Genomic DNA, 50,561 nt, shown 5'->3' with positions numbered 1-50,561 from the left:
GTGTTGGGGTGTTGGGGTTTTAGTTGAAATTCCCCATTTCCCCATTTCCCCATTTCCCCATCTTACTCGCTCTTTTGCTCTCTCTGGACTGACTGCTGGCGGCTCTTTGGTGATCACCGGCCTTGTCAGGGGGAACGAGAAGGGGGAAAATGAGAGCAGTGTTAAATTTTTATGAAGTTTGGTTCTGTGGACAAAATTCGTACTGTTTCCGATAGTAAGCGTGATTTTTATACTCGCCACACCCGCCCCATCAATTCGGTATATCGGCGCGTGGTTGAGGAATTATTAGTTGAGATGCACCTGCTCTCCGTTAATGTAGATTTCCATTATGATCCAATTTATGCCCTTGGTGTGGTTACTTCTTTCGAGAAGTTCATGGAAGGCTATCGTCCGGGGGAGGATAAACCGAATATTTTTAATGCTTTGTGCCAAGCGGTTAACGGTAATCCCGAAGTCTATCGTCGTGATGCCGAAAATATGATCGCTATTGCCAAAGAAACTAATATTGATTCCTTGCTTTCCCAACTGCAAAACCCTGCTCTAGGTGGTAACAATCAGTTGTCTGATAGTCTAGTTTCGGTGATAAATGCGCCTAAGTTTAAGTATAGTCGCCTGTTTGCCATCGGTCTTTATACTATTTTAGCCGAAGCACAACCGGACATAATCAAGGAAAAAGAAAAACGCGAACCAATTTTGCAAAAGTTCTCAGAAATTCTGCATCTCTCCAGCGAGAAACTGCAAAAAGACCTCGATGTTTATCGCGGTAATCTCGATAAAATGGATCAGCTGCTCAAGGTTATCGAAGATGCTCTAGAAGCAGAAAAGAAAAAACGTCAACAAAAAGAACAGGAAAAACAAACCACCCTGCAATAAATAAAGGCTCTCAACCGGAAATTACCGCGTGCAGACAAGGGAATAGGGAACAGAAAAAGGATTAAATCGGCTCTCTTTCTTTACTGTTCCTTCTGACCTCGTTCTACAATTAGGATCGGCAACCCTCAATATTTATTTCCCGTGACTAACTCCTCCATCACCGCACCCGTAACCGATATTTTGGCAAAAGCGCGGTCAGGGGCAAATTTATCGGCAAAAGAAGCGATTATCTTGCTAGAAACTACCGATAACCGTTTAATTGCCCAGATTCGGGAAACAGCCGACTTTTTGCGTCGTCAACAGGTGGGAGATACCGTAACCTACGTGATCAATCGCAACATTAATTTTAGTAACATTTGTGAGCAGCATTGCAGTTTTTGTGCATTCAGACGCGATGAAAATGAAGAGGGAGCATTCTGGCTTAATTTAGAGGAAATTATCGCTAAAGCGACGGATGCTGTCCGTCGCGGGGCCACGGAAATTTGTATGCAGGGAGGATTAAACCCAAAAGCCAAGATTAGGGGCAATTCCTTAGACTATTACCTCGAAATTGTTAAAAACCTGACACAAGCTTTTCCCGACCTGCATTTACACGCTTTTTCGCCCCAAGAAGTCCAATTTATCGCTAGAGAAGACGGTTTAAGTTACGAAAAAGTTATCGCTTCCCTGCAAGAAGCAGGAGTCAATTCTCTCCCGGGGACGGCTGCCGAGGTGTTAGTGGATGAGGTAAGACGGGTAATTTGTCCGGAAAAAATCGATGCCGCCACTTGGTTAGAAATAGTCGGTATTGCTCATCGCTTGGGCTTACATACCACCAGTACCATGCTCTGCGGTCATATTGAAACCCCTAGCCAACAGGTGCAGCACCTTGAAAAAATTAGAAAACAGCAAGAAATCGCCCTAGAAAATAATTATCCAGCTAAAATCACCGAATTTATTTTATTGCCTTTTGTGGGACAATCAGCCCCCAAACCCCTGAGAAATCGAGTCGGACGAGATCAACCAATTTTAGCCGATACATTAAAATTAACAGCAGTGGCGCGGATTTATCTGGGCAATAGCATTAAAAATCATCAACCCAGTTGGGTAAAATTGGGCTTACAGGGGGCGACAGAAGCCTTAAACTGGGGTTGCAACGATCTGGGTGGTACTCTCATGGAAGAACATATTACCACTATGGCTGGGGCCCTGGGCGGTACTTGTTTGACCGTCGAGGAGTTAGCAACGGCGATTAAATCCCTCGATCGCCCCGCCCGTCAACGGGATACAATCTATTAGAGTCTATTTAACCCGAATCCTGGATTAGCTGAAAGCTCGATCCGGGATTCAGGCTAAAACTTTCCTTCTCCCGTCCGAGTCCTGACAAAATCCCCCTAACCCGAACTGACGTTAATTGAGTATTAAGAAGGTGCGCTATTGAGATAGTTATATTCTCCGACCTGATAGATCAAATTAGCTACGAGTCCTGTCCAACCTGTTTGATGGCTTGCTCCCAGTCCTTGACCCGTATCTCCGTGAAAATATTCGTAGAACAGTATTAAATCCTGGCCATCAGGGGTTTTGAAAAGCTCACGAAGTTTTGGGTTATCTCCGTAAACTGGTCGTTTCCCTGACCAATCAGGCAGGAAAATACGGATTAAGCGTTTGGATATTTCTACCGCTACTTGTTTAAGAGTATTTCTTTCATGTTCTCCAGTGGGAAACTCCACTTTAAACTCATCTCCTAGACAGTCATGAGTGTAATTATGAAACTTATAAAGCGAATCAATGATTAGAAAATTCACAGGAAACCATATTGGACCGCGCCAATTAGAATTACCTGTATGTACAGGACACTTCCCTGCCTCTCCTGGTTCGTAGAGAATTCTGGAAGGTAAAACACTGTTATGCATATCTTTCATGAAGCAAGGAATCGAGTAAGGTGAACCAAACTCAGAGTTAGGATCGTGAATTTTTGAAAGACTGCGAATACCATAGTCGCTCAAAAACTCCTGTTTATCCAGTAGCTTTTTGACGATTAATTGCAACTTATAAAAGTCAACAATTGACAAATACATCTCTAGGTTATTATTATTATGCTTGTCTGCGATGTAGAAACTTTCATATTTCCCTCTCAAGTAATTAAAGTCGGCTCCTGGCAAGAACAATTGGGACAATGAATTAGAGTTAGAGAACTTAGATTTAAAAGCATCGATTATCTGGTTTTGATATTCCTGACTTTCGGATTCAAAAATATCAATCGCACATAGGGGAATCAAACCGACTAATGAACGATACTTTAAGGGAAACTCTAGGGTCAAATTTTCCTGAACAATACTGAGAATATCGTAATAGAATTCATCCTTCTGATCCCACAAATGTGTTCCATTTTTTTCAGTCATATCATTAATAGCATTGGCGATATTCAGGAATTCTTTGAGGAACATGGTGGCAGCTTCTATCTCTTCGCTAGATGGGTCTTGACTTCCTAACTCTATGGCAATTCTCAGCATATTTAAGCAGAACATAGCCATCCAGCTTGTTCCATCTGCTTGTTCAATTTTTACATCATCATTTTTAAAGTGACTGCGATTTATGAGACTGATATTATCTAGTCCTAAAAAGCCTCCACTAAAAAGATTCTTTTCGGGTATTTTTTGAACTTCTAACCACCAATTAAAGTTATTATTCAGCTTGTGAAATATCTTTCTTAGGAAATCTTTGTCCGAAAAACCATACATATCTTGCTCAATTTGATAAACTTGCCAAGCTCCCCAAGCGTGAATAGGTGGATTACCTTCACTAAAGTTCCATTCAAAAGATGGTAACTGTCCATTAGGATGGATATACCAGTCTTCTAAAAATAGACACAATTGTTCTTTAGCAAAATCTGGGTCTATTAAAGCAAAAGTAACAGCATGAAAAGCTGAATCCCAGACAGCATACCAAGGATATTCCCATTTATCTGGCATAGAAATTATGTCTTCATTATGTAGATGAGTCCATTTCTGATTACGGGTGTTGTCGTTATTTCTGATGTGTTCAGATGTTTTTTGTGGTGGGTATATTTTATGCCACTTTCTGTCTTGATATGACCAATCTCCTTTGAGCCAATCTTGAACTATATAATAATAAAATTGCTTGTTCCATAGCATTCCTGCAAATGCCTGTCGTTGAACTTGTCGTTCCTCATCTGAAATTGGAAAATCTGAAGGAGTAATAGCTTGATAAAATGCGTCAGTTTCTTTCTTGCGCTTGTCAAAAACCTCCTTAAAATCACTTCCAAAAGGATTAGCATCAGGTAGTTTATCTGGCGCAATATCTGTCAAGCGCAACCATATCACTTGAGATTTATTAGCTTTAATAGTGAGGTTATAGTGAGCGGCTGCTTTTGTCCCTTTCTGTTCAGGGTTGACTTTATCTAGCTCTTGATTAACTACATAATTGTTGATTCCGTCCTTAACATATTGACTCGCATTAGGAGTATGGAAAATGCGTTCGTTGTTAGTTTCATTTTCAGTAAATAACAGAGGAGTATCTCCTTGACAATAGAGATAATAATCACCTAACTCGCCATGATGAGCTTTAATCACCATATTATTGCCAGTTTTTTCCAAAACTCTCTGCAAACTTGGTTTTTGTTCTTCTCTTTCTGTATCTTCTAACCAAGACCAAGTGTTACGAAACCAGAGAGTAGGTAAAATATGTAGTGGATGAGCTTTGGAGCCTCGATTCCGAACAGTAATTGTAATTAAAATATCTTCAGGAGTCTTCTTGGCATATTCGACAACAACATCAAAGTATCCCTCGTCGAAACAATTAGTATCAATTAGCTCATATTCAGGGTGTTCTTCTCCTCGATTATACTTAGCATTTCTTCGTTTTTGATTCTCTTCAACGAGATCATCATAAGGAAATTTATAAGGATACTTATACAATGCCTTCATATAAGAATGAGTGGGGTTATTATCTAAATAGAAGTAATATTCCTTGACATCTTCCCCGTGATTTCCTTCCCTTTCTGTTAGTCCAAAAAATCGCTCTTTAAGAATAGTATCTTTACTATTCCAAAGAGAAATAGCAAAACAAAGATGCTGACGCTCATCAGAAATTCCCAATATTCCATCTTCTCCCCAACGGTAGGCACGAGAACGGGCATCATCATGAGTAAAATAGTCCCAAGCACGACCATCCTGACTATAATCTTCTCGGACAGTGGCCCATTGGCGATCGCTTAAATAGGGACCCCATTTTTTCCAAGGGATATTTTGTTCACGGACTTCTTGCAAGCGTTTGTATTCTTCAGTTTGTTTCCGAGCTTCTTGCAAGCGTTTGTATTCTTCAGTTTGTTTCCGAGCTGCCACGAAGGAATTATCTTTTTGGGTATCTTGAGTTGTCAACATGACTTTTCTCCTTTATCTTCATTTTTTGTCCTGTACTTAGCTTTTTGCAGTCCCTATATTTTTTGTCCTGTACTTAGGTACTTGGTATGATAGTAATCAAGAATCTGTGTTGCCATTTCATCCGCTAATTCTCTTGCAGTACGGAGCGAAATAAACTTATTTAAAATATTATTTTTTATCCATTCTGCCATGTAGTAAATCAATGTGTTGTCAAAGCCATCTGCTCTTTTCCAGTATCCATTTTTACAATTAAGTTCATAGATTTCTGCATAAGCTTTTCCGGCCTGTTCATAAATATCTGGTAGAGTAGATTCCCAAGTTGTTCCACTAAATAACCTCATATATATTTGGTTGATTTTACTTTGATATTCTCTAGACATGATCTTTAACTCCTTATGTATTTTTCGACGTTCTGATGTTCATACAATTTTGTAATGTACTGGCTAACAGTATCTTTCCATAAGAACCGAGATTTTTCTGCTTGCTGGCAAATTTCTTGCCATTGAGATGGATTATTAAGTTTGACTTCAATCGCTTTTAAACAAGATAAAACCAAGTTATCTACTTGTTCTTCAACAGAATCACCTCCAAAAACAAAACCATTAAATCCGTCAATAACTGTATCTTTCAATCCACCAACTTTATGGACAAGACAAGGCTGACCATCACGCATAGCTAACATCTGACTAATGCCGCAAGGTTCATAGGAACTTGGCATCAGAAAAAAGTCGCCATTAGCATATAAGGCTGCCGCACAATCTTCTGAACCAAAACCATTGAGAAACACAAAATTGTCAAACTGAGAAGTGATTTCAGTCAAAAATCTTTCATATTCTGTCTCACCAGTACCAAGTAATATGTAAATTCCCTGTTTTCCAAGTCCCTCTAAAACTCCACTAAGACCAGATATAAATTTATTTCCTGATGCCTTCATCAAATAGAGTTTTTGCTCTACAACCCGACACACGCTGGTTAATATTATTGGAGGTTTTTCTGAGAGATAGCTTAGTTCGGTTAACCGTTTATGGGCTAATGAGCAATTAGGGGAAAGATATTTTGCTGTTTGCTGCCATTGGATAATTTCTGCTTTTAATAGACTTATCAAGTCGGAAAAATTGAGCTTGGGAATAATCCGTTTGTCGGGATACTCACATCCCAGTAAAATTCCAAAGAGCCGACCTTGTTGGAAAGCCACTAAAAGCTCTTTTTCCAGTCCCTCACCACCGTAAAAACGAGGCGCTTCAGTAGGGCAGAGGATTTCTTGAGCATAGGAGGGGGAGTCCGTACTGATGGCATCAGCCAACTGAATTCCAGCTTTCATTAGGTTAACGTGGTCTGACCATCTTGGATCTGCCAGCTTATCTGGGTCGTATTCTAAGTCTGGATACCAAGTCTCTAAGGAGGACGCAACTCCGGCAAACGGACGCACCCCCTGATAGGACAAATTATTGATAGTGTATACCGTTCGGATTTTCTGGAGAGTTTGGTAATTTGGGTGATAGGCACGGAGGATGAGAAGACAGGCAGAATGCCAGTCATTGAGATGGATACAGTCAAGATGTCCGAAAATTCCCTGTTCAATCCCTTGAGCTACGGCGATGCAGAAAAGAGCATACCTTGAAGCATCCGTTTGACAAGGTTCTGAATCTAAGTCGTGATGGTAAATTTCGTATCGACCGTTTTTATCCAATGAAACCAAACCTGGATGATGAATGACCAGTTGCTTGACCTGATTGGAGTTTTCCCCTACAACTTGGAAAACTTGGGCTTCCTCGTTCTTTCCAGAGAATTGGAAAGTAATAGTGCCGAGAAATTGGGAACTTGGGGATTGATGGAGAAAGCCATAGGAAGGGATAACAACAGATACTTGACAGTCTTGTTCTAGCAGTTCTGATGAAAAGTCTTTAACAAAATCTCCAAGACCTCCTACTTTAGCACCCAAAAGATTTGCATTTTCTGAGCCAACTATAAGGATATTGAAAGATTTTTTTTGTCCCATATAACCCCCCAATTTAGTCGTAGCGTGACGGATAGACTGTTGTTTGTTGCAGGGAACCAATCGTTTCTAATATAGAAGATACTTAGTAATGACCTCACTTTCCTCCTTGATTAATTTTTTCAATTGAGAAATATCATTTTTGTTCAGAACAAAAAACCATTGTGCCATTTTTTTCAATCCATCTTCAAGGGATGTTTTGGGTTTCCAATTGAGACGGGCGCAGGTATCAGAACAGTTGATAGCCTGAAAGGGATTCTCATTGGGGGCATAATCAATAGCACTATCTTGATTAAGCCCAACATGGCAAACTCCCATCTCTTTACACCACTCTGAATTGGCATCCGCTACAATGGACTGAATCATTCGGGCAAGATTGCTAACTCTGATGAATGGTTCTCCGTTTTCGCTATAGCTGCCATAATCAGATAAAGCAAAATGAAAAGTTGGTGTCAAAGATTTTTCCTCTTTTCCCTCTAGAGAAGGCCCTGATGATGTTTCGAGTTTTTGTTCATCTTGGTTAAGATATGAGGCCGCCCTTATGTAACCAGCAATGATATCAGTAATATAAATAAACTGACGACCATTGCGGGTATATTTTATGAAAATCTCATGAGGTACTTTGACGGCGGAGTTAATAAATTGGGGAATAATTCTCCTAGGTGCAGTATCACCGTATCCAAAAACATTCGATGCTCTTGTAATCCCAATAGCTGGCAATTGAGAGTAGTAAGTTTTGTGGTAGCACCGGACAGCTAACTCCATCGCACTTTTGGAGGTATCGTAAGGTCCGGCGTAACCGACTGGGCTACTTTCCAAAAAACCCTCTTTGGGAATCTGGCGATCACCAAATACATGATCGGTGGAAATGACTAATATTCTTTCTCCAATTTCTAGCTGCCGACAAGCTTCCAATATGTTAATCGTACCCATCGTATTGACCATGAATGCTCGTCTAGGATCGTGCTGAGCAACCGGCACCTGCGCTTTAGCAGCGAGGTGAAAAATAATATCTGGCCCCACTGCGTTAATAACATCAAAAACAAGTTGGCTATCTGATATGTCTAATGAAACTTCAACCACATCCTGACTCAGATCGAAAAGTTGGTAAGCTGAGTGGGGGTGTCTGACGTTGTGAATGGGAATAGTAGCATAAACCTGAGTGCCAAGCTCCAAAAGTGCTTTACATAACCAACTGCCTTTAAATCCCGAAGCTCCAGTCACCAGAACCTTTTTCCCAGACCACTGGTCTCCTAATAGTTGGGAGATAGGCATTTCTTGCATGGCTATAACCTCCTTTTCTCTGAAAAAGTGTCTTATGAGGTTCTGACCTGATTCTATCGAGAAGCAAACTAAGTATAACTACTTGAGTAAAAAAACTTAATATAAATTGGGTTGGGGATAGGCCGAAACGCTGCTGCTATCCCAGCCAGTCAACCTGATTTTTTGGTGGAATTGATGGCAAAATCTTCTTAGCCTCAACTAACTTTAATCAAGCCCAACAATTTCTCCCTTACCGGCAATCACTTCGCCGATTTGGTAGGCATTAATCCCAGAGGATTGTAGTTGATTAATAGTCGATTGCGCCAGATCTGATGGGACAATGATCACAAAACCGATACCCATATTAAAAGTATTAAACATGGCTTCGGCATTAACCGATCCCATCTGAGCTAACCAGTGAAAAATCGGCAAAACTGGCCAACTTTCGCGGTAAATCTGCACGGAATGCCCTTTACCTAAGCAGCGGGGCAAATTTTCCGGGATGCCACCCCCAGTAATGTGGGCCATGGCGTGAATATCTAACCCAGAGCGCAGCAGTTCTAGCACAGGTTTAACATAAAGTCTAGTGGGAGTTAACAAAACTTCACCTAAGCTAGAGCCGGACAAAATTGTGGGGCAATCTTGCCAATTTAAGCCCTGGGTGTCGATAATCTTACGAACAAGACTAAAACCGTTACTGTGAACCCCACTACTGGCTAAACCGATAGCCACATCGCCGATTTGCACCTTACTGCCGTCAAGTAATTGACTTTTTTCGACAATACCGACGCAAAAACCCGCTAAATCGTACTCTCCTGCCGAATAAAACCCCGGCATCTCCGCCGTTTCCCCTCCCAAAAGAGTACAACCACTATCACGACAGGCCCTAGCGATTCCCGATACCACCGCCGCTAACTGTGACGCTTCCAGTTTACCAGTGGCCAGATAATCCAAGAAAAATAAAGGTTCGGCCCCGGAGGTTAAGACATCGTTGACGCACATGGCCACCAGGTCAATTCCCACCGTATCATGGCAATTGAGACTATGGGCAATTTTTAGCTTGGTTCCCACACCATCAGTTCCCGATACTAACACCGGTTGCTGATAACCGGAAGGTAACTGAAAATAGCCGCCAAAACCGCCTAAACCGCCGATAACTTCGGGACGGAAGGTACTTTCCACATTTTGGCGAATTTTCTCGACAAAAGCGCGTCCCGCTTCCACATCCACGCCCGCTTCTTTATAATCCATGCCCAATTGACCGATTGTATCTCTCAAATTTTACCCAGATTTCGGTCCCATGGGAATTATAAATTATGAATTATGAATTGGGAAGTGGGGAGGAAAGGGTGCGTGAGACGGAAAATTGCTGCTTTGACTCGAAGGTGAGAATCCGTCGTAACGCAGCACCTATCATCGACTGTGATTGGTGTGATTGTGTGATGGACTATGATTAAAGTAACCCAGCACCTATCATCGACTCATCGACTAAGTAGCCGGTTACAATTAAAGATAAGATACAAAGAATCAGAAGTCTGCGCCACTATCTAACAATTAATTGAGATTACTTAATTAGGAGTTTAGCAAAATGTCTAACGAAACGGTCACTTATTCCCTTGAGGCTGTCTTGACAAGGATTGAGGGGAAAATCGACTTTTTACAAAGAGATGTCAACGAGCGTTTAAACAAGCTAGAGATAGGACAATCAGAATTAAGAGGGGACATTAAAGCTTTAGATGAGCGACTAACCGCAGAAATTAAAGGGTTAACTGCAAGAGTCGCTGATTAGGAATTTACCAATCGGGGGATTCTGATAGCTTTGGTTGTTGCCATTTTAGGAGGAGCGGCCAAAATTTTTGGTTTTCTCCCCAATCCTTGACAGCGATCGCATAATGGTTGAGGAAATTAACGCCCAATTGAAACGGCTAAAAAATTAAACTACAAAGATCGAGTGTCTTTTCTGTCAATCTTCTTGGGGATATTTTTCCCAAAGATCCGTGATTTGGCGAAGACTTTGGAAGTTGCCATTGCCGAGGATCAAATGATCTAGGAGAGGAATGGCTAGATAGGTGGCTCCCTGTAATAATTGTTCTGTGAGTAAAATATCGTCTTGACTAGGCACAAGTGAGCCGGTGGGGTGATTATGGGCGATAATTAACTTAGTAGCTGATTGTTTCACTACTTCTCGAAAGATTTCTCGCGGATGTACCAGTGTTTCTGTAGCTGTGCCGATAGTAATCACTTTTAGTGCGATTAACTGATTTTTGACATCGAGTAAAATAACGGCGAAACGTTCCTGAGACTGATACATTAGTTCGTGGCCAAGGATAGCGGCAGCGGTATCGGGACTATCGATAACCATTTTTTCCGTCGGTCGTCGTTGAAAAGCCCGTTTTCCCAATTCGATCGCCGCTAGAATAGTAGTAGCCTTAGCAGGTCCAATGCCATGAATAGCGGTTAATTCCTGGGGCTGAATATCCCTCAAAACGTCCAAAGGATCCCGGCGATATTTACTCAATTCGTTGAGAATATGCTGTCCTAAACCCACCGCCGAGAGTTTCCCCTTACCTTGACCTGTAGCCAGTAAAATCGCTAATAATTCGGCGTTACTGAGGTTTTTCGCCCCGACACTGATTAAACGTTCCCTTGGTCTTTCACTGACGGGAATATCGGCAATTCTTAAGCTGTAGGTCATGGAAGTGGCAAGCTACCGCGATAAAATTCCATCATACAATTTTAGTCAGTGCCTAGAGGGATTTGGCCGGTAAATCAAGGGGAAAAACTCTCCTTACCAGACCTTCTGTAAAAGTAAGTTATCGAGGCACTGTCGGGTCAAAATATCTAAAACCTCAGATAAATTTGACCTAATCTTAGGCTTTATGGATAGGGTAGTTGTCTCTTGTCTTTTTTCTCCTCCTATCGACTGTCTCCTATCGACTGTCTCCTGTCTCCTGTCTCCTGTCTCCTCACCCAACGGAAGATTTTTGATTTTTTCAGGGACTCTAATGATAGCGAATTCCCGCATCTTCGAGGCGCTGTAAAGCTTCCCCTAATCGCGGGATATCGGCGATTAAACTGACGCGCACATAACCTTCCCCTCCCTCTCCAAAAGCATTGCCCGGAGTGACAACAACACCGGTTTTTTGCAAGACGCTGAGGGCAAAATCCGTGGAAGTCATACCGACGCTACAGGGAATCCAGAGATACATTGTCGCCTTAGAGGGGGGAATATCCCAACCTAATTGCCCCAAACCTTTGATTAAAAAATCTCGTCGCTGTCGGTATCTTTCCTGTACTTGTTTGACGTATTCATCGGGCAGTTGTAGGGCGGTTTCGGCCGCTTTTTGGATGACGGAAAAGATGCCATAATCGAGATTAGTTTTCAGGGTGCGTAACCCTTGAATAATATCGGAATTGCCCACGACAAAACCGACGCGCCACCCAGCCATATTATAGGTTTTTGAGAGGGTATGAAATTCTACACTAATCTCTTTTGCCCCCGGAATTTCTAATAAACTGGTGGGCTGATAACCATCAAAACTCAATTCAGCATAACAGAGATCGTGGACGAGCATAATCTCATATTGCCGGGCCCAAGCAACGATTTTTTCAAAAAATTCCAGGGGGGCAACGGCGGCGGTGGGATTACTGGGATAGTTAAAATAGAGGATTTTCGCCTTTTTAGCCACATCTTCGGGGATAGAATCGATATCTATCAGCCAATCCTGTTCCGCTTTTAAGATTATTGGGTATAGCGTCGCCCCAGCAATCAAAGGACCGCGAAAATGGGCGGGATAGGCGGGACTGGGAACTAAGACCACATCGCCAGGGTTAACATAAGCTAGGGCCAGGTGAGATAGGCCCTCTTTGGAACCTAGCAGCGGTAAAGCTTCGTTATCGGGATTGAGTTGCACACCATAAGAGCGATCATACCATTTAGCGATCGCTTCTCGGAAACTGGCGGTTCCTTCAAAGGGGGGATAACCGTGAAATTGGGGCGTTTCAAAAGCTTGAATGGCCGCTTCGATAACCGGACGCGGGGCAGGACCGTCTGGGTTGCCCATACCTAAATCGATTAAATCTAGTCCTTCTTTGCGGGCTAAGGCTTTTAATTCATCCAAGCGGGCGAAAACGTAGGGGGGTAAGGCACTTAATCGCTTGGCGCGGCTATTCGTCCAATTTACACTCATTACTTCTTGGCTTACTGATCGAGGTAATCTAACATTATGACACGAGTGTATGGCTAATTCAGCAGTTAGTTATTAGCTGACTTCTTTGTGCCTCAGTATGGCTGGAATTGCCCGACACCGGAGATGGAGAGCCAAACTAAGGTAATCTGATTAATAGAGGCTGAAAATTACTGATTAGCCCTAGCATTACCCCCATTCTTCGGCATTATTCGCCGGTAAGTCCTGACTCCTCACTCCTCAATTCTTTTCTCAAATATGACTGCGATTGCTGCCCAGATAACTTCTATTTTACCCGCCGACACGACGGTTATGGCCTGGCCACAAGTGCCAAAAGAGGAACAAGAAAGATTATCAAGGGCAATTAGGGGCAAAAGTCCTGAAATTATAGTCTATCCCGCTAATACGGCCGCTTTAGTCTCTCTGGTGCGTTTTGCCAACGAAAATCGTCTGTCTTTATTGGCCTACGGTCAAGGTAGTAAATTAGATTGGGGTGGATTAGTCGAGTCGCCGGATATTTTAGTCAGTACCCAAAATCTCAACCGGATTATTGACCATGCTAGGGGAGATTTAACTATAACCGTGGAATCTGGGCTTAAACTAGCAGATTTACAGGCTTTTTTGGCTCCTAGCGGTCAATTTATTCCTCTTGATCCCAGTTACGCCGATAATGCCACGATTGGCGGTATTATGGCCACGGCTGATGCGGGAACATGGCGGCAAAGATACGGTGGAGTCCGGGATCTGATCCTAGGATTCTCCTTTATCCGTCACGATGGCGAGATTGCTAAAGCGGGAGGGCGTGTGGTCAAGAATGTGGCGGGATACGACATGATGAAGCTATTTACGGGTTCCTATGGCACTTTGGGGATTATCGATCAGATTACCCTACGACTGTATCCCGAAACCGCTAACTCAGAAACCCTGATCATCACTGGAAATAGCGAAAATATTAGCAAATTGAGTCAAGTTATGCGGCAATCGGCCTTAACTCCCACCGTGGCTGAATGTTTAAACCCAGGGATGACGCAAGCACTAGGATTAGGGGAAAAAATCGCTTTACTGCTGCGTTTTCAAAGCATTCCCGAAAGTATTAGCGAACAATCGCAACAGGTGAGTTATTTGGGACAACAGTTAGATTGTCAGACTAATTATTATCGGGATGAGGAAGAAGTTTCTCTATGGCAAAGATACCGAAAAACAATGGATAATTATGACCAAGAGGGCAATTTTTTCGGCAAAATAGGATTATTACCCAGCAGTTTAGCTCTAGTTATCGACCAAATTAACGGACTAGCCTCGATTAATATTAGTAGCGGGGTGGGTAAAGTTATCTTAAAATCGGAGGAAAATCTTGACAAAATTCGCTCTTTATGCAGTGCCAATCAGGGTTATCTAACGGTGTTAACCGCACCTCCATCCCTAAAAGAAAAAATTGAACCTTGGGGTTATATAGGTAACGCGATTACCATGATGAAAACCCTAAAAAATAAATTCGATCCTCACGGTATTTTTAGTCCTGAACGCTTTCTTAACAAAATCTAATGAAAAATTATGCAAACCTCCGAACATTCCCTTAACTTTCAAGAATTAATCGACCAAAAAAATCAAGGATTTGACCCCAAAAATCCCCCCGCTCAAGAATTAATCGATAGTTGTGTTCACTGTGGTTTTTGTCTTTCTACCTGTCCCAGTTATCGAGTCATTGGCAAGGAAATGGACTCCCCCCGGGGTAGAATTTATCTGATGAATGCCATCAACAAAGGGGAAGCAGTTTTAGACGAAACCACTAGCCAACATTTTGATACTTGTTTAGGTTGTTTAGCCTGTGTTAGTACCTGTCCATCGGGAGTACAATACGATCAATTAATCGCCGCAGTTCGTCCGCAGGTGGAACGCAATCAACCCCGCAGTTTTAAAGATAAAATTATTCGTTTTCTCATTTTTAATCTCTTTCCCTATCCCGTCCGTCTCAAATTATTTTTACCTTTCCTCTGGTTATATCAAACCCTAGGATTACAAACCCTAGTCAGGAAATCGGGTATCTTAAAAATGCTCTTTCCCCGTCTAGCGGCCATGGAATCAATTTTACCCAAAATTACTCTAAATTCTCTGTTTAAAAACTATGCCGATGTTATTCCCTCCCAAACTGAAAAACGCTATCGGGTGGGAGTAGTTTTAGGTTGTGTGCAGAGACTCTTTTTCTCGCCAGTAAATGAAGCGACAGTGCGGGTTTTAACTGCCAATGGTTGTGAAGTGGTTATCCCAAAAACCCAGGGTTGTTGTGCCGCTTTACCCGCACATCAAGGACAGGAAAAACAAGCACAAAGTTTAGCCAGACAAATGATCGATAGTTTCGCAGAAACCGAGGTTGATTATATTATTATCAACGCGGCGGGTTGTGGTCATACTCTCAAGGAATATCATCATATTTTAGCTGACGATCCTGAGTATAAAGATAAGGCTAAGGAGTTTGTGGCTAAAGTACGCGATGCTCAAGAATTTTTAGCAACAGTGGGATTAACTGCTGATTTATCCCCGATTACCGAGACAGAATTAACCCTAGTTTATCAAGATGCCTGTCATCTTTTACACGGACAAAAAATCTCGGTGCAGCCACGGCAATTATTGCAAAAAATCCCCAATATTAACTTAAAAGAACCTATCGATGCGGCCTTGTGTTGTGGCAGTGCCGGAGTTTATAATATGCTACAGCCAGATACTGCCGATGAATTAGGTCAGCAGAAAGTACGCAATTTATTAAATACTGGGGCTGCGGTGATTGCTTCCCCTAATCCCGGTTGTTCCCTACAAATTAAAAAACATCTACAATTACAGGGAAAAGATACACCCGTTATTCATCCTATCGAATTATTAGATTATGCCATTCGCGGGCTGAAAATTGGCTAACTTCCACCATTTGAGTTGTGTTAGTGGTGTCAGGAAAGCAAAAGAAAACCCCACAGACAAAGACCTTGTAATGATAGAATCGACCATGGCGATGGCTTAACTATTAGTATTTTTTGCGTCGGACTAGCAGGAGATAAAAGCGTGACCTTTAAGATTGGTTTACTCGGTTTCGGGGTTGTGGGGACGGGAACAGCGAAAATCCTCCTCGATCCTTTTGGTCGTCATCCCGTACTCAAAGAGATTACCATTGGACGAGTGGGAGTTAGATCCCTAGATAAACCCAGAGAAATCGAGCTTTCTCCCCAACTATTGACCACTGACCTAGAATCGATCGTTACTGACCCCGAAATTGATATTATTGTCGAATTATTGGGGGGTTTGGAACCGGCACGCTCTTTAATTCTCCAAGCAATCGCATCGGGAAAGCACGTTGTTACGGCAAATAAGGCGGTTATTGCCCGTTTTGGCGATGAAATCTACGCCAAGGCTAATGAAAAGGGGGTTTATGTCCTCCTAGAAGCGGCCGTGGGTGGTGGAATTCCCGTCATTAAACCCTTAAAACAATCCCTCGGCGCTAATCGTATCAGCAGCATCATGGGAATTGTCAACGGCACAACTAACTATATTCTCACCGAAATGAGCCAAAAAGGGGCAGATTTTAGCGAAGTTCTGGCCAAAGCTCAGGAATTAGGCTATGCGGAAGCGGATCCCACTGCGGACGTGGATGGATTCGATGCAGCCGATAAAATCGCTATTTTAGCCTCTCTGGGTTTTGGAGGTCGGGTAAAACGGGAAGATGTTTACTGTGAAGGTATCCGGCAAGTTAGTGCCGTCGATATCGCCTACGCTGATAGACTGGGATTTGTGATTAAATTGTTAGCGATCGCAAAAGATACGGTTAAGGAGGATTCCGATACCCTAGAGTTGCGGGTTCATCCAACCCTAGTACCGAAAACCCATCCCCTCGCTAATGCTAACGGAGTCTATAACGCTATTCTGGTCGAGGGGGAACCCTTGGGACAAGTGATGTTTTACGGACCGGGTGCCGGTGGCGGACCGACGGCCAGTGCGGTAGTATCGGATGTGATGAATATCGTCGGAATCTTAAAAAGTAGTGGCAAAACCAAGGAACTTGACCCGCTTTTAAGCTGTATTCACCAGCATTATTGTCAAATCGCTCCGATGGAGTCGTTATCGACCCGTTTTTATGCTCGTTTTCTCTGTCGCGATGTGCCGGGGGTAATCGGTCATTTAGGTATGGCTTTCGGCAACCATGGGGTTAGTCTAGAATCCGTGGTACAAATTGGTATTAGAGGTGATTTAGCCGAAATTGTCGTTGTCACCCACGATGTGCGCGAGGGCAATTTCCGCAACGCTTTAGCAGCCATAGAGTCTTTAGAAGCTATTGACAGTATTCCTAGTATTCTCCGAGTTTTGTAATTAAGAGATCTCTTTTTTTATGGTCATGGGTCGGAGAATCAGAAGTGAGAAAAGTTGGCTAAGTTTGACTAGCACAATTTTGTTTTTTTGTCTAGGTTTTTTGAGCTTAAATCAAAAATTAATTTTTGCCCAAGGGTCTGATAATGTTTGTCCCCTGCCGATTTTATCAAGGTTACAACGCCATAAAATCCAAGCGGGAGAAACGATCGCCTCCATCGCCGAAAAATACGCTCTCATCCCGGCAACGATAATTAAACTCAATCCGACTATTCTTAAAAATGGTTTGGCCCCCGTGGGGAAAGAAATCTTCATTCCCCCGATGAATGGCATTCGCATCGAAGCACCCAAGGGTTCCACTTGGCGCGATTTAGAAGCGGCCTATGGTATTCGTGCAGATATCCTCTTTGAGCTTAACGGTTGTGGTCGCCGGCCGACAATAGTTTTTATCCCCGGCAGCAATTGGTCCGCCGCCAGCAAGCGATCGGATTATACTGGATTAAGTTCTTATCCCTTACCCTTGGCCAGCACTGTCGGATTAGCCTACGGTTGGCAAAAAAGCCCCACGGAACAGAAAAATCTCTTTCATAGTGGTATTGATCTTCTTGCACCAATTGGTACACCCGTCCTAGCTGCCGAGGATGGTCTAGTGATTTATGTGGGTCAGGAGGGAGCTTATGGTAATTTGGTAGTAATTAATCATTTAGGTCGCCGGCAGACCCGTTATGCCCATTTAAGCAGGGTTACAGTGAGAATTGACCAACGGGTACGAGCAGGAGACGTTATCGGTGCGGTTGGCACCACCGGACAACCGGATATTATTCCCCCCCATCTTCATTTTGAGGTGCGCTTAGATACTCCCGTCGGTTGGACAGCGCAGGATCCCGCTTTGCATTTGCCCTCACGGAGGGACAAAGAGCCTGAAAAGTAGATAGGGGGTGGGGTGTAGAGGTTGGGTAAAATTTTTTGACTTACCCTGAGAGGCTAAAAAGTAAACCCAAATAACCGATTTGCTATCAAAGAGGGATCGAGAAAGCGGCTTTTATGGCTCTTCACTATCCCTTCAACCCTGATTATTGGCGGAAATTCTGCCAACCGGCATAACGAGCGGCTGCACCTAATTCTGCCTCGATGCGGAGTAACTGATTATATTTGGCCAGACGTTCACCACGACAGGGAGCGCCAGTTTTTAATTGAGCTGCCGAGGTTGCAACGGAGAGATCTGCGATAAAATCATCGGGAGTTTCCCCAGAACGATGGCTAATATACACAGTATAACCGCCAGAACGAGCGATTTTAATCGCTTCTAGGGTTTCCGTGACGCTGCCGATCTGATTGACTTTAATTAAAGAGGCATTGGCAACACCTCGATCGATCGCTTCCTGAATAATTTTCGGATTGGTACAGAAAATATCGTCTCCTACCAGTTGAATGCGATCGCCTAAGCGTTTGGTCAATTCTTGCCAACCCTGCCAATCTTTTTCACCTAAACCATCTTCGAGGGAAACGATTGGGTATTGATTCAGCCAACTTTCCCACATATCGATCATTTCCTCGGAAGATTTCCGACTTTGATCGGATTTGAAAAATTCGTAGTAACCGCCATCACGCCAAAGTTCGCTAGTGGCAGGATCCAGAGCGATGGCAAAATCTTCTCCCGGTTTGTAACCGGCTTTTTCAATTCCAGCCAAAATTAACTCTACCGCCTCCACGTTAGCCTTTAAACTAGGGGCAAAACCGCCCTCATCACCGACGCCGGTATAGTAACCTTTTTGTTTTAAAATCGATTTGAGAACGTGATAGACTTCTGCTCCCATGCGTAAAGCTTCCGTAAAACTGGGCGCACCGACGGGAACTAATTTATACTCCTGAAAATCAACGGTGTTATCGGCATGAACACCGCCGTTAAGGATATTAAAACAGGGAGTTGGTAAGAGATTCGCTTCCTCACCGCCCAAATAACGATATAGAGGCATATTTTCAGAAGCAGCCGCTGCCCGAGCCACTGCCATAGACACTCCCAAAATGGCATTGGCTCCCAAATTTTTCTTATTGGCTGTACCATCGAGTTCTAACATGGTTTGATCGATCGCTGTTTGTTGGCTGGCTTCGGCTCCTTGCAGGGCATTGGCGATCGCTCCCTTGACGTGGGCTACTGCTTTTAACACTCCTTTGCCACCGTAGCGTTTATCATCACCATCTCGCAACTCCCAAGCTTCATTGATCCCCGTAGATGCCCCCGAAGGCACGGCGGCCCTGCCTTTGCTACCATCATCTAAGATTACATCCACTTCCACTGTGGGATTACCGCGGGAGTCAAGAATTTCTCTGGCAGTAATCGAGGCAATTTTAGCCATGTTTTTATTCCTTATCTAGGTGGTTTCATCTCAATTATTATACCTAGAGATTTAGATGTGGACTGATTATTGTTATTTACTACACCTCAAATTACTGACTCTTGGCTTGATATTGTTGATATTTATTTAACTTTGAGAAAAGGAAACTTATTTGGGAACCCTAACCTATCAACTACTAGGGTTAATAAAAGTAATGCTGCCATAATTGCGATCATGATCAGTATCCCCCCTTGGGGTTCTGGAGAAAAAAATAGTTTCCAGAATAAAACAACGTTATTGATAAAAATAGCGAAAAATACTAATATAGACTGCCAATCTATAACGCTAACAAAAAGTTAACCACCAAAATAAATATAAACACAAAATTTTGTTTTGCAGACATAACATAAAACCCACAAGAGTTGACTGTTACCTTGGCTGGATTATAGCAAACCCTAGATATACAGGATATATTTTCCAGCAAAAATCCCCCTCTTTGGGGAGAAGGGGAAAAGCAACCTAAGATTAACCCTGCACCATCACAGCGGCAGCCGCAGCCACACCGGCGCCGGGGGTGACACCTTCGACACCTAACTCGATTAAAGTCGCTTCAATGGCAGCGATAACCGTGAGGATATCCCTCTCACTAGCAAAACCTAAATGACCGATACGGAAGATTTTACCCTTGAGGTGATCCTGACCACCAGCCACAGCGATGTCAAACTTTTTATTAAGAGTCGAGCGAATTTTTTCCGCATCCACCAGAGTGGGGGCCACCGCAGTAATCGCCGTGGAAGCCCAAGAATCCGCCGCGTAGAGGGGCAAATTCAGGGCGCGCATACCGGCCCGCGTCATCTGCGTTAAGCGTTGGTGACGGGCGAAAATTGCCGCTAATCCCTCTCTTCTCATCATTTGCAGAGAAGCTTGTAAACCGTACATCAGGTTAACTGGAGGGGTAAAGGGGGAACTATCCTCATCGGTGGCTTTTTTGTATTTGCCCAAATCCAGATAAAAACGGGGTAGTTTGGCGGTTTCGTAGGCTTTCCAAGCTTTTTTGCTTACGGAAACAAAACCTAAACCGGGGGGAATCATATAACCTTTCTGGGAACCAGAACCGACCACATCTAAACCCCATTCGTCGATGGGAATAGGATAAGCTCCTAAACTGGTGACAGCATCGACGATAATTAAAGCTTCCCCGTGGTCTTTTACCGCTTTGTTAATGCTTTCCAAGTCATTGAGAACCCCGGTGGAAGTTTCTGAATGGGTAATAATTACCGCTTTGATGGCTTTTTCCTTGTCTTCGGTCAGTTTAGCGGTAAATGCTTCTGGATCTAGGGGTTTACCCCATTCTGCCTTAACTACATCCACATTTAAGCCGTAGGCTTTCGCGACTTTCCCCCAACGTTCCCCAAATTTACCATTATCCCCCACCAAAACTCGATCGCCGGGGCTGAGAAAATTAATAATTCCCGCTTCCATGACACCGGTTCCCGAAGCGGTTAACATTAAAACATCGCCACTGGTTTGATGCAACCATTTGAGATTTTCGGTTAATTCGGCGATCACCTTGCTAAAAGCACCGGTCCGATGACCTATAGGCGCTTTAGCCATAGCCAATAATACCGCTTCCGGCACTGGTGTGGGGCCGGGAATCATCAACATATTTTTATTTTCCATGGTTCGTCCTCTCTCGTTGGGCCATATTTAACAAAGATAAAAAACCAAATCTCGATCGCATCAATTCTGAGGGGTTGATTTAAGATTTGGCAGACTCTGATTATATCCCAGGAGACAGCCTTGTCAGGAGTCAGTATTCAGGAGTAGGGAATCAGGATTCAGGAGATAGGGTGGTCACTGCGTGCGCGACGTTCGGCGATGCTCAGTCGAGCCGTTGCGGGGGGTGTTAGGGTTTTATTTGAAATTACCCACTTCCCCACTTCCCCACTTCCCCACTTCCCCAATTCATAATTCATAATTTATAATTCATAATTCCCACTCCCCACTTCCTAACTCCTATTCCCGATTTTCAAAGAGTTTCTGGATACCGACGGCGGGATCGGGCAGTTTTACTAAAGATTCGCCGATTAGAACCGCATTTGCTCCCGCTTGCTTCACTTTCGCCAGATCTGTTGCTGTGTGTAATCCCGATTCGCTGACGATCAGAATACCTTTTTCTCGCACCTTTTCGCCCCTTGCTTCTAGTAATTGGCGAGTATTGTCTAAATCGACTGTAAATGTCTCTAAATTACGGTTATTGATGCCGATTAGTTCGATTCCCTCAATGGCTAACACTCGATCGAATTCGGCCAGACTATGCACCTCTACCAAAGCTGTCATCCCTAAACCCTTGACAATTTTGACAAAATATGCTAGGTCTTGATCGCTTAAAATAGCGGCAATTAAAAGGACGGCATCGGCTCCTTTAGAGCGAGCGTAGTAGATTTGATAGGGATAAAGGATAAATTCTTTGCATAATAGGGGTAAAGATACCGCTTGCCGGACGAGGCTAAGATTTTCGTAACTACCTTGAAAAAACTTACTATCGGTTAAAACCGATAAACAAGTGGCTCCTCCCTGTTCATAGGTACGGGCGATCGCTACCGGATCAAAATCTTCTCGGATAACTCCCTTGCTCGGGGAAGCTTTTTTCACTTCGGCAATCAAAGCGGGTTGGGTTTTACCCTGTTTTAAGGCGGCTAAAAAGTCGCAAGGTGGCGCAGTATTAGCTATTTTTTTGCGTAATTCTAATAAAGGCAACCTTTCACGCAATTTATCGACTTCGATCTCCTTATGCCAAACGATTTCTTCTAAAATATTTTGCGGTTGTGCCTCTGGCACTTTCACCACATAACTCAAACTCTCAACTTTAACGGCAGGATTGGGGTGTTTTCTTCGGATCTGCATTTTTTCACTGTCCAGAGTGTGAACAGTGATTAGTTTAACAGTGATTAGTTATCGGGAATTGAAATAGAGACGCAGTTAACCACGTCTCTACAGACATTTAACTCTACTTGTGTGGATATTCCCAGTCTTCACCGAAAGGCTATTGCATAGCTTCGATCGAACGTTCTAAAATTTGATCTTGACGTTTTCCTTCTTCTTGGCGATTTTCAGTTAATAAAACCCGCGCTTTCGCAGTTTCTGCCTCTCCTTCCCCCAAAAGCTCCTCTGTACGAGTTAAGACATTCTCTTCGAGCATTCCTTCTGCTTGTCGTTCTTGGGTTAGATTAAGACGTGCTTTTTCTTCAATATTCATAAATTTATCCCTGCCACAGGTGCGATCAACTTCTACCTTCAGTCTGACACAAATTTACTATTCTGTATCATTAACTACAGAAAAATTTAGAATCTTACTGGCGAAACTGAGATTTAGGTATTTGTTCTCATTACTTAAATGGAGAGGGATCGATCGACCTCAAGCTATACAATAAAACCTATGGAACAATTCCCCAGCTTAAACAAGCTCGTATATCAGGCGAATAATTATCGATTGCCTAAACCAAGAGATTTCTTGACAGTATCCGATTCTATCGTAATATCCTATTTGCACAGCTTATGACCAAAGGTAATTTAAACGATCTCATCCGTACAGAAGCTAATAAAGAGGTAGAATCCCAAACCTCTCCTTCTCCCAAACGTCCCAAGGAAACAAACGCCACCCTACAGGCAAAAATTAACGACTTGACAACAGAGTTAGAAAAAACCGAGAAAAATCAGCAAACTCTCCAAGAAAAGGTTATTTCTCTGGAAAAAGAACTTCAAGAACATCTGGAACTATCTGTCAGTTTACAGCAGTTACAACAACAGACCGAGCAGTTACAATCTGTCCTCTCGGAAAAAACTACTTTGGTGGCACAATTATCGAGTCAATTAAGTCAATCCCAGACGGAATTAACCGAGAAAAAACAGTTAATTGAAAAACTATCGAGTCAATTAAGTAAGACAGAAACAGAACTGACTGAGAAAAAACAGTTAATTGAAAAATTATCGAGTCAATTAAGTAAGACAGAAACAGAACTGACTGAGAAAAAACAGTTGATTGAAAAATTATATAATCAAATTAAAACCCTAGAAAATAGTCCCACCCCCACCCCTGAACCCTCACCAATTACCAAACCTGTGCCGAAGAAACCCAGTCTTTATAACTTTGAAATGGCAACTTTAGCCCGTTATATTGCTCCCACTCCTACCCCCACAGAGTTAACGGATTCCGAAATCGGTTGGTTCGATTAATTATGGCTAGTAAAAATCAAGAACAACAACATCCACAGGAAAGACTCGATCGCCTGATTGTTGATCAGCTACTGCAATCAGAACCTAATGATTTAAACTTAGCTGAATGCGCTCGTTTACGCATACGTTATCAAAACTTTCCGGGAGCAAGAGAAATCCAAAGAGATTTAGATTTAATCCTAGAAAAATGGCAGTTAGATGAAGCTAGTTTATGGGCAAAAACTCGACAACTGCACAGTCACGGACAAGTGTATCAAATTCGCCAAAGCGAGGAGCAACAGGATTGGAGTTAAATTAAGCTATAGGTTTGAAAAAAACACTTCTTCCCTTTCACCTTATCTCAGGAAATAATATTATTGTAGGGGCGAATACAATTCGCCCTCTTTTAATAACTGCTGCTGTTCACCATTAAGTGAGAGAAAGTCACAAATAGGAGATGCACCAAAAATAAAACCTATAATTTGATTTTATCTAATAATCTCTGAAACGGATTTTTTGGTTTACTTGCTGGCGGATCTGCGGGGGGATTAGGATCATCTAGATAACGATAATATTTCCAGATATCCCAGTAAGGACATCCCGGTTCGATGCGAATTCCTGCCCAATGTAAATATTTTAAGGGCTGATTTAATCTCGGATCGATTAAGATATTCCCCTGACGTTGAAAATGAGAACTTCCCCCCCAATTTCCCGCTTGACAACCCGGGGCGCGGACAATATTAAATCGATTGGGAACTCGTTTGAGAATGGTATAATTAATAATCGGTTGATCGGAGGTTTTTTGAGAAAAATCAAAATATTCTGGATGAGCAGCACATTCTTGAAAAGCACCATATAATTCCTGTTCTGAGAATAGATTCTTTTTACTAGCCCAAAAACCACCGTTAAACATCCCGGTTAGATCATTTTCTGTGAAGATTCCCTGTTCTAAAACAATCGGATCAAAAACATCAGTAATCCCTTTTTTGTGTTGGTAATCACAGCAGAGAAAATCGTAGGTATCGAGGAAATTTAGATTATCTATTATTTTTTCAAAAACTACGATATCGGTATCGATATAAAGAAATTGATCTAATTCTCCAAACCAACACACCTGCTTGCGAAATTGATTGGGACGAGCAAAGAATTTTTCTCCAAAAATATCATAGATTTTTTGTGCTAATTTTTCCACTAATTGCAGATCGGGATAGAGAATAACGCCATATTTTTCTGCTAATAAATCGGCAATTTTTTGATAATTATTGTCGTAGGGAATCAAGATGACGGGAGAATCGGGATCGTACAAACGAATACTATTCATTAATGCGATCGTCTGCTCGATAACTCGATCGTTAGCGGTAATGTAAATTCCTCGCTTCATAAATATCCTAGGGGTAAGAGTTAGAAATAATTATATAGCAGTTATCTTAATGGTGAAGTAGAAAGTTTTCCTTTTGGGGAGTCAGCCATCAGACTTCGGCGTGAGCTTTTGTCGAACGCTTTTTTCTCCCGATATCCCTGTTCACTGATAACTGATAACTGAATAGCTGATCAGTCTTTCTCTGTCAACTCTTAAAGTTGGTGCGTTTGATTTTTGAATTGGCGAATAATTAAGGAAAGCTCACTGCTACTTAAACAGTTTTTTCTTAAGTTTAGCCAGAGAACTCTGCATCCATAATTTTTTAAGTCGCAGGGGTTCTAAACCTTCTATATCAGCCGGATAGCGTTTTTTAATATCAAAGAAATCATTAATTTCTCTTAAAATTGTTTCAAAACGTGGTAGCAATTTTTCGGGATGATAATCATCGATAAAATTAGCCGGTAAAGAATTAACGGGAAAATTACGGGCATAATTAAGAATACGTTCTAGATCGTATTGAGTGGAATAAGCCCCGATTTTTTGACAATTGAAACCGGGATCGAGATAATCGGCTAGGGCGCTATTAACGCTAGAAAATACCGTACAACCACAGGCTAAAGCTTCCAGGGGCGGTAAGCCAAAACCCTCCGTTAAACCGTTTACAGCCCAATATTCAGCCGAATCGTAGAGATAAACCCGACTGCGATTGAATAATCCCACTAAATCCTCCACATAGCTATCTAAAACCTTAACGCGACAGTGGGGACGGAGGGCGGGAACTAGACGATTGAGAAGATATTTTGAGGATTTGCGCCCCTGTACTAGGACATCGATATCCCTTTCTAAGCCTAAATTGAGAAATTCTGAGCCAATTTGATTAGGAAGATAGTAAATCAAAGCATTAGCAGCTTTTTCTCCCCAATAACCCATAGTATGGCGGCTAACGGTGATAATTGGTATTCCAGGGGGTAAACGGAAGCCGTAACCTGTACTATGGGCATGATAAATGATATTATGCGATCGCAATCTTGTCACCAATTTAGGAACATCAAAACCCCAGCTAACCACAAAAATACTGTCATCGGAGCTTATTTTCGGGATTATATCCTCTAAAAAAGGATAATTTAACTCTTTTTGACGATAAGTCACAATCTGGGTGCTACAAATTTGACTAGCCAAATTGACAGTTTTCATTTCTGCCCACAGTCCACCCCCACCAAAGGGAGAAGTAGTACCGGGCAAGAGAAAATAGAGGTTTCTCATCGGGATAATAGAAGTTTTAGTTAAGCGGTAGTTTGGAGACTTGGCTATTCTATACTTAATTATTAAGGTGTGAGGTATCTAAAGGCAATAGTCGATCGAGCATAGATATTATTAAATTATGTTTGCCACTGATAAATACTTAGAATTATTAAAGCAATACCCTCCTCGTCCTATTCACAATGAGGAAGACTTAGAAATGATGCAGGAGGTTATTAATCGCCTTTTAGACAAACCCCAATTAACGGTAGAAGAAAGAGAATATCTAAATGTTTTAGGGTCTTTAATTTATGAGTATGAGGAAAATCAAGAGCCAATACCTGATATTTATGGAATTGAATTGTTAAAATTTATATTAGAGGAAAGAAACCTACAAAAGCAAGATTTGCTATCTATTTTTGAAAGCAAGTCAACCCTGGATGATATTTTTGATGGGCAACAAGAGTTAACTCCTATCTATATTCAAAAATTAGCCAATTTTTTAAATATATCTCCTGATTTATTTTTTCCTAGTTAGTTACAAAAAATGCGTTAGACAGTTAGGCTTATTTCCTGTCCTAACGCATAGGTTAACGGACTAAATTAAAGCCTGATAACGCCCCAAAGCCAGTAGAGGGAAATACTGCTGATAGAAGTGATATTTCAGGTAAAAATGACAGGGAAAACCTGTACCAGTGAAGTAATCTTCATCCCATGTACCATTTTCTTTTTGGGTAACAAGAAGATAGTTAACACCCTTTTCAATTACTTCTCGCTGATAATTGCCGGTGACTTTCCCGACGGCTAATAAACCGATTAATGCCCAAGCAGTTTGGGAAGCGGTACTATTTCCCTGTCCTTTAAATTTAGGGTTATTGTAACTAAAACAGGTTTCACCCCAACCACCATCAACATTTTGACAACTGCTTAACCAATTGGCTCCTTTTTGCAATTGATGATGATATTTATTCGGTTCCAGAAAAGCCAAAGCAGATAACGCCCCACTGGTTCCATAAATATAATTTACACCCCAACGACCAAACCAACTACCATCAGCTTCCTGTTCTTTTTCCAGATAATCCAAAGCTTTTTTAACTCGATTTTCTTCCATGTTAACATCACAAGTGCCTAACATTTCTAGAACTCTGGCAGTCACATCAGCCGTATTAGGATCGATCATTGCTTTTAGATCGGCATAGGGCAAAGAATTAAGCCAGTTTTGATCGTTATCGATGTCAAAAGCCCCCCAACCACCAGCTTTACACTGCATAGTCGCCATCCAATTAACTGCCCGTTTCATCACAGCTTTTTTAATACTTTCTTCGGGCATTTTAATTAACTCTAAAGCCATCACCACCACTGCCGAATCGTCTAAATCAGGATACCAGCAATTGTCAAATTCAAAAGCCCAACCGCCGGGGGTTCCGATTTTATTTTTAATCGCCCAATCGCCATAATCAAGAATTTGTTGATCGATTAACCATTGTCCCGCTTTAATCATAGCTGGATGAGCAGGATTTAGCCCGGATTCAATTAGCGATCGAATTACCCAAGCCGTATCCCAAACCGGCGACACACAGGGCTGTACACAATAGGTATTATCCGTCTCAATGGCAAAATTATCCACCGCTTTTAAACCCCGGGCAACAATCGGATCGTCAACATCATAACCTAGGGCTTTTAAAGCTAACAGAGAATTTAACATCGCCGGGATGATTCCCCCCCAATCCCCTGTGTCTTCCTGTCGTTCAATCACCCATTTTTCCGCCGCTTGCAGACTTTCTTGACGGAAGGGAACTAAATTAGTTTTTTCTGCCCATTTAAACAGTCCATCTAACCAAAGAAAAACATCTGACCAATTGTTATTTTTTGGTAACTCATACTTGACATTATTCACCCCTTCTGTATAGAGTTCATCGAGATTAAAACCCATTTTATACACGGGTTTTTTGTCGAAAACAATTAATAAAGGAACTGTACTTCCCCGTGCCCAACTAGACATTTCATAGATAGTAAAAGGGAAATTTTCCGGCAGTAGCATGATCCAAGCGGGGATAGAGGGAACCCCCAGCCAATCATAACAACCAATCAAAGCGAGGTGCATTTTGGTGAAAATGCGGGTTTTACTGATGCCACCTTTAGCTAAGATAAATTCTCTGGCTTTTTCTAAAGCAGGATCATTAACGGGAATTCCCAATAGTCGCAGCCCCATGTAGGCTTCCACAGTGGTGCTAAGATCGCCACCATCCCCATAAAATAACTCCCAAGCGCCGTTAGGACACTGTTGCTGACGCAGATAGGTGGCTGCTTTGTCTAGGGGGCGATTTTTGTCAGTTTTCCAGATTTTGTGCAGTAAAATTGCTTCTGAGGTGATGGTGACATTAGATTCTAATTCTGCCCACCAGTAACCGTCAGGGTATTGGGTAGAAAGTAAATAATTTTGGGAAAGTTCGATCACTTTCGCTGTTTTAGCGGCTATTTCGGTGATTTTGTCCTGAATCTGCATTTTTTTCCGTTCGACAACCTCTAGGGACCACGAGTACAAATAAGATAATCTTATTTACAAAGTTTTTAATAAGTAGCTAAAGAATGGGCTTTTGTTCCCAAACAATCCAATAAAGGAATCTGCTTTGGTTGCCAATTTCTTTTTTCTTTTCACTGTTTACTGATCAAGTAACCCCACTCCCCTGAAGACAAAAAGGGTACGAAACTCGCACCCCACCAGATTGCTCTTAATTTAACTTACTTTTTCTTTTTGCCTTTAGCGGGCGGATTATCCTTCGCTGCCGGTTCCGGGGCTTTTTCCTCCACTTGCGGGGCTGCTGCCACGGTTTCCGGGGGTTTTTGTCCCATTTGGGCGGCTACTTCGGCGGCGAAATCCGTTTCTTCTTTCTCGATCCCTTCACCTAGTACAAAGCGTTGGAAACGACGCACCTGAATATTTTCTCCTAAAGCGGCGATCGCTTGTTTGATCAACTCCTCAATACTAATGTTCTGATCGCGGATAAAGGGTTGATCGAGCAGAGAAAGTTCTTTCAAACGTTTTTCAATGCGGCCAGCTACGATTTTTTCTTTGATATTATCGGGTTTATTGGCTAAATCGTCCCGTCCCATCTCAATTTCTTTTTCTTTGGCGGAGATTTCGGCGGGAATATCGGCCACTTTCACATATTCGACGTTAGGACAAGCGGCAATCTGCATCGCCACGTCATTAACCAATTTTTTGAACTCCTCGCGACGGGCAACAAAATCGGTTTCGCAGTTCACTTCTACTAAAACACCGATGCGACTGCCGGTGTGGATGTAACTGCCGATCATCCCTTCTGCCGCTACCCGACTGGCTTTTTTCTCGGCGGAAGTAATCCCTTTTTGACGCAACCATTCGATCGCTTTAGTTATATCCCCCGCGTTTTCCGTCAGCGCCTTCTTGCAATCCATCATGCCAGCGCCGGTCTTTTCCCTAAGTTCTTTAACCTGTTGTGCTGTAATTTCCGCCATAAAATTCCTAACCTACTGCTTATAGTTGATCATGCCACGAGAGGGGCAGGTTTTGCCGATCGATAGGTCCGGAAAGTTTCCCCCCGAACCTAGCGGCAATCAATAGCTAATTTTCCCTAGTTATCGTCGTCTCCACTGGCAAATTCGGCGGCGTATTGGGAATAATCACCTTCTTCCTCGTACTCGGTTTCATTATCGTAGTCTTCCTCGTATTCTTCCACCGCTGCTTGACCACCGCGACGACCTTCGATGATCGCATCGCTAATTTTGCCTAAAATTAGTTTAACTGAGCGAATTGCGTCATCGTTGGCGGGAATTGGCACATCTACTAGGTCAGGATCGCAGTTAGTATCCAAGAGGGAGATGATGGGAATGCCCAATTTTTGACATTCTTGGATAGCGTTGTATTCCCGACGCTGATCCACTACGATGACCAAATCCGGCAGCCGGCGCATGGTTTTAATGCCACCGAGGTATTTTTCCAGTTTGCCTAATTCCCGACGCAGTACCGATGCTTCTTTTTTCGGTCGTTTATCGAGGGCGCCGCTATTTTCTAATTCTTCTAATTCTTTGAGTCTTTCTACCCGGCCGCGAATGGTTTCCCAGTTGGTTAACATTCCCCCTAACCAGCGTTGGTTAACAAAGTGGCTGCCGCTGCGTAAGGCTTCCTGTTTAATGATTCCTGCTGCTTGCCGCTTCGTACCGATGAATAAAAAGCGTTTACCGCGATCGGCTTCTCCTCGGACAAATTCGTAAGCTTCTTCGATTAATTGGGCAGTTTGCACCAAATCAATGATATGAACCCCATTCCGGGCAGTGTAGATGTACTGAGACATTTTCGGGTTCCAACGGCGCGTTTGATGGCCGAAGTGGACCCCAGACTCTAGCAATTCTGCGAGAGAGACAACGGGCATATTTTTCTCCTTTTCGGGTTTATCCTCCATCTAGGGCTGGATTTCTAGATTTCTAGAAACACCCGATCGCCTAGATGTGCGATTTTTGACAACTTTTCTAGTCTAACACGAAAGAGCGCGATTGCATACCCGTAAATATTGGGTACTGAGGGCTTGCTACTGTAATTCCTCAAGTTTTTTCAAAACCGCTTCTGCATGGGCTTTTACCTTGACATTTGACCAAATATAGGCAATATTTCCCTGGGGGTCGATCAGGAAAGTGGAGCGTTTAATTCCCATATATTCCTTACCCATAAATTTTTTTAATCCCCAGACTTGATAAATTTCCGCCAGTTGATGTTCGGTATCGCTCAATAATTGAATAGTTAAATTGTGTTTTTCAATAAAACGACAGTGGGACTTGGCTGAATCGGGACTAACTCCTAGAATTACCGCGTTTAATTGCTGAAATTGCGGTGACAAAGCGGTAAAATCGATCGCTTCTGTGGTGCAGCCCGGAGTGTTATCTTTGGGATAAAAATATAATACCAACCATTGACCGGCAAAATCTGCTAATTTGCTAATTTCCCCTCTTTGGTTGGGGGTGGCAAATTCCGGGGCTTTTTGTCCAACTTCTAGGGTCATTTTTAGGAGTGTAAAGGCAAGAGTAAGAAAGGAGCAAGGGAGAGGGAAAGCAATAGCCAGACTTGATAGTTAAATCTGGGAAATTCGGGGTTTTCTGACTCGACTAAAGCATCGATTCTCTCTAATAAACGATTATTTAAGGAATTATCACTCAGAGCGACACAGCAACTATCGGAAAAATTTATTTCTGCTACTTGATTAACTTTTTCTGCCACTAAAAGCAGCGATTCAGCTAATAGTAAATAATCCACTTGTCCAGAAGCGTACTTATCGGCGCGTAATTCCCGCAAGAAGACCAATTCTGACCATAAATTCTCGCTATTGGGCAGCCAAGAAGACATCGATCGCAGCCAACCTAACCAGAAAAACCAGAAGGTGTCATGATATTCTTGGTGAGCTTGTTCGTGGGCTAAAACTGCTTGTAAATGTTCTTGATCCAAGAGATTTAATAATCCCTGGGTTACAATTAATTCCGACTTCCAGAAGCCAACTCTGGCACTGTAGGGAAAATCCATCGCTAAAACTCTCGCCCTCTGAGCGGTGATTTTTTTGAGGGGATAACTGCTAAAATCCCGATGGGTTTGCCAAGTTTGATAGGAAAGTTTGATTAGACAAAATAGAGCAAAAACTAGCCAAATTATGGCACTAAAGTAACTAATTAAACTGGAGTTATAGCCTAGCATTTGCCCGCGATAGCCCATACAAACCACCGATATAACTGTCATTAACAGCAGCAAAGGAGGAAAGAGGAAGAAAAATAGCGTTGTCTGCCAACGACGCTGATAGCTAGGCAGAAACCAACGTAAACCAATGGCGATAGTTAATGCTAGTAATAACATTGAACCGTGCATTAGCTTTCTCTCCGTTGTTGACGCAGGGTATCTAAACGAGATGCGATCGCTTTTAATTGTTCGACACTAGCAGTATCAAGACTATCGGCAAAAGAAGCCACCACATCCGCATTACCAATAGCCAAAAAACGATGTAATTGTTCGTAGGCTTTAATTGCCTGTGCTTGTTCCTTAGAAACCATCGGTTTCCAGTAGAAAATCCGACCCTGTTTATAACAACTTAACCAGCCTTTATTAGTTAAACGACGCAGTACCGTAGTTACAGAAGTATAGGCTAGATCTCGTTCTGGATCCGCTAAAATGCGATCATGGACATCCTTAACGCTGACGGTTTCTAATTCCCAGACAATATTAAGAATTTCCGCTTCTAGGGGGCCTAGGGATAGCTGTTTTGGTTGATAGGTCGGCAATTGAGCCATAGTTACACAGAAATGAAGATTACTTTCCTGATCATAGCGGCGGATATCGATCGCCTGATAAAATAGCAACGATCCTTTATATTGTCTTTATGTCCACCGAAACTAATTTAACCACAACTACGGGTGCTGATGCCATTGATGTGGCGATCGCTAATGGCATTGATTTTGATGGTTCCCCGATTCCCCCGGCAAAATTGGAACTTTATCACCGGGTAATGGGTTTGGAAGCAGGACGACAAAGAAGCGGGGTTTCTAACACGATGAGATCGCGAATTGTCCGCATCGGGGCCAAACATATCCCCCAAGAGGAATTAAATCAGCTGTTGTTAGCCGCCGATTTTGCCCCTCTCAAGGACAAAGAAATCGCTTTTTACTATCTCAAGTAGTCAAATTTTTGCTCGCCATTTTTCGCCTAGACTGCTTGCGGTTAACCGGATTGTTGGAAAAATTAGGCAGCAAGTCTAGGTTGATCTAATGCTCACGAGGATCGATAACCACTGATTCCGAGCCGATAATGATACACTAGGCATGATTTAACTACAAACCTCGATCGCAAAAGGAAATAAATATCGATGAAAGCCATGATTTTGGCAGCTGGCAAAGGAACTCGTGTCCGTCCGATTACCCATACGATTCCCAAACCCCTGATCCCGATTTTACAAAAGCCGGTGATGGAGTTTTTGTTGGAACTGTTGCGACAGCATGGCTTTGATCAGATCATGGTGAATGTCAGTCATTTAGCCGAAGAAATTGAGAGTTATTTCCGCGATGGTCAGCGTTTTGGGGTGCATATCGGCTATTCTTTTGAGGGTAGAATCGAAGAGGGCGAGTTAATTGGTGATGCACTAGGATCGGCGGGCGGTTTACGACGAATTCAAGATTTTAATCCCTTTTTTGACGATACTTTTGTGGTTCTCTGTGGTGATGCGCTGATTGATCTCGATCTAACCGCAGCGGTTAAATGGCATCGAGAAAAGGGAGCGATCGCCACTATTGTCACCAAAACCGTCCCCAAAGAGGAGGTATCCAGTTACGGGGTGGTAGTTAGCGACGAGGAGGGAAGGATTCTCAGTTTCCAAGAAAAACCGGCCATCGATGAAGCTTTGAGTACCTGCATTAACACGGGTATCTATATTTTTGAGCCAGAAATCATTGATTTTATTCCCCCTAATAGTAAATACGACATCGGGGGCGAGTTATTCCCCCAATTAGTCGCTAAGGGTGCGCCTTTCTACGCTTTAAACATGGATTTTGAATGGGTGGATATCGGTAAAGTCCCCGACTACTGGCAGGCAATTCGCGGGGTGTTATCCCGGAAAATTAAAAATGTTGCTATCCCCGGCATCGAAGTTAAACCGGGCATCTACACGGGCTTAAATGTGGGGGTAAACTGGGATCGAGTCGATATCACCGGACCTGTGTATATCGGGGCAATGACGCGCATTGAAGACGGGGCGAAAATTGTCGGTCCGAGTATGATTGGCCCAAATTGTTGGATTTGTGGCGGCGCGACAGTGGATAATAGCGTTATTTTTGAATATTCTCGCCTCGGTCCAGGGGCCCGTTTGGTGGATAAGTTGGTCTTTGGGCGCTACTGTGTTGATAAAACCGGCGCGGCGATCGATGTGGAAGCGGCAGCCTTGGATTGGTTGATTACCGATACCCGCAAGGTTCCCCCAGAATTTGATCACCCTAAACATCAGGCAATTCGTTCTTTATTCAATAGCAAGTAGGCAACACCGCAACGGGGAAACCGCTTCCTGCGCGTTGTGGGGAATGATGAATGATGAATTATGAATTATGAATTGGGGAGACGGGGAGAATAAATAAAAATAATCTCCTGACTCCTGACTCCTATCTCCTGACTTCCTATCTCCTGTCTCCCCAAAAGGAAAACTTCCTACCTCACCACACATCATGTTTGATTCTCCTGTTGATCTTCTCATTCTCTCCAATGGTCCTGGAGAAATATCTACATGGGTGCGTCCAGTTGTCAAGAGATTGCGACAAAACTTAACAGAAGATCGATCGCGGTTGCGGATTTCGGTGATCCTTTCCCCTTGTACTCATTCTATGGGGGCGGAAACAGAAGTAGTTAGGAAATATCCGGAGGTAGATCGAGTTCAGTCGCCAGAAAACTTCTTTAATTTTCTTTTCTGGGGAAAAACCGCCGATAATTGGGATTGGCACCCGAAGGGCATCGTTTTATTTTTAGGGGGCGATCAATTTTTTGCCCTCACCATCGGTAAACGTTTGGGTTATCGCACCGTTATCTATGCGGAATGGGAAGCGCGTTGGTATCGGGGGATCGATCGCTTTGCCGTGATGAATACAAGTGTATTAAATAATATTCCCCAACAATATCAGCATAAATTTACTGTTATCGGTGATTTAATGGTGGATTTGCCCACTGCTATCACCCCCGATGATGCTATCTTAATTGCACTCCTCCCGGGTTCCAAACCCTCGAAATTAGCCCAGGGTGTACCCCTAACCCTAGCCATTGCTGAAAAGATCCACGCGCAGGCTCCCCAGACTAAATTCTTAATTCCCGTCGCTCCTACCCTAAATTTAGCTTATTTGGCGAAATTTGCCGATCCTAGCTATAATCCGATGATTACTAAAACCGGTTGGAGTGCTGCCCAATTAAAAAACGGAGAAAAACCCTATCTAGAAACAGCTAAGGGGGTAAAAGTTGACCTAATTACCGATTTTCCCGCCCATAACCAGCTTTCTCGTTGTCATTTAGCTTTAACGACGGTGGGTGCTAATACTGCCGAATTAGGGGCGCTGGCAATCCCGATGATTATTTTACTACCGACTCAGCAACTAGACGCGATGAGAACTTGGGACGGTTTACCCGGTTTATTAGCCCAACTGCCGGGGGTGGGTTCTTTATTTGCTAAGATAATTAATCTCTATATGTTGCGGAAAAAGCGTTTATATGCTTGGCCAAATATTTGGGCTGGTGCCGAAATTGTTCCAGAATTATTGGGGGAATTACAACCAGAGGAAGTGGCAAATATAGCTATATCTTGGTTAGAAAATCCCGAACAATTAGAGGCTATCCGGCAAAAATTGCGGGTAGTGCGCGGGCAAGCAGGAGCAGTGGATAAGTTAGTATCTATTATTGCCGAACAACTGTCTAGTTTCTAAGCAATTAGATAATTAAGCTTGTTGATAGTGAGGATCAATTTCGATTAATTTATTAACAGTTTGATAGAATTCCTGCTGATAAAATTCCCGTTGATTGCTGTCGAGAGCATTAATTAATTGTTCTTGACAGTAGCGACGATATTCCATTAAACTAATTTTTTCCATAGCTATAATAGCATCTTTAATTTGTTCTTCTGGCTGTAAAATTTCCTGACTGGTATGTTCATTTAAGTGAAATAAAGAATTAAAATCACGATTTTTGTCTGTAGTTATCATCAATAAATGATTCTGTAAAGCTGACATCAAATCTCTTGGTTTAGTAATTTGGGTTTCTAACTCTAAAATTACTTGCCATAACCAACGATAATCAGGGACATTAAAAATTAAATCTTTTTCGTCCAAAAGTTCACAAATGAGCCTCCGATATTCGGGAGAATGGAGATAGATTAATAATAATAACCATTCGGCTTTTTCTGTGCCATTTTTTTCCGATTTATCTAAAATATTTTTCCTCTTAATTGCCAGAGATTTTCCTTGTGGACGGTGAGCTTCGTCGAACCGAGGTTTATTAACCTGTTTAGAGAGATTTTTTAAAATATAAGGCAAACGAGTGGCATCTTTTTGAGCCAAAATTTCAGCACAATAATCTAGATAAAAAGTGCGTTGATTGCTATCAATCAACTTTTGTAGTAAACTCACCATACTATTGGCTATTTGTTGAAAATGTAGTCCCTGTTTTAAATCTTTGTTCACCAACATTTGCGAGATTTGCCAATCAATCCAAAAAGGAGATTTTTCGATTAATTCTCGATAACTATTCACCCCTTCAGCACGAGATTTAAGAAATTCGTCGGCATCTTTACCATCGGGAAGATTGAGGATTTTTAGGTTAACTTGTCCTGAATAAACTAGAGAGTTAATTTCCTCGATCGCCCGTTGTGTCGCCTTAATTCCCGCTTGATCGGCATCAAAATTAAATATTATTTGTTTACTTTCACTGTAGCGCAAAAGTAGCTTAATTTGCTCTTGACTTAAAGCTGTTCCTAAACAGGCAACCACATTAGTGATACCCGCAGCATGGAGAGCGATTGCGTCAAAATAACCCTCCACAACTATCGCTAAATCTTGCTGAATAATTGCCTGTTTAGCTCGATCGAGAGCAAAGAGAGTTTTTCCCTTTTCAAATAAAGGGGTATCGGGAGAATTTAGATACTTTGGTTGTTCATTACCTAAACTACGACTACCAAAAGCGATCGCACGTCCTTGACTATCAAAAATAGGAATCATTAAACGATCTCGAAATTGATCGTAATAACCGCTACCATTTTGACGCGCTTTAATTAATCCTGCTTGTGCCACTAAAGCCACAGGATAGCGCTTTTGTTCCACTAAATAACGATAGAGCGTTTCCCAACCTTCCGGAGAATATCCCAGTTGAAAAGTTGCGATAGTTTCTGGGGTTAGTTGTCGTTGTACCTTGAGATAATCTAACGCTTTTTCCCCTTGGGGTTGACTAAGGGCGTGTTGATAAAAACTCACCGCCACGGCCATTATCTCGTATAATTGTTCCTTGAGGGATAATTGCTGTTCTAATTCCTGACGCTGTTCTACTGCTAGAGTTTTAATCGGGATTTGATACCTTCTAGCAAGATCGAAAACCACTTCACCAAAAGATTGTTTCCCCACTTCCATGAAAAATTTAATCCCGTTTCCCCCCGCACCACAGCCAAAACAGTAATACATTTGTTTGGCAGGACTAACCGTAAAACTAGGGGATTTTTCCTCGTGAAAGGGACATAAACCGACGTATTCCCTTCCCCTTTTTTTGAGGACGACTCTCTCGGAAATTAAATCCACAATATCAATTCTTTGTTTAACTTCTTCGATCGTATCTGGATGTAGTCGCGGTGTATCCATAATCAGTTATCAGGTATTAGTTATCAGTCGTCAGTTATCAGTTATCAGGAGAGTTGCTTTTATTTATTCTCCCCGTCTCCCCAATTCATAATTTATAATTTATAATTCATAATTTATAATTCATAATTTATAATTCATAATTTATAATTCATAATTCCCACTCCTTCTCCCCCATCTCCGCACTGCGATGGCGGCATTTTGTCCTCCGAAACCGAAACTAAGACAGAGACAATTGTGCAGGGAAAAATTAATAGCCGATCTAATTAAATTTAATTGAAAAGGCGACTCGCGCACACCGACACAGGGGGGAATTAGCTGATTTTTCAGGGCCATTAAACAAAAAGCCACACCTAATGCCCCTGAAGCCCCTAAAGTGTGTCCTGTTGCGCCTTTTGTCGAGCTTACAGCCACTTGCGAGCCAAAAATGCTGGCGATCAGGTTTGCTTCCCGTTCATCGTTTAAACGGGTGCTAGTGCCGTGGGCGTGAATGTAATTAATTTCATCTTTTCTTAATTGACTTCTGTGCAAACATAGTTCTATAGCTTTGGTAGCACTACGATTATCCACCGCCGGGGCGCTAACATGATCGGCATCGCAGGTAAAACCATAGCCTAAAATTTGCCCGTAGATGGGGGCATTTCTGCTTAAAGCCCGTTCTTCCGATTCAAGGACTAAAATCGCGCCACCTTCGCCCAAAACTAAGCCCTCTCTAGCTATATCAAAAGGATAACAGCCCTTTTTTGCCAAAGCTCCCATCTGTTCAAATCCCACCAAAGTTAAGGGAGTGATCGGAGTTTCGATCGCCCCGGCTAAAACTCGATCGCATTCTCCCATTTTGATTAATTCTACACCCTGGGCGATCGACCAGATGCCCGTGGCACAGGCCGCCATGGGTGCTAAGACTGGGGCGCCGGTTTCTATAATTCTAGCGGTCAATACCGAGGCGCGATCGGGTAAACTATCTAGCCAGTTTTCTACTATTCCCGTCGCTGCCATCTGTTCCCATAAACCCTGACAACCGCGACTAGAACCGATAGTAACACCACAATCCTTTAAGGGAGGGGTTAACTTCGCGTCTTCGAGGGCAGCAATCAGGGCAATTTTGGTTAAATCCTCTAAAAATGCGGGTTTGTGACCGATTAAACCCAAGGGTAAAGCGGGTAAATCAGAAAAGGGTTGTTGTCTAGTTATACCAGTTTTTCCCTCTAGTAATCTTTGCCAACTCTGACTTAAATTTCCCAGAGAACTGATCAACCCAATTCCCGTCACCACAACATTCATTTATCAGTTATCAGTTATCAGTTATCGGAATATTAAATGATTGGGTGGGTGACGGCGAAGATTAAATTATCGTCCCGCGAACCCACCCTAACCGATCGCTATTTTTTCAGATTTTCTGCACCGGAAATAACTTTAGCCGAGTCAATTTTATCCCCTTGTTTAATCGTATCGATCACTTCCATTCCCTTAGTGACATAACCAAAAACGGCATAATCACCATCGAGGAAATTTATATCCGACAGGGCAAAATAAAACTGAGAAGAAGCGGAATTAGGCTGTTGAGAACGGGCCATCGCGATCGCACCGCGTTTATGGGGTAAAGCGACGATGGGAGTGCGCGACGTGGCCTGTTGACCGATTGATTTCCCATAAATCGGCTCTTTTTCGTCTTTAAGGAGAATTTCCAGGGGAACATAACGGGGTTGCTTGGTTTCTGGATCGACAAAACCACCAGTTCCGCGACCTTGGGGATCACCACCTTGGGCGACAAAAGGCTGCGGTTCTGTAACCACGCGATGGAAAGTTAAACCATTATAGAAACCTCTCGCGACCAGATCCACAAAGTTACCGGCAGTAACTGGGGCTGCATTGCCATCAATTTCGATCGTTACCGGTTTACCTTTGATGATCATCTCGACGACAGCAGTTCCATCTAAGCGGGGTTTGTAATTATCCATGTTGACACTGCCCGAACTGGCAGGTTGAGAGGTTTGGGTGATACTAGAATTATCGGGGGTGGAGTTAGCTTCTGGGGAAGAACAGCCGAAAAGTGTGGTCGTTGTGATTAAAAAAACACAAACCACAGACAGCCAGCCAGATTTTCTTATCTTCATCATTTTATAGCCAAAAAGAGCGAAAAAAGGCTTACAATCCCTCTAGAGGAATTTCTAGAAAACGAGCGAGTTCCGCTCCTTGATTTTCCAATTCCGAGAGGGACATCGGATCACCGACGCGAGTTAAAGGGATATCGCGACGCTGTTTAATCCGCAGGAATAGTTCCCGTTTCGGGTTGAGTCCTTCTCGCACTTCGGCCCGCACAGCTTGCACATCTTCCAGGGGCCAATCGAGATCAACGCGACGATTTTTGCCGGGGTAGCCCCAACGAAAGATTTTAAGTTTGCCAGTTTCCTTATTAAACTCGTTGTAACCACCTCCGACATTCCAGAGGAGAGATAACCAGAGATAGATGGCTAAAAGGGTCCCCGCAGTGCCATAAAAGAGGAGGGCGACTCCTTGGGGAATAAATTGTAAGGCACTGGTATCGCTAACGAGAAGTAGATTGACCTTCAAATAACTGGAAAGACCGGCAAGGAAAAACCCTAGACCGCCAATAGAGACGATTACAGCCCAAAAATAGTTACTAGGGCGACGCGCTCCCACTACTTCTTGCCGTAGGATCAGGCTATCTTTACTTGTTGTTTGCGCTTTCATGAATTCTTTTTAAGGTTGCCTAGAGTTATTTTACCAGCTTTTTTCTCGCCACTTCCCCAACCCCGCCCCAGGGATACAGCCGTTGATTTTTCTGGGTGTACCCATGTTTATCACAATATTTACTTATAGGTGAGTGGGGGAAGTTTAGGGGAAAATTCCCTAATCGTAATTCTCCTCGGCAACAATCATGCGTTATATTTATTCGGGGTTTCCTTAATTTGTACCCAGTAACGGCACATTCAGATACAGCACGGGTTATGGCCTTTTGTCAACGGGCAAGTCCAATAATAGTTATAATTCCTATGTTGATGTTAACTTAGCACCCCACAGACAAGGTGCGTTACATTTTATTAAAGCACCAGGTAATAGCGGCGTGCTGCTACGCAGTGCCTTGGAAACCTCACTATCGTTCAACACTTCTCATCCATCTTCTCCTTGCTGCCTCACAAGCTAAGTCGAACTTAATCTTGAACTGATTATCCGCCAGAGTTTTCTGAATTGGTCTAAGCTCATGATCGCCTAAATGGTTTGCTAAATAAGCTTCTATCAAAATCTCAACCAATTGAGCAATACTACCTGTCGGCATTTGAATGTATCGCTGAATATAATTTATTGCCTTTCTATCATCAGTCAGCACTTTGCCACCAATACGTTTGGCAACAACAAAACAGGATAGCTCTGCATCACTCGCACGTTTTGATTGAGGAACGTTTGACATCTCAACCAAATCCTCGATCTCTAGAGGAAATTTTGTAATTTCACCAGAATTAATTAATCTTTTGTAATAACTTAAACTGCCAGAATGTCCCTGCTCAAATTCTAATTGAACATACACTGTAGTAATCACAGAGTATCCAAGCAATTTAAGAAGATGAAAGCGATTAATGTACATGAAGTGAATAATCGCACAAGTATCAATAGCTACTACGCCCCTCACTAACTACTAACCTCCAAAAACATTAGAAGTTCATTTAGAAGCTGATAACCATCTTCCAAAGGCAGCAATAGCATATCTAGGAGCTTATGGTAAGTAATTTCTCCTCTTCTATATGCTTCTGTACACAAATCAATGAAATGCCAGGACAAACCTTGACGTATAATTTGTGCAGATTTACTTCGCATACCTGAAGATAGCGTCGGTGGAGTCTCAGGATCAAATTTCTCGTCATGTTTAATAACCAAACGTTTTTCTTGAATTAATTGATCTTGTAAAGCTTTATTGAGCCATGTAAGCTCAGATAAACGGATAATTACCACTTGAGAACTAACTCGAAATCGTTCAGCAATTTGCCGAATGAGACGAACCCAAGCTTCGTAACTGTCTACAGGTGAATAATCTAGCTCAATTCTTTGTTTTGGAACCAGAAATTTACCTGCAAAACTATTGGCTCTCCACTCAAGTTCAGACCGAGCATTTGAAGATTTTAAGTATGTAACTTCTTGCCCTTCAGAAGAGTCAAATAAAGCATGACAGTACTCATGAGCGGCAGAAAAATTTTGTCGGTATAAATCATCAAGATAGTTGATGAGAATACAGTGACCAGCGACCGGATGGTTAATATATAGTCCAGATATATTTTTATCTTCTAATTGACGTTTGAATATATGAATGCCTTGATTTCTGATTAACTCAAATATATTTTCTACTGGCTGTTGCCCTAAACCCAAACGTTCTCTCTCCAAAGAAGCTGCTTCTTCACCTTGTCTTTTGAAGTAGCTATGATTAAACAGATATTGTGCGTAATTAGGAATTTTTTTAGGCTGACGCTGAAATACTTCCCTTTCTAGGAAATCTTCGTACTCACAAAGCCGAACAAATTCCTGAATAGCAATGCGATCGCTTTTGGAAAGGGCAGCGTTGCGACGAAACATTTCTTGAACTTGGGACTCTGCTGATGGGTAGTCGCCTGTAACTAAGTACCTGAAGTCACGGCGGTACATCACAGATAACAACACCAACTGGTCGCCAGTAATTCTATTCCTGCCTTCTTCAATATCTAGATATTCCTGCAAACTTATTTGAAGACGCAATGCCGACTCTTGCGGAGTAATTGAAAGACTTTCTCGCGCTTTCTTGAGCTTTCTGCCTAAAACTACATAATCAAATGCCATCGCTAATCAGAAAAACAGGAATCCAGTCCCATTATATTGGGAGCATTTCATTTATGCAAGTGAGTAATTATATAGTCATTTCAATTAAAGGTGAGATGCTCCCCTATTTCTAGCTCGGATTCACTCTTGTTAAAAATTGTACCAGACAAATAAAAAAAAGGGAGGTCTAAGAACCCCCCTCAACAGTTAATAATTAGATGACAGCCAAATTAGTAGCGGCCGGCATTGGGTTTATGAACAATAAAGCTCATGGTTTGACATTGTTTGATGTTGTCAAAAGCGATAACGCGGATGTAGCAATCAGAATATTCAGTGCGGCACTCGCGAACTTCATTAAGAACTTCTTGGGGGCCAGAAACAGAGAATAAAGGCAGTTTCCACATCGTCCAATGATAATCGGCGGGTTTGGGATCTTTTTCAAATTCCACAGCAGGAATATAACCCTGATCGATCATGTATTGAATTTGTTTAGCAATTTGTTGATCGGTGAGGGGAGGCAAGTAGGAGAGGGTTTCGTAACGCTTCTCTTTAGGTAAAGTTTTCATGGGTTTCTTGATTCCTTATGGGTTGGGTAGATCATCAACATCGAGATTTAATTCCGATGTCTCTGGTTGACTTATAGCAGTACGGGTGAGACGTTCCAAAAGTTGCCGACGATGTTCGGTATTGTCATTAATAATTCCCGTTTTTACCATCTCTGGCAAGAACTCTAAAACCTGTTCGGCTAAATGTTCTCTTACCGTCATGATCCGCAAAACTAACTCTTTATTCTCAGTCATTAACCCCGCAATATAAGCCTCGCCATCCTGAATGGAATGGCTAGAAGTATAGTGACTCAGCCAAATAGCTAAAGTCGGATTAGTTTCTGACAATTGATCGATAATCGTGCGAACCGCTTGGTAAGTTAGGTAACTTTGTAAGACTTTCGCGGTATCTTGAACAACTTTTTTCGGATACATTTTATACAGTTTTCAGTTATTGGCTAGACAGTTATCAGTGTTGAAATTCTAGCGACTGCTTGCCGATTTTGGGCAAGTCCCCGGCATTATTTTGCACCGATAACTGCTAACAACCTTCTGAAGGGCTGTATTAGAGGGTATCCATAGCCTCGAACTCGAATTTGATTTCTTTCCAGAGTTCGCAAGCGGCAGCCAGTTCAGGACTCCAACGGCAAGCTTCCCGGATAACGTCGTTACCTTCGCGGGCCAAGGAGCGACCTTCGTTACGAGCTTGGATACAAGCTTCCAGAGCCACACGGTTAGCGGTGGCACCCGGTGCGTTACCCCAGGGGTGGCCGAGGGTTCCACCACCGAACTGTAAGCAGGAATCGTCACCGAAGATTTCCACCAGCGCCGGCATATGCCAAACGTGGATACCACCGGAAGCAACCGGCATTACCCCGGGTAAGGAAGCGTAGTCTTGGGTGAAGAAAATACCACGAGCGCGATCTTCTTCTACATAGTCCTCACGCATCAGGTCAACAAAACCCATCGTGATTCCGCGTTCACCTTCAAGTTTACCGACAACGGTTCCCGAGTGCAGGTGATCACCACCAGAGAGACGTAAGCACTTAGCTAAAACGCGGAAGTGGATACCATGATTTTTCTGACGGTCGATAACCGCGTGCATTGCCCGGTGAATGTGGAGCAGTAACCCTTTGTCGCGGCAGAATTTCGCCAGGGTGGTGTTAGCGGTGAAACCACCGGTGAGGTAGTCGTGCATGATGATGGGGGTTTTGATTTCGGCGGCGAATTCAGCCCGTTGCATCATCTGCTCGCAGGTAGGAGCGGTTACGTTGAGGTAATGTCCTTTAACTTCGTTGGTTTCTGCTTGGGATTTAACGATCGCCTCTTGGACGAAGAGGAAACGATCGCGCCAACGCATGAAGGGTTGAGAGTTAATATTTTCGTCGTCTTTGGTGAAGTCTAAACCACCGCGAAGACATTCATAAACGGCACGACCGTAGTTTTTAGCGGAAAGGCCGAGTTTGGGTTTGATGGTGCAACCGAGTAGGGGGCGACCATATTTGTTTAATTTGTCCCGTTCAACGGTGATACCGTGGGGAGGACCTTGGAAGGTTTTGATTAAAGCGACGGGGAAACGGATATCTTCTAAACGGAGACCGCGTAGAGCTTTGAAACCGAAAACGTTACCAACGATCGAGGTGAGGATGTTGGTGACGGAACCTTCTTCAAATAGATCTAAAGGATAGGCAACGAAACAGAAGAACTGGTTATCTTCGTTGGGTACGGGTTCGATATCATAACAACGACCTTTATAGCGATCGAGGTCGGTTAAGTTATCGGTCCAAACGGTGGTCCAGGTACCTGTGGAAGATTCCGCCGCTACCGCCGCACCTGCTTCTTCAGGAGGAACTCCGGGTTGGGGTGTTACCCGGAAGCAAGCTAGTAGATCGGTATCTTTGGGGGTGTAGTCGGGGGTGTAGTAAGTCAGGCGGTAGTCTTTTACGCCGGCCTGGAAACCTTTGGATTTGGCTTGCACCATTGGGATTATTCCTCCATAAACTGCATGATTAGTCGCACCTGTAAAATCTCGCCGTCAACCGACATAGATTTTTCTTAAGCTCCTTTCCCCTGCTGCTAGGAGCGAAGTTAGGGAGCAATTTTCACTAATGTTTTTTTCAACTGATCATCTTAACACGAACTTTACCCTATTCTGATCATTTTTTTCTCTATCCCCAAAATTTTGATTGTTTTTTTTTCTTGGGGCGATTAGTTTCTTTAATCTCTCGTCATCTAACTTTGATAATCTATACAAAAACACAAAAAAATCAACAAAAATTTACCTGATTGACACACAGAAACTTCTGCTCATCAGGCTTTGAGCGATTAAAACTACTTGTTAATTGAGGAAGATTATCAATAATTACAACCTCAAAAAATGTCGGCAATCGCTAAATATTAACTGAATTTCTAAGCAATTATACCCAGTACCTAGAGGACAGTTAGACAGCAGTGAACTCTAGATAAATTAGGTCTAATTACTCAGTAATTATTGTTGAGATTTTTGGCTTGTGAACGATTATTTTCCCCTTCAAGAATTAAGGTTATTGTTGCCATTAAAACGATGACGTTCTGGAAATAGCGTGACCAATAACTGATTGATATAGACTTTTCCGACCACCGATGCTTGATTCGGTCGGTTAGTAGTAGATGCTTGTTCTCTGGTTTCCGCAGGACTAGCCTCGGCGACCATTTCCTCGCTATCCCAAGGACTGGCCACGGTTTCGGCGACCATTTCCTCCACGGACGGCACTGGGGACACTTGACTGACTACGGGTTCCGGTTCTGGTAAAGGGGGTCTTTCTGGTTCCGATCGGGTTGCTGACACCTCAATGGTAATTTGACGGGAAGTATCTCCGATCAGGGAGCCGGAGGGCACGATCGACATCGCTGCCACGGAAGCATTAAAAATCGTTGTGGTTGACCCGATACAGGCATTTTCACCGATTTCACCCTGACCGACTATTAGAACTCCTGTACCTAAAATTGCCCCGGCACCGATAGCAATAACACCCTGATAGGCGGTTAGAATCGTTCCCATACCCAGACAAGCACCCGCACCGATAATTATTTGGCTATTGGGGGCTGCTCGGAGAATCACCCCCGCAGCCACGATCGCACTCTCATCAATGGTTACATCACCATTAATATAGAATTCCGAGCGGCTAATAGGTTGAACAGGGGGTAAGGACATAATTGACAGTTACTCAGTGATCAGTGATCAGTGATCAGGGGTTAGGGGGTAGGGGTTAGAGTTTCAGGTATTTTTCCCGATCCACCAACACCTAACACCTATCTCCGTTCACCGCTCGCCGAGTCCTGAAATTAAGGGCGTTGAATAATCGATTCGAGAACACGACGTTTTGCTTGGGAGTCAATCCCGATCAGACGAACGTATTCCCCTTGATGGTCGCGCAGACAGGTTTCTAAAGCGGCCACCACATCGGATTCGCGACTGCTATCGATGGGGGTGCAGCTTTGCCAAGAACCGGTTTTAAAACGACGTTTATCCGCGTGTTCACTGCCAATTTTGTGACCTTGGTTCAATAAAGAACGAATTTGAGCGATCGTTTCTGTGGTTAAGGTACTGGTTAAAGTGGCAGTACCGCCGCCGGAGGAACCGGAACCATAGCTTTTGAAACTCGGTTCCGCAACGGCGGCGGTTTTACCGTTGCCATTACTAGCCACCGAACCATCGGGACGCTGGATCACCGTTTCTAAAACCCGTTTTTTGGCTTTAGCATCGATACCGAGTAAGCGGACGTATTCGCCGCTATGTTCGCGTAAACAATCTTCCAAAGCAGTAATTACATCAGATTCGCGATTGCTTTCGATCGGAGCGCAACTCTGCCAAGAACTGGTTTTAAACCGGCGTTTATCGGCGTGTTCGGTGCCGATTTTGTAGCCTTGGGCGAGCAGGGAACGAATTTGAGCGATCGTTTCCCCACTTAAGTTACCACTGCTGCTATAACTGGCTCCGTTACTAGCGGGGCTGCTGTAGCTGCTGGTTTGGCCGCTGCCGTTACTAGCGGGGGTGCCGCCGGGACGGTGAATAATCATTTCGACGACGCGTTTTTTCGCCTGCGGGTCGATCCCGATCAGACGGACGTACTCATCGCTATTTTCAGCCACGATCGCTTCGATATCGCGAATGATGCCCGCTTCGCCCTTGGTTTCGATCGCCGGTCCTGTTAACCAAGAACTGGTTTTAAACCGGCGTTTATCGGCGTGTTCGGTGGCGATTTTCAGCCCTTGGGCCAGCAGGGAACGCACTTGCACCGACAGGTCAGAATTGCCGTTGCCGTTGCTATGGCCGGCGTGGACGGCGGTGGTGGTGCGGGCCGGTTCTCCCGGGGTGTCTTCGGGGCGTTGGATAATCATTTCCAGTACGCGCCGTTTAGCGGCGGGATCGACTCCGATCAGGCGGACGTATTCGCCCTGTAGGTTTCTCAGGGAGGCTTCTAGGGATTGGGATACCTGTTCTTCGCGGCTGCCGTCGATAAAGCCGGCACTTAACCAAGAACTGGTTTTAAAGCGGCGTTTGTCAGCGTATTCTAGCCCGATTTTGTAGCCTTGGGAGAGGAGGGAGCGAACCTGCGCTCGAATGTTTGTATTTAAACTCATAGGTGTCACCGAATTTCTATATAGCGTCTCATTAGCGATGTTTATAGCGGCTGCCGGTGGCGGAGTCGCTGGGCTTTGGGCTTTGATCGGGACGCTGGGGGCGAGGTCGATATCGACAATGTGACGAGTGAAGGCTCGATCGATTTCTGTGACATCGGGTAAGCGATCAGCCTGCTGTTGGCTGGTGATCACGGAACCGGATGGCACGAATTTACCGGCGGGGATTTCCACGTCTTGAACGAGGGCGTGCATCATGACTATGCAATCGGCCCCGATGCGAGCATTAAAGACGGTGGAGCGAAAACCGATAAAACAGCGATCGCCCACATAGGCTGGCCCGTGAATGAGTGCCATGTGGGTGATGCAGCTGCCCCGGCCGATCCACACTGAATATTCTCGGCCGTCATCTCCCACCACACGGCTTTTTTCTAAACCGTGGATGATTGCCCCGTCCTGAATTTTGCTGTCGTCGCCAATGTGAAAGGGAGTTCCCTCATCGGCGCGGATGGAAGTCCCCGGAGCGATCACCACTCGCGCCCCGATCTCGATAGCGCCACTGAGGTTAGGGAAGGTGTGGACTTTGGCACTCTCGTCTATGCGCGTTTCCTCTGGGGATTTGGTCCGCTTTTTCGGACTAGCCGCCGTTGTGCGGACGACCATAGTTAGTCTTCCTCCATACTGAATTTGGCTGGCTGGTTGTTAATTAACTGTGTTTGGGTCCTATCGATGTTTAACCGGATTGACGAAATTCGTCCCTCTTGCTGTAGAGGGTGCGATTTTCTACGGTTATAGTGTCAATAATCCCCACCACCATCGCGTCAAGGGGGCGATTGTTCTGCCCGTCTTCGATCCGAGCCGCTCCTCCCCGGGACACTAGCACCCATTCATTAAGCCCCGCTCCGACAATATCACCCGCTACTTCGTATTTAGGCAAAAGTTGCCCTTGAGCGTCGATGAATTGCAAAAGCAGAAGTTTCACTCCCGTCATACTGCGAGGTTTCAGGGTGCTAACGACGGTTCCGCAAACTTTGGCAATTTGCATGGAATTTGTTTACACTAAAAGTTAGTTGCGCTCTAGATTCGTCTTAAAGGTTGCGGGTTAACACTTTCACGAAACTGTTCCACGGCGTCTGTATAACGAATGGGAAGAACGAATTCGAGGTTTTCGTGGGGACGGGCGATGATGTGGGTCGAGAGAACTTGACCACCTTTAACACGATTAGATGCCGCTTCTGTCCCCGCCGATACGGAGGCCTGTACTTCCGAAACGTCCCCCCGGACGATGACGGTGACGCGACCACTACCAATTTTTTCGTAACCTACTAGGGTTACGCGGGCGGCTTTTACCATGGCATCAGCCGCCTCGACGACGGCTGGGAAACCCAAGGTTTCCACCATGCCCACTGCAATTGACATAATATTTTTGTCTCCTAATGGTTGGCTTTCTTCGACTCTATAGATGCTGACCCCGATTAACGGTGTTTAGTAGCTGCGGAATTGCTCTACTTCTTCGGTGTAGCGAATGGGCAGCACGTATTCGAGGTTTTCGTGGGGACGAGCGATGATATGGGTAGATAGCACTTGTCCTCCGTTAACCCGGTTGGCGTTTTCCACTCCGGCAGCCACAGAAGCTTGCACTTCTGAAACGTCTCCCCGGACAATGACAGTGACACGACCACTACCGATCTTTTCGTAACCCACTAGAGTCACCCTGGCGGCCTTGACCATGGCATCGGCCGCTTCCACAACGGCGGGAAATCCTAGGGTTTCAATCATTCCTACTGCAATTGGCATTTTTTTGTTCCTCGCTTGTCAAGCCAAACTAAACTATTAATTTCGTTAGCGTTATCAACTTTGTTTCAGTCAAATTCTTTCCTTGTTACTTTTCCTGCTCTAGCTTTGGTGGCAGTCGGGATCGTGGCAAGGTGGGGGTAAGACCATCCTAAATTTTATCTCGATCGTGACCGTTTTCATCCACTAATTTTATTTTCTAGGGCTGGTTGGTAAAAATTTGACGAGTCAGGCAAAATTATCAACCTAAAAAAAGCATAGGAAACTATGACACCTTTGACAATATAAAACATTATGATTATTTCTCATCTTCACGTTAACGAAAGTTAATCATTCCTTCCCTTCGTTCATCAGCCTCAGCAATTCTCAGGACATTTACGGACAAAACCTTTGCTATGACTGCATTTGCGCTTTCACTTTTCTCTTGGCAGCTCGATTGTCTCCGCCAGATTTACTGGCAGATAAAAGCCTATTTTTCGCTGATTTCGGCTTTTTTATAATTTTTTTATACTATATACGGCTGGGGTTGGGGAGTGGGGAGTGGGGAGTGGGAATTATAAATTATGAATTATGAATTGGGAGCATCCCACTTTTGCCATAAGCAATTATACTTGGATGCAAAATGCTTAGTGGGATGCTCCCTTATCAATTGGGGAGTGAGGGAGCCTTTTTCAGTGATCAGTAAACAGTGAAAGGAAAACTCACCTCTGATCACTGCTCACTGATTCTAGCGATCAATCTCGCCTTCGTAGGGTTGGACACCGATCGAGGGATAATTATCGTGGTTAGGACTGAAAACTTCTAAGACTGCATGAGCTAACTTTTGGAAAAAGTCGGGACTCTCGTGCAAGGATTTAAGTGCCGCTTCTAATTCCGGACGGGAGAAATCGAAGCCTTGGGAGCGAGCTATCTCTAGTAATTGCTGAGGATCTTGGGTTGAACGCATTTTTTTACCCAATTCTTCGTTTTTAGCGGCTAAGGCGAAAAAGTCGAACACTTGATTTTTAGACATATAAATACTTTTCCTTTGATGATTAAAGGTGTGGCCTCGGCGGCGTGGAGGTTAAACTGCCTAGTAGGGTTTATTTTTATCCTACCAGTCAGGAGATATCCTCAAAGCAAAAGTTTCGTTTTTATTTGCTTGTATGGCTGAGTATGCTTTTTCTGGGAAATGGGAATTATGAATTATGAATTGAGGAGTGGGGGTGTGGGGTGTGGGGTG

General features: G+C 43.4%; 47 protein-coding genes and 1 pseudogene. 14 read left to right on the top strand and 34 right to left on the bottom strand.

Annotation, left to right across the window (positions count from 1 at the left end):
* Window positions 1-186 precede the first annotated feature (186 nt).
* Window positions 187-873 (top strand): photosystem II biogenesis protein Psp29, encoded by a 687-nt coding sequence (psb29, locus tag IQ234_RS03215; protein WP_193956012.1) that lies wholly within the window; start codon window positions 187-189, stop codon window positions 871-873.
* A gap of 141 nt (window positions 874-1,014) precedes the next feature.
* The gene (gene cofH, locus IQ234_RS03210) at window positions 1,015-2,151 is read left to right on the top strand and encodes a 7,8-didemethyl-8-hydroxy-5-deazariboflavin synthase subunit CofH (RefSeq protein ID WP_193956010.1); all 1,137 of its coding nucleotides are present in this window, start codon (window positions 1,015-1,017) and stop codon (window positions 2,149-2,151) included.
* 122 nt (window positions 2,152-2,273) lie between these two features.
* On the opposite strand, the gene IQ234_RS03205 is transcribed toward cofH, so the two are convergent.
* The 5 genes from IQ234_RS03205 to purM all read right to left on the bottom strand — a co-directional run bounded on the left by IQ234_RS03205 (window position 2,274) and on the right by purM (window position 9,765).
* Entirely contained in the window at window positions 2,274-5,255 is a 2,982-nt protein-coding gene (locus tag IQ234_RS03205) for an MGH1-like glycoside hydrolase domain-containing protein (RefSeq protein WP_193956009.1), read from the bottom strand.
* A gap of 53 nt (window positions 5,256-5,308) precedes the next feature.
* Window positions 5,309-5,635: a hypothetical protein gene (locus IQ234_RS03200; RefSeq protein ID WP_061432052.1), complete on the bottom strand. Its 327-nt coding sequence runs from the start codon at window positions 5,633-5,635 to the stop codon at window positions 5,309-5,311.
* Window positions 5,636-5,640: 5 nt separating this feature from the next.
* Window positions 5,641-7,254: a glycogen synthase gene (locus IQ234_RS03195; protein ID WP_193956008.1), complete on the bottom strand. Its 1,614-nt coding sequence runs from the start codon at window positions 7,252-7,254 to the stop codon at window positions 5,641-5,643.
* Window positions 7,255-7,320: 66 nt separating this feature from the next.
* Entirely contained in the window at window positions 7,321-8,535 is a 1,215-nt protein-coding gene (locus IQ234_RS03190) for an NAD-dependent epimerase/dehydratase family protein (protein ID WP_193956007.1), read from the bottom strand.
* A gap of 204 nt (window positions 8,536-8,739) precedes the next feature.
* Entirely contained in the window at window positions 8,740-9,765 is a 1,026-nt protein-coding gene (gene purM, locus IQ234_RS03185; RefSeq protein WP_193956011.1) for a phosphoribosylformylglycinamidine cyclo-ligase, read from the bottom strand.
* Between the two features lie 65 nt (window positions 9,766-9,830).
* Between purM and IQ234_RS03180 the strand changes: the two genes are divergently transcribed.
* Both IQ234_RS03180 and IQ234_RS03175 read left to right on the top strand, forming a co-directional pair.
* Window positions 9,831-9,971, top strand: coding sequence for a hypothetical protein (locus tag IQ234_RS03180; protein ID WP_172456262.1), 141 nt, complete (start codon window positions 9,831-9,833; stop codon window positions 9,969-9,971).
* A gap of 131 nt (window positions 9,972-10,102) precedes the next feature.
* Window positions 10,103-10,393: pseudogene (locus tag IQ234_RS03175) on the top strand (DUF4164 domain-containing protein).
* 84 nt (window positions 10,394-10,477) lie between these two features.
* Here the strand turns inward: IQ234_RS03175 and radC are convergent.
* Both radC and IQ234_RS03165 read right to left on the bottom strand, forming a co-directional pair.
* Window positions 10,478-11,209: a RadC family protein gene (gene radC, locus IQ234_RS03170; protein WP_002732646.1), complete on the bottom strand. Its 732-nt coding sequence runs from the start codon at window positions 11,207-11,209 to the stop codon at window positions 10,478-10,480.
* A gap of 307 nt (window positions 11,210-11,516) precedes the next feature.
* A complete protein-coding gene (locus IQ234_RS03165) occupies window positions 11,517-12,704 on the bottom strand; it encodes an aspartate aminotransferase (RefSeq protein ID WP_193956006.1) in 1,188 nt (395 codons plus the stop codon).
* A 255-nt stretch (window positions 12,705-12,959) separates the two neighbouring features.
* Here IQ234_RS03165 and IQ234_RS03160 point away from each other — a divergent pair, with 255 nt between their 5' ends.
* The 4 genes from IQ234_RS03160 (at window position 12,960) to IQ234_RS03145 (ending at window position 17,979) form a co-directional block, all read left to right on the top strand.
* Window positions 12,960-14,246: an FAD-binding oxidoreductase gene (locus IQ234_RS03160; protein WP_193956005.1), complete on the top strand. Its 1,287-nt coding sequence runs from the start codon at window positions 12,960-12,962 to the stop codon at window positions 14,244-14,246.
* Window positions 14,247-14,255: 9 nt separating this feature from the next.
* On the top strand, window positions 14,256-15,611 hold the full coding sequence (locus IQ234_RS03155) for a (Fe-S)-binding protein (protein WP_193956004.1): 1,356 nt from the start codon (window positions 14,256-14,258) through the stop codon (window positions 15,609-15,611).
* A gap of 141 nt (window positions 15,612-15,752) precedes the next feature.
* Window positions 15,753-17,051 carry a homoserine dehydrogenase gene (locus tag IQ234_RS03150; RefSeq protein ID WP_193956003.1) on the top strand — a complete coding sequence of 433 codons (1,299 nt, stop codon included), beginning with the start codon at window positions 15,753-15,755 and terminating at the stop codon, window positions 17,049-17,051.
* A gap of 19 nt (window positions 17,052-17,070) precedes the next feature.
* A complete protein-coding gene (locus IQ234_RS03145) occupies window positions 17,071-17,979 on the top strand; it encodes a LysM peptidoglycan-binding domain-containing M23 family metallopeptidase (protein WP_193956002.1) in 909 nt (302 codons plus the stop codon).
* Window positions 17,980-18,121: 142 nt separating this feature from the next.
* Here IQ234_RS03145 and eno read toward each other — a convergent pair whose 3' ends face one another.
* From eno to IQ234_RS03125, 4 genes are all read right to left on the bottom strand, one after another.
* The gene (eno, locus tag IQ234_RS03140; protein ID WP_193956001.1) at window positions 18,122-19,405 is read right to left on the bottom strand and encodes a phosphopyruvate hydratase; all 1,284 of its coding nucleotides are present in this window, start codon (window positions 19,403-19,405) and stop codon (window positions 18,122-18,124) included.
* 504 nt (window positions 19,406-19,909) lie between these two features.
* Window positions 19,910-21,064, bottom strand: coding sequence for a pyridoxal-phosphate-dependent aminotransferase family protein (locus tag IQ234_RS03135; RefSeq protein WP_193956000.1), 1,155 nt, complete (start codon window positions 21,062-21,064; stop codon window positions 19,910-19,912).
* A 336-nt stretch (window positions 21,065-21,400) separates the two neighbouring features.
* Complete coding sequence (gene trpC, locus IQ234_RS03130) at window positions 21,401-22,291, bottom strand: indole-3-glycerol phosphate synthase TrpC (protein ID WP_193955999.1); 891 nt, start codon at window positions 22,289-22,291, stop codon at window positions 21,401-21,403.
* Between the two features lie 139 nt (window positions 22,292-22,430).
* Window positions 22,431-22,643: a hypothetical protein gene (locus tag IQ234_RS03125; protein ID WP_193955998.1), complete on the bottom strand. Its 213-nt coding sequence runs from the start codon at window positions 22,641-22,643 to the stop codon at window positions 22,431-22,433.
* A gap of 299 nt (window positions 22,644-22,942) precedes the next feature.
* On the opposite strand from IQ234_RS03125, the gene IQ234_RS03120 reads away from it, so the two are divergent.
* Together IQ234_RS03120 and IQ234_RS03115 are read left to right on the top strand one after the other, a co-directional pair.
* Window positions 22,943-23,620: a hypothetical protein gene (locus IQ234_RS03120; RefSeq protein ID WP_193955997.1), complete on the top strand. Its 678-nt coding sequence runs from the start codon at window positions 22,943-22,945 to the stop codon at window positions 23,618-23,620.
* Between the two features lie 2 nt (window positions 23,621-23,622).
* A complete protein-coding gene (locus IQ234_RS03115; protein ID WP_185239536.1) occupies window positions 23,623-23,913 on the top strand; it encodes a DUF3288 family protein in 291 nt (96 codons plus the stop codon).
* Between the two features lie 161 nt (window positions 23,914-24,074).
* Here IQ234_RS03115 and IQ234_RS03110 read toward each other — a convergent pair whose 3' ends face one another.
* The gene (locus IQ234_RS03110; protein ID WP_193955996.1) at window positions 24,075-24,980 is read right to left on the bottom strand and encodes an Npun_R2821/Npun_R2822 family protein; all 906 of its coding nucleotides are present in this window, start codon (window positions 24,978-24,980) and stop codon (window positions 24,075-24,077) included.
* Between the two features lie 246 nt (window positions 24,981-25,226).
* Window positions 25,227-26,222: a glycosyltransferase gene (locus IQ234_RS03105; protein WP_193955995.1), complete on the bottom strand. Its 996-nt coding sequence runs from the start codon at window positions 26,220-26,222 to the stop codon at window positions 25,227-25,229.
* 118 nt (window positions 26,223-26,340) lie between these two features.
* Between IQ234_RS03105 and IQ234_RS03100 the strand changes: the two genes are divergently transcribed.
* Window positions 26,341-26,736 (top strand): helix-turn-helix domain-containing protein, encoded by a 396-nt coding sequence (locus tag IQ234_RS03100; RefSeq protein WP_193955994.1) that lies wholly within the window; start codon window positions 26,341-26,343, stop codon window positions 26,734-26,736.
* 60 nt (window positions 26,737-26,796) lie between these two features.
* Here the strand turns inward: IQ234_RS03100 and shc are convergent, their stop codons facing one another.
* From shc to IQ234_RS03070, 6 genes are all read right to left on the bottom strand, one after another.
* The gene (shc, locus tag IQ234_RS03095) at window positions 26,797-28,704 is read right to left on the bottom strand and encodes a squalene--hopene cyclase (protein WP_193955993.1); all 1,908 of its coding nucleotides are present in this window, start codon (window positions 28,702-28,704) and stop codon (window positions 26,797-26,799) included.
* 236 nt (window positions 28,705-28,940) lie between these two features.
* Window positions 28,941-29,696: a translation elongation factor Ts gene (gene tsf, locus IQ234_RS03090; protein ID WP_193955992.1), complete on the bottom strand. Its 756-nt coding sequence runs from the start codon at window positions 29,694-29,696 to the stop codon at window positions 28,941-28,943.
* Between the two features lie 116 nt (window positions 29,697-29,812).
* Entirely contained in the window at window positions 29,813-30,610 is a 798-nt protein-coding gene (gene rpsB, locus IQ234_RS03085) for a 30S ribosomal protein S2 (protein ID WP_110579346.1), read from the bottom strand.
* 156 nt (window positions 30,611-30,766) lie between these two features.
* A complete protein-coding gene (bcp, locus tag IQ234_RS03080; RefSeq protein WP_193955991.1) occupies window positions 30,767-31,234 on the bottom strand; it encodes a thioredoxin-dependent thiol peroxidase in 468 nt (155 codons plus the stop codon).
* Between the two features lie 2 nt (window positions 31,235-31,236).
* The gene (locus tag IQ234_RS03075) at window positions 31,237-32,085 is read right to left on the bottom strand and encodes a M56 family metallopeptidase (protein ID WP_193955990.1); all 849 of its coding nucleotides are present in this window, start codon (window positions 32,083-32,085) and stop codon (window positions 31,237-31,239) included.
* Window positions 32,085-32,573, bottom strand: a complete 489-nt coding sequence (locus IQ234_RS03070) for a BlaI/MecI/CopY family transcriptional regulator (RefSeq protein ID WP_002767846.1) — start codon at window positions 32,571-32,573, stop codon at window positions 32,085-32,087. The genes IQ234_RS03075 and IQ234_RS03070 overlap by 1 nt, the downstream gene beginning before the upstream one ends.
* A gap of 20 nt (window positions 32,574-32,593) precedes the next feature.
* Here IQ234_RS03070 and IQ234_RS03065 point away from each other — a divergent pair, with 20 nt between their 5' ends.
* From IQ234_RS03065 to IQ234_RS03055, 3 genes are all read left to right on the top strand, one after another.
* Window positions 32,594-32,890, top strand: a complete 297-nt coding sequence (locus tag IQ234_RS03065; protein ID WP_159252630.1) for a DUF4090 family protein — start codon at window positions 32,594-32,596, stop codon at window positions 32,888-32,890.
* 186 nt (window positions 32,891-33,076) lie between these two features.
* Complete coding sequence (locus tag IQ234_RS03060) at window positions 33,077-34,237, top strand: sugar phosphate nucleotidyltransferase (protein ID WP_193955989.1); 1,161 nt, start codon at window positions 33,077-33,079, stop codon at window positions 34,235-34,237.
* A gap of 184 nt (window positions 34,238-34,421) precedes the next feature.
* A complete protein-coding gene (locus tag IQ234_RS03055; protein WP_193955988.1) occupies window positions 34,422-35,660 on the top strand; it encodes a lipid-A-disaccharide synthase in 1,239 nt (412 codons plus the stop codon).
* A 12-nt stretch (window positions 35,661-35,672) separates the two neighbouring features.
* Here the strand turns inward: IQ234_RS03055 and dnaG are convergent, their stop codons facing one another.
* From dnaG to IQ234_RS02980, 15 genes are all read right to left on the bottom strand, one after another.
* A complete protein-coding gene (gene dnaG, locus IQ234_RS03050) occupies window positions 35,673-37,577 on the bottom strand; it encodes a DNA primase (protein WP_193955987.1) in 1,905 nt (634 codons plus the stop codon).
* A 141-nt stretch (window positions 37,578-37,718) separates the two neighbouring features.
* Window positions 37,719-38,858, bottom strand: coding sequence for a beta-ketoacyl-ACP synthase (locus IQ234_RS03045; RefSeq protein ID WP_193955986.1), 1,140 nt, complete (start codon window positions 38,856-38,858; stop codon window positions 37,719-37,721).
* 98 nt (window positions 38,859-38,956) lie between these two features.
* On the bottom strand, window positions 38,957-39,694 hold the full coding sequence (locus tag IQ234_RS03040; RefSeq protein WP_110579325.1) for a peptidylprolyl isomerase: 738 nt from the start codon (window positions 39,692-39,694) through the stop codon (window positions 38,957-38,959).
* 28 nt (window positions 39,695-39,722) lie between these two features.
* Window positions 39,723-40,289: a photosystem I assembly protein Ycf4 gene (locus IQ234_RS03035; RefSeq protein WP_193955985.1), complete on the bottom strand. Its 567-nt coding sequence runs from the start codon at window positions 40,287-40,289 to the stop codon at window positions 39,723-39,725.
* A gap of 403 nt (window positions 40,290-40,692) precedes the next feature.
* Window positions 40,693-41,181 (bottom strand): hypothetical protein, encoded by a 489-nt coding sequence (locus IQ234_RS03030; RefSeq protein ID WP_193955984.1) that lies wholly within the window; start codon window positions 41,179-41,181, stop codon window positions 40,693-40,695.
* A gap of 44 nt (window positions 41,182-41,225) precedes the next feature.
* Complete coding sequence (locus IQ234_RS03025; RefSeq protein WP_193955983.1) at window positions 41,226-42,401, bottom strand: helix-turn-helix domain-containing protein; 1,176 nt, start codon at window positions 42,399-42,401, stop codon at window positions 41,226-41,228.
* A gap of 209 nt (window positions 42,402-42,610) precedes the next feature.
* Entirely contained in the window at window positions 42,611-42,946 is a 336-nt protein-coding gene (locus IQ234_RS03020; RefSeq protein WP_002741682.1) for a ribulose bisphosphate carboxylase small subunit, read from the bottom strand.
* A 15-nt stretch (window positions 42,947-42,961) separates the two neighbouring features.
* Window positions 42,962-43,360: a RuBisCO chaperone RbcX gene (gene rcbX / locus IQ234_RS03015; protein WP_002732424.1), complete on the bottom strand. Its 399-nt coding sequence runs from the start codon at window positions 43,358-43,360 to the stop codon at window positions 42,962-42,964.
* Between the two features lie 130 nt (window positions 43,361-43,490).
* Window positions 43,491-44,906, bottom strand: coding sequence for a form I ribulose bisphosphate carboxylase large subunit (locus IQ234_RS03010; protein WP_002753365.1), 1,416 nt, complete (start codon window positions 44,904-44,906; stop codon window positions 43,491-43,493).
* A gap of 549 nt (window positions 44,907-45,455) precedes the next feature.
* Complete coding sequence (locus IQ234_RS03005; protein ID WP_193955982.1) at window positions 45,456-46,118, bottom strand: carbon dioxide concentrating mechanism protein; 663 nt, start codon at window positions 46,116-46,118, stop codon at window positions 45,456-45,458.
* A gap of 131 nt (window positions 46,119-46,249) precedes the next feature.
* Window positions 46,250-48,208, bottom strand: coding sequence for a ribulose bisphosphate carboxylase small subunit (locus tag IQ234_RS03000; RefSeq protein WP_193955981.1), 1,959 nt, complete (start codon window positions 48,206-48,208; stop codon window positions 46,250-46,252).
* Between the two features lie 70 nt (window positions 48,209-48,278).
* On the bottom strand, window positions 48,279-48,590 hold the full coding sequence (locus IQ234_RS02995) for a EutN/CcmL family microcompartment protein (protein WP_002734360.1): 312 nt from the start codon (window positions 48,588-48,590) through the stop codon (window positions 48,279-48,281).
* 32 nt (window positions 48,591-48,622) lie between these two features.
* On the bottom strand, window positions 48,623-48,964 hold the full coding sequence (locus IQ234_RS02990; RefSeq protein ID WP_002741689.1) for a carbon dioxide-concentrating mechanism protein CcmK: 342 nt from the start codon (window positions 48,962-48,964) through the stop codon (window positions 48,623-48,625).
* 66 nt (window positions 48,965-49,030) lie between these two features.
* A complete protein-coding gene (locus tag IQ234_RS02985; RefSeq protein WP_002734613.1) occupies window positions 49,031-49,342 on the bottom strand; it encodes a carbon dioxide-concentrating mechanism protein CcmK in 312 nt (103 codons plus the stop codon).
* 724 nt (window positions 49,343-50,066) lie between these two features.
* Window positions 50,067-50,351, bottom strand: coding sequence for a Nif11-like leader peptide family natural product precursor (locus IQ234_RS02980; RefSeq protein WP_002731728.1), 285 nt, complete (start codon window positions 50,349-50,351; stop codon window positions 50,067-50,069).
* Window positions 50,352-50,561: the final 210 nt, after the last annotated feature.

The organism is Microcystis aeruginosa LEGE 91341, from assembly GCF_015206885.1.
GTDB lineage: Bacteria > Cyanobacteriota > Cyanobacteriia > Cyanobacteriales > Microcystaceae > Microcystis > Microcystis aeruginosa_H.
The sequence above is the reverse complement of the archived record's forward strand: the minus strand, read 5'-3'. Positions and strand labels throughout refer to the sequence as shown.

Excerpts from the sequence above, each read along its gene's own strand:
- IQ234_RS03205 (WP_193956009.1), bottom strand. The coding sequence starts at position 5,255 with ATGTTGACAACTCAAGATACCCAAAAAGATAATTCCTTCGTGGCAGCT.
- IQ234_RS03200 (WP_061432052.1), bottom strand. The coding sequence starts at position 5,635 with ATGTCTAGAGAATATCAAAGTAAAATCAACCAAATATATATGAGGTTA.
- IQ234_RS03195 (WP_193956008.1), bottom strand. The coding sequence starts at position 7,254 with ATGGGACAAAAAAAATCTTTCAATATCCTTATAGTTGGCTCAGAAAAT.
- IQ234_RS03190 (WP_193956007.1), bottom strand. The coding sequence starts at position 8,535 with ATGCAAGAAATGCCTATCTCCCAACTATTAGGAGACCAGTGGTCTGGG.
- purM (WP_193956011.1), bottom strand. The coding sequence starts at position 9,765 with ATGGATTATAAAGAAGCGGGCGTGGATGTGGAAGCGGGACGCGCTTTT.
- IQ234_RS03180 (WP_172456262.1), top strand. The coding sequence starts at position 9,831 with ATGAATTATGAATTGGGAAGTGGGGAGGAAAGGGTGCGTGAGACGGAA.
- radC (WP_002732646.1), bottom strand. The coding sequence starts at position 11,209 with ATGACCTACAGCTTAAGAATTGCCGATATTCCCGTCAGTGAAAGACCA.
- IQ234_RS03165 (WP_193956006.1), bottom strand. The coding sequence starts at position 12,704 with ATGAGTGTAAATTGGACGAATAGCCGCGCCAAGCGATTAAGTGCCTTA.
- IQ234_RS03160 (WP_193956005.1), top strand. The coding sequence starts at position 12,960 with ATGACTGCGATTGCTGCCCAGATAACTTCTATTTTACCCGCCGACACG.
- IQ234_RS03155 (WP_193956004.1), top strand. The coding sequence starts at position 14,256 with ATGCAAACCTCCGAACATTCCCTTAACTTTCAAGAATTAATCGACCAA.
- IQ234_RS03145 (WP_193956002.1), top strand. The coding sequence starts at position 17,071 with ATGGTCATGGGTCGGAGAATCAGAAGTGAGAAAAGTTGGCTAAGTTTG.
- eno (WP_193956001.1), bottom strand. The coding sequence starts at position 19,405 with ATGGCTAAAATTGCCTCGATTACTGCCAGAGAAATTCTTGACTCCCGC.
- IQ234_RS03135 (WP_193956000.1), bottom strand. The coding sequence starts at position 21,064 with ATGGAAAATAAAAATATGTTGATGATTCCCGGCCCCACACCAGTGCCG.
- trpC (WP_193955999.1), bottom strand. The coding sequence starts at position 22,291 with ATGCAGATCCGAAGAAAACACCCCAATCCTGCCGTTAAAGTTGAGAGT.
- IQ234_RS03125 (WP_193955998.1), bottom strand. The coding sequence starts at position 22,643 with ATGAATATTGAAGAAAAAGCACGTCTTAATCTAACCCAAGAACGACAA.
- IQ234_RS03120 (WP_193955997.1), top strand. The coding sequence starts at position 22,943 with ATGACCAAAGGTAATTTAAACGATCTCATCCGTACAGAAGCTAATAAA.
- IQ234_RS03115 (WP_185239536.1), top strand. The coding sequence starts at position 23,623 with ATGGCTAGTAAAAATCAAGAACAACAACATCCACAGGAAAGACTCGAT.
- IQ234_RS03110 (WP_193955996.1), bottom strand. The coding sequence starts at position 24,980 with ATGAAGCGAGGAATTTACATTACCGCTAACGATCGAGTTATCGAGCAG.
- IQ234_RS03105 (WP_193955995.1), bottom strand. The coding sequence starts at position 26,222 with ATGAGAAACCTCTATTTTCTCTTGCCCGGTACTACTTCTCCCTTTGGT.
- IQ234_RS03100 (WP_193955994.1), top strand. The coding sequence starts at position 26,341 with ATGTTTGCCACTGATAAATACTTAGAATTATTAAAGCAATACCCTCCT.
- shc (WP_193955993.1), bottom strand. The coding sequence starts at position 28,704 with ATGCAGATTCAGGACAAAATCACCGAAATAGCCGCTAAAACAGCGAAA.
- tsf (WP_193955992.1), bottom strand. The coding sequence starts at position 29,696 with ATGGCGGAAATTACAGCACAACAGGTTAAAGAACTTAGGGAAAAGACC.
- rpsB (WP_110579346.1), bottom strand. The coding sequence starts at position 30,610 with ATGCCCGTTGTCTCTCTCGCAGAATTGCTAGAGTCTGGGGTCCACTTC.
- bcp (WP_193955991.1), bottom strand. The coding sequence starts at position 31,234 with ATGACCCTAGAAGTTGGACAAAAAGCCCCGGAATTTGCCACCCCCAAC.
- IQ234_RS03075 (WP_193955990.1), bottom strand. The coding sequence starts at position 32,085 with ATGCACGGTTCAATGTTATTACTAGCATTAACTATCGCCATTGGTTTA.
- IQ234_RS03065 (WP_159252630.1), top strand. The coding sequence starts at position 32,594 with ATGTCCACCGAAACTAATTTAACCACAACTACGGGTGCTGATGCCATT.
- IQ234_RS03060 (WP_193955989.1), top strand. The coding sequence starts at position 33,077 with ATGAAAGCCATGATTTTGGCAGCTGGCAAAGGAACTCGTGTCCGTCCG.
- IQ234_RS03055 (WP_193955988.1), top strand. The coding sequence starts at position 34,422 with ATGTTTGATTCTCCTGTTGATCTTCTCATTCTCTCCAATGGTCCTGGA.
- dnaG (WP_193955987.1), bottom strand. The coding sequence starts at position 37,577 with ATGGATACACCGCGACTACATCCAGATACGATCGAAGAAGTTAAACAA.
- IQ234_RS03045 (WP_193955986.1), bottom strand. The coding sequence starts at position 38,858 with ATGAATGTTGTGGTGACGGGAATTGGGTTGATCAGTTCTCTGGGAAAT.
- IQ234_RS03040 (WP_110579325.1), bottom strand. The coding sequence starts at position 39,694 with ATGATGAAGATAAGAAAATCTGGCTGGCTGTCTGTGGTTTGTGTTTTT.
- IQ234_RS03035 (WP_193955985.1), bottom strand. The coding sequence starts at position 40,289 with ATGAAAGCGCAAACAACAAGTAAAGATAGCCTGATCCTACGGCAAGAA.
- IQ234_RS03030 (WP_193955984.1), bottom strand. The coding sequence starts at position 41,181 with ATGTACATTAATCGCTTTCATCTTCTTAAATTGCTTGGATACTCTGTG.
- IQ234_RS03025 (WP_193955983.1), bottom strand. The coding sequence starts at position 42,401 with ATGGCATTTGATTATGTAGTTTTAGGCAGAAAGCTCAAGAAAGCGCGA.
- IQ234_RS03020 (WP_002741682.1), bottom strand. The coding sequence starts at position 42,946 with ATGAAAACTTTACCTAAAGAGAAGCGTTACGAAACCCTCTCCTACTTG.
- rcbX (WP_002732424.1), bottom strand. The coding sequence starts at position 43,360 with ATGTATCCGAAAAAAGTTGTTCAAGATACCGCGAAAGTCTTACAAAGT.
- IQ234_RS03010 (WP_002753365.1), bottom strand. The coding sequence starts at position 44,906 with ATGGTGCAAGCCAAATCCAAAGGTTTCCAGGCCGGCGTAAAAGACTAC.
- IQ234_RS03005 (WP_193955982.1), bottom strand. The coding sequence starts at position 46,118 with ATGTCCTTACCCCCTGTTCAACCTATTAGCCGCTCGGAATTCTATATT.
- IQ234_RS03000 (WP_193955981.1), bottom strand. The coding sequence starts at position 48,208 with ATGGTCGTCCGCACAACGGCGGCTAGTCCGAAAAAGCGGACCAAATCC.
- IQ234_RS02995 (WP_002734360.1), bottom strand. The coding sequence starts at position 48,590 with ATGCAAATTGCCAAAGTTTGCGGAACCGTCGTTAGCACCCTGAAACCT.
- IQ234_RS02990 (WP_002741689.1), bottom strand. The coding sequence starts at position 48,964 with ATGTCAATTGCAGTGGGCATGGTGGAAACCTTGGGTTTCCCAGCCGTC.
- IQ234_RS02985 (WP_002734613.1), bottom strand. The coding sequence starts at position 49,342 with ATGCCAATTGCAGTAGGAATGATTGAAACCCTAGGATTTCCCGCCGTT.
- IQ234_RS02980 (WP_002731728.1), bottom strand. The coding sequence starts at position 50,351 with ATGTCTAAAAATCAAGTGTTCGACTTTTTCGCCTTAGCCGCTAAAAAC.